Here is a 57,671-nt window from a genome sequence, read left to right as displayed (position 1 = left end):
ACGCCCGCGCACGTCGTCGGGCGCACGCGAAACCTGAGGTCCGGTCTGGTGATTCTGCTGCTGAGCGGTACCGGGAACCAAATTGGCACGCGGAACCCGCCGGGGAAGCCCCGAAGTGGTGACACCGCCGGCGGCCGGCTTCTTGACCCGCTCGGCCTGACGTACGAGTTCGTCGTTGGGCGAAGCCCGCCACGGACCGGCCGGCGTCGCGTCACCGGAGGAGCGGCGCGGAGCCGCCTCGGCCGGAACGCCGTCGGACGGTGAAGGTGCCGCCTCGGCCGGCCTGCCGCCCTGCTGCGGACCGTGGAACCAGTTGGTTTCGAGGGTGTCGTACAGCGGTGTACGGCCGTCGCCCGGACCGGCCGGCGGCAGCGCCTCCGGTGCGGGACGGCGCGGCGGCAGCGAACGCTGGGGCGGCTCGGCGGCCGGAGCCGGACGCGGCACACCGTGCTCGTCGGTGTTGCCGTACTGGCGCGGAGCGGGCAGACCCTGGTCCGGAGCCCCGAAGTCGGGACGGGCGAACTGTGCGGTGCCCGCGGGGTCCTGCGACTGCGGGACCTGCGGCGCCGAGAAGTCCGGGCGGGCGAACTCCGAGGTGGAGCCCGGCCCCTGGCGGTCGTCGCCGGGAGTGCGCCGGTTCAGCGGGGAGTTGAAGTTCCGGTTCGGGACGGGTCCCGTACCGGCCGCGAACTGACCCGTGGCCTCGGCCTCTTCGTGCCCGCGCGGCGCGTCGGCGGGACCGCGGCGCTGCGCGCCCTGGTCCTCCATGCCCCAGGTGGTGGTCTGCGGCTGCGGATGCTGCGGCTGCGGGTTGCCCCCGGGCAGCTCGGCACGCGGGCCACCGGGCGGCGGCAGCTGACGGCCGGGACCGCCGGGCTGCTGGAACCCGCGCTGACCCTGGCCGCCCTGGGGCTGGTTGCCCTGGTCCCGGCCGAACGCGGGCTGACCGCCCTGGCCCTGAGCGAACTGGCCGCCCTGGCCCTGAGCGAACTGATCGCCCTGACCGAACTGATCGCCCTGACCGAACTGATCGCCCAGGCCGAACTGGCCGCTCTGACCGTTCTGGCCGTTCTGGCCGAACTGATCGCCCTGGCCTTGGCCGAACTGACCGGTCTGGCCGTTCTGGTTGCCCGGGTTGGCGGGGCTGCCCTGCCACTGCTGCTGTCCGTTGGCTCCGCCGAACACGTCCTGCCGTACGGGACGGCCACCCTGCTCCGGCCGGCCCATCGGGGCCTGCTGCCCCATGGGCGCCTGAGCTCCCGTCGGGGCCTGCGGGGCCGGGGCGTTGTGTCCGAAGAGGTTCGGCTGGTCCTGCTCAGGACCGCCCTGCGCGCCGCGAGCGCCCAGCCGGGCGCCACCGCCGAGGGCACCGCCCTGCCGCTGCGGCTCGGGCCGCCCGAAGTCCTGCGGACCCTGCGGCGCCTGCGGGCGACCGGCCTGCGGCCCTGCCTGCGAGACGGACGGGCCGCCCGGCTGCCGCTGGGGCATGCCGCCCTGCTGAGGACCGCGCGCCGCGGTGTCGCGCGACGGCAGCGCCGCACGCGGACCGGAGCCCGCGCCGACCTGGCCGCGCGCGGCACCCGGGAGCCCCTTGGCTCCGGCCGTCGGACCGCCGAGACCGGCGCGCGGAGCGCCGCCGCCGGCGAGCAGACCGCCGGGGGCCTGCTGCTGGCCCGCGCCCTGCTTGGTCGGCGGCTGCTTGCCGCCGTGCGCGACGTCCACGGGCAGCATGACGAGCGCCGTGGTGCCGCCGGAGTCGGAGGGCCGGAGCTGGATGCGGATGCCGTGACGCAGGGAGAGCCGGCCGACCACGAACAGACCCATGCGTCGGGAGACCGACACGTCCACGGTGGGCGGCGAGGCGAGTCGCTCGTTGATGGCCGCGAGGTCCTCGGGAGAGAGGCCGATACCGGTGTCGTGGATCTCGACGAGCACCCGGCCGTCCGGCAGGGCGTGACCGGTGACCCGCACCTTCGTCTGCGGCGAGGAGAACGACGTGGCGTTCTCCAGCAGCTCGGCGAGCAGGTGCACGAGGTCGTTGACGACCCGGCCGGCCACTTCGGTGGCGGGCACGGCGGCCAGTTCGATGCGCTCGTACTGCTCCACCTCGGACGCGGCGGCGCGGAGCACGTCGACCAGCGGGACGGGGCGGGTCCAGCGGCGACCCGGTTCCTCACCGGCGAGGACGAGGAGGTTCTCGCCGTTGCGGCGCATACGGGTCGCGAGGTGGTCGAGCTTGAAGAGCGAGGACAGCTGGTCCGGGTCGGCCTCGCGGGACTCCAGCTCGGAGATGAGCGAGAGCTGGCGCTGGATGAGGCCCTGGCTGCGGCGCGAGAGGTTGGTGAACATCGCGTTGACGTTCCCTCGCAGGAGGGCCTGCTCGGCGGCGAGACGCACGGCCTCGCGGTGCACGTCGTCGAAGGCCGCGGCCACCTGGCCGATCTCGTCGCGGGAGTGGACACCGACGGACTCGACGGAGGTGTCGACGTCCTGCGGGTCGGTCTCGGAGAGCTGCCGGACGAGCTCGGGCAGCCGGTCCTGGGCGACCCGGGTCGCGGTGTCCTGGAGGCGGCGCAGCGAGCGGATCATGGACCGCGCCACGACGAAGGCGCCGACGAGCGAGACGCCGAGCACCAGCAGGATGATGGCTCCGTTGAGGATCGCCTCGCGCTGGGAGGCCTCGCGCAGCTCGCGGGCCTTGCCCTCCATGTCGCTGAGGAGGGTCGCCTCGATGGTCTCCATCGCCTGGATCTTGGTGGAGCTCTGGTCGTACCAGTCGAGGTACGAACGCGGCTTGCGCCCGTTCATGCCGACCGTCGTGTCCAGCACCTGCTTGGCGTAGGTGTCGGCCGCCTGGATCTCCGGGTTGCCGCTGTCGAGCGGTGCGGTGAGGTCGGAGGCGCTGTTCCCGGTGGTCGCGTAGATGGTCTCGAAGGAGTTCATCGCGAGGCTCTCCTTGCGGAGCGCGTTGCGACCGAACTGCTTGTCGTTGTCGGCGAGACGTGTCTTCGTGCTGTTCCCGCCCGGCAGCGCGGCGGCGATGATCGCCCGCTGGACCGAGGCGTACTCCTTCGCGGAGGAGAAGGCGGCCAGCGCACGGGTGCGCTTGATCATCTCCGGGCTGGAGGTCGCCTGGGCCATGTCCTGCGAGAGGCTCAGCAGCGAGGTGATCAACTGGCTGTACTGGTCGATCGTGTTGACGCTCGGCGTGCCCTTGGCGTACGCGGTCTTGCGGATGTCGCGGATCTGCCCGAGCTGCGTCGCGATCATGTTGACGCTGGCGTGGATGCCTTCGAGCGCCTCGTCGTTCTGGGTGTCCCCGATGGCCATGGTGGCGTCGAGGAAGGCTTCCTTGGCCCGGTCCGTCTTCTTCCGGGGTTCGGTGACCTTGTAGTTGGTCGCCTTCACGCCGTTGGAGAGCGGTCCCGCCGACTCGTCACGCTCGACCTGCAGCGCCTGCGCGAGCGCGGTCGCCTGCTTGGTCATCTGCGTCAGCAGCTGCATGTGCTCCAGCTGCTGCATGTCGTTCATGGACTCGTTGATGCGGAGTCCGCCCAGCGAGGTCGCCGCGACCACGGGGAGTGCCAGGAGGGAGACCAGGCGGGTACTGATGCGCCAGTTACGCAGGGCTACGCGTGAACCCGTGCTCACCGGGTCCCGGGGTTTCGCCGCAGCCGCCGGCTCGGCGTTCGTCGTCGTCGTGGAGCCCGGGCGAGGAGTCTGCTCCGCGCCGTCGCCGGCGCCTGCCGACCCGGGGTTCTGGGCGTGCTGGGGCGAGGAACCGCGGTCGGTCCCGCCGCGCGGCTCCTGTTCCGCCGGAGCGCTGCCATCCCTCTTGAAACGTCCCTGCACTAGCGTCGCAACCTCTGGACCAGGCGTCCCTCCGCATGCGCGGTGGTGACGGTGTCGGCGTCGTGGGGCACTGGACGCGCCCCATGGTGGTCGATGAACGACCGGCGTTCTTGAACCCCCTCCGCCGCCACTCGGCGCTGCGTTGCGCCCCTGCGCGCCGGTCTCTACCCGCGGCGGTGCGTGGAATTCCAGCACAGTGCCGGACCTCCAACAAGGCCCGCGGGTTCCCCATGGGTAGGTGTCACGGGGTGTGATGGCCGTGTGACCAGCCGTGCAGCGTGTTCGTGTGGAAAGTGGATCATTACGGACAGGGTGGCCGGACGAGCATGGTGTCCCAGTCCTGATGATCAGGAGCGGAATAGAACATTCAGTGGTGCAATGTCCGTTTTCTCTTGCGTGATCATCATTCCGATATGCGGCATTTAGGGGGTCAGTGGTGAGCAAACTCACATGATGATCGCGGTCTCATCCGGGGCTCGGCCGGGAATCCGATGTTTAGCCTGACGCTTTACTGGGATGGCGAACCCGACTAACTGGGCGCACCCCGGGGTGCGCCCCCGGCGACAAGGTCCGAACGGCAGATGAACACGACGCAGTCCCGCAGCCTCGCCAACCCCCGGCGCACCACGCTGGCGCACCTCCCGGACGCCTCCTCGCTGCGCGCCCCCGAGCGGCCCGAGCACCCCACCACGCTGCCCACGCAGACGGCCAACCCCCGCCGCACCATCCTCAGGTAGCCGTTCCCGCCGGGAGCCCGTCCGGTGCCTCGGTCCCGCCGTCCGCCCCTTGGGGCAGGCCGCCGCGACGATCCGCCGGACACTCCCCGGTCCCCCCACGGCGAGGCGATAGCCTGGAGCGTCAGTCTTCAGCCAGCCAGCAAGTGAGGGGCGACAGCATCCCGTGCGCATCGCCAGGTTCTCCATCGACGGCAATGTCGCCTTCGGCGCCGTCGAGGGGGAGGGCACCGTGGAATCCGGTGGCCTCGTCCTCGACATCATCAAGGGCATTCCGTACGCCGACTTCGAGCTCTCCGGCACCAAGGTCCCGCTGAGCAAGGTCCGGCTCCTGCCCCCCGTGCTCCCCAACAAGGTCGTGGCCATCGGCCGCAACTACGCGGAGCACGCCGCCGAACTGGGCAACGAGGTCGGGGACGTCCCGGTCGCCTTCTTCAAGCCCACCACCTCGGTGATCGGTTCCGGCGACGCCATCGAGTACCCCTCCTTCTCGAACGAGGTCCACTACGAGGCCGAACTGGCCGTGGTGATCGGCCGGATGTGCCGCGAGGTCCCCCGCGAGCGCGTCAAGGACGTCATCCTCGGCTACACCTGCGCCAACGACGTCACCGCCCGTGACGCGCAGAAGCGCGAGAAGCAGTGGGCCCGGGCCAAGGGCTTCGACACCTCCTGCCCGCTCGGCCCCTGGGTGGAGACCGACCTGGACCCGTCCGACCTGACGATCCAGACGACGGTCAACGGTGAGCAGCGCCAGCTCGGCCGTACGAGCGAGATGGTCCGCTCCATCGAGGACCTGGTCGTGCACATCTCCGAGGCGATGACGCTCCTCCCGGGCGACGTCATCCTCACCGGAACCCCCGCGGGGGTCGGCCCCCTGCACGTCGGCGACGAGGTCGCCGTCACCATCGAAGGCATCGGCACTCTCACCAACAAGGTGATCAAGCGTGGTTAACGGCTCCTCCCCCCGAGTCCGGTTCTGTCCCTCCCCGACCGGCAACCCCCACGTGGGTCTGGTCCGGACGGCCCTCTTCAACTGGGCCTTCGCCCGGCACAACGAGGGCTCGCTGGTCTTCCGCATCGAGGACACCGACGCGGCGCGCGACTCCGAGGAGTCGTACCAGCAGCTGCTCGACTCGATGCGCTGGCTCGGCTTCGACTGGAACGAGGGCCCCGAGATCGGCGGCCCGCACGCCCCGTACCGCCAGTCGCAGCGGATGGACATCTACCGTGACGTCGCCGAGAAGCTGAAGGCCGGCGGGTACGCGTACGACTGCTACTGCACCACCGAGGAGCTCGACGCCCGCCGCGACGCGGCGCGCGCCGCCGGCAAGCCCTCCGGGTACGACGGCAACTGCCGCGAGCTCACCGCCGCGCAGGTCGAGGCGTACGAGGCCGAGGGCCGCTCGCACATCGTGCGCTTCCGGATGCCCGACGTGCCGCAGACCTTCACCGACCTGGTGCGCGGCGAGCTGACCTTCCAGCCGGAGAACGTGCCGGACTACGGCATCGTCCGCGCCAACGGCGCCCCGCTCTACACGCTGGTCAACCCGGTCGACGACGCGCTGATGGAGATCACCCACGTCCTGCGCGGCGAGGACCTGCTCTCCTCCACCCCCCGCCAGCTCGCCCTGTACGCGGCCCTCACCGAGCTGGGCATCGCCAAGGCCACCCCGGTCTTCGGCCACCTCCCCTATGTCATGGGCGAGGGCAACAAGAAGCTGTCCAAGCGGGACCCGGAGGCGTCGCTCAACCTCTACCGCGAGCGCGGCTTCCTCCCCGAGGGGCTGCTCAACTACCTCTCGCTGCTGGGCTGGTCGATCGCCGAGGACCGGGACATCTTCTCGATCGAGGAGATGGTGGCCGCCTTCGACATCGCGGACGTCAACGCCAACCCGGCCCGCTTCGACCTCAAGAAGGCCGAGCACATCAACGCCGAGCACATCCGCCGGCTCGACGTGAAGGACTTCACCGAGGCGTGCGGTCCCTGGCTGCGGGCGCCGTACGCGAACTGGGCCCCCGAAGCGTTCGACGCGGAGAAGTTCGCCGAGATCGCGCCGCACGCGCAGACCCGGGTGACCGTCCTCTCCGACATCACCGCCAACGTCGACTTCCTCTTCCTCGACGAGCCGGTCCAGGACGAGGCGTCCTGGACCAAGGCGATGAAGGAGGGCTCCGACGCCCTGCTGGCCACCGCCCGCGCGGGCCTGGCCGGTGCCGAGTGGAACGCCGAGGCGCTGAAGAGCGCCGTCCTGGCGGCGGGCGAGGCCCACGGCCTCAAGCTCGGCAAGGCGCAGGCCCCGGTGCGCGTCGCCGTCACCGGCCGCACGGTCGGGCTGCCGCTCTTCGAGTCCATGGAGATCCTGGGCCGGGAGAAGACCCTGGCCCGGGTGGACGCGGCCCTCGCGAAGCTCGCCGCGTAACGCACCGCCGTACGCACGCCCCCGAAGGGCGGACCACCGGAGAACCCCGGTGGTCCGCCCTTCGGGCGTTTCCCGGCGCCCCGCGGCCCGGCGCCGGCCGGTCGGCGCCGGGCCGCGGGGGAGCGGGGGCGGTAGCGTGGCCCGTATGGCGATACGCGCGGTGCTCTGGGACATCGACGACACGCTCTTCGACTATTCCGGCGCCGACCGGCGGGCCATGGCACGGCTGCTGGAACTGGAGGGGCTGCCCGGCGGTTACGCCACGCCCGACGAGGCGCTGGACGACTGGCGGACTATCGCCGGACACCACTGGGCGCGGTTCTCCGCGGGGGAGACGGACTACGAGAGCCACCGCAGGGACCGGGTGCGGCAGTTCCTGGCGCTGGATCTCGCGGACACGGAGGCCGACGCGTGGTTCCGGCGGCACACGGTCCACTACGAAGCCGCCTGGAGCCTCTTCCCGGACGTGGTTCCGGTCCTCGACCTGCTGGGCGGCTACCGCCACGGTGCCCTGTCCAACGCCGGCGCCGTCGAGCAGCACCGCAAGCTGACGGCGTTGGGCGTGCGGCACCGGTTCGAGGAGCTGCTGTGCGCCGTGGAGCTCGGCGTCTCCAAGCCCGACCCCGCCGCCTTCCACGCCGCTTGCGAGGCACTCGCACTGGACCCGCACGAGGTCGCGTACGTCGGGGACGAGCCCGACACCGACGCCGCGGGCGCGGTCGCGGCCGGGCTGACGGGGATCTGGCTGGACCGCGGGGAGCGCGGCGGCAGAGCCGATCTCGTGCGGATCACGGGCCTCCATCAGCTGCCCGCGCTGCTGTCCGGCGATACCCGTTTTGGAGCGCCGGACACCTTCGGGTAATGTTCTTTCTGCGCCGCCCGAGCGGGTCGAAAGATCCGGCCGGGAAGCGCAGACAGAGACAAGGCCCTCAGGGGTTGCGTTTCAGTGGGCTATGGTGTAATTGGCAACACTACGGTTTCTGGTACCGTCATTCTAGGTTCGAGTCCTGGTAGCCCAGCGCAAGTCCGAAGTCCGTGGTTCGTAGGACTTCTCGTAACAAGCCCCCGTTGTGTAGCGGCCTAGCACGCTGCCCTCTCACGGCAGTAGCGCCGGTTCGAATCCGGTCGGGGGTACAGATCCTTCCCGCGGGAACAATCCGGGTCGCACCCGATGTTCTTGATGCAGGATCGCTAGGGCCCCCGTTGTGTAGCGGCCTAGCACGCTGCCCTCTCACGGCAGTAGCGCCGGTTCGAATCCGGTCGGGGGTACGTACCACACCATGGGCTATGGTGTAATTGGCAACACTACGGTTTCTGGTACCGTCATTCTAGGTTCGAGTCCTGGTAGCCCAGCGCAAGTCCGAAGTCCGTGGTTCGTAGGACTTCTCGTAACAAGCCCCCGTTGTGTAGCGGCCTAGCACGCTGCCCTCTCACGGCAGTAGCGCCGGTTCGAATCCGGTCGGGGGTACAACCCAGCAGTAGGGAAAGGCCCTTCACTTCGGTGGAGGGCCTTTCCCGTGCGCCCTGGCCGTGTGCGTCGCGGCCGTCCGCGGGGCCGGCGCCGCCCCGCCCCGGGACAGGCGCGCGTCCTGCCATCTCCCCTTCCGTGCACGGCCGTTCGGTCCCGGGCGCGCACGTCCGGGGGCGCGTCCCTCCCGCACTGCTCCCGGGTATGGAAAAGGCCGCCACGACGTTGGGGCGGCCAGTGCGAACAGGAGCGGTAACGCGAGCAAGGGCGGTAGCGGTAACAGCCGGAGAAGAGGCGGGGGCACGGGTACGGAGAACCGTCGTCGAGGTGATCAGCCGCGGCGCAGGGCCTCGCTGAGCCGTGCGGCCGAGTCGATGACCGCCTGCGCGTGCATCCGGCCGGGGTGCCGGGTCAGCCGCTCGATCGGGCCGGAGATGGAGACTGCGGCCACCACCCGGTTCGACGGCCCGCGCACCGGCGCGGAGACCGACGCGACGCCCGGTTCGCGCTCACCGATCGACTGGGCCCATCCCCTGCGGCGTACCCCGGAGAGGGCCGTAGCCGTGAACCGGGCGCCCTGCAGGCCCCGGTGGAGGCGCTCGGGCTCCTCCCAGGCCATCAGGATCTGCGCGGAGGAGCCCGCCTTCATGGTGAGCGTGGAGCCGACCGGCACGGTGTCCCTGAGCCCGGAGAGCCGCTCGGCCGCGGCGACACAGATACGCATGTCGCCCTGGCGGCGGTAGAGCTGTGCGCTCTCGCCCGTGATGTCGCGGAGGTGGGTGAGTACGGGTCCGGCCGTCGCCAGGAGGCGGTCCTCGCCGGCCGCCGCGGCAAGCTCGGCGAGCCTCGGGCCGAGGATGAACCGGCCCTGCATGTCCCGGGCCACCAAGCGGTGGTGTTCGAGTGCCACGGCCAGTCGGTGGGCCGTGGGGCGAGCGAGACCGGTCGCCGCGACCAGTCCGGCGAGGGTGGCCGGACCGGACTCCAGAGCGCTCAGTACGAGTGCAGCCTTGTCGAGAACGCCGACGCCGCTAGAGTTGTCCATACGACGATATTCGCGTCTCACTCTGTGAAACGCAAGTTCAATTTTCCCCGGAAGTTGCGAACCTGTACCAGCGGCCGTACAACGGCCCGCGGTCGCCGCCCCGCTCGGGGGAGCCGTCCCGCACGGGACCGGGACGGTGGCGCACCGAATCTCTAGTTGGGCCGGCGAAGGCGCCGGTCGGAGGGAAAGCGATGGGTAGGACACTCGCGGAGAAGGTCTGGGACGACCACGTCGTCCGGCGCGCAGAGGGCGAGCCCGACCTCCTCTACATCGATCTGCACCTGCTGCACGAGGTGACCAGCCCGCAGGCCTTCGACGGTCTGCGGCAGGCCGGACGCCCGGTGCGGCGCCTCGACCTCACCATCGCCACCGAGGATCACAACACCCCGACCCTCGACATCGACAAGCCGATCGCCGATCCGGTGTCCCGCGCCCAGCTGGAGACCCTGCGCAAGAACTGCGCGGAGTTCGGCGTCCGCCTGCACCCGCTCGGCGACGTCGAGCAGGGCGTCGTGCACGTCGTCGGGCCCCAGCTGGGCCTCACCCAGCCGGGCATGACCGTCGTCTGCGGCGACTCCCACACCTCCACCCACGGAGCCTTCGGCGGACTGGCGTTCGGCATCGGCACCAGCCAGGTCGAGCACGTGCTGGCCACCCAGACGCTGCCGTTGGCCCGCCCGAAGACGATGGCCATCACCGTCGACGGGGACCTCCCCGAGGACGTCACGGCCAAGGACCTCATCCTGGCGGTCATCGCCCGGATCGGCACCGGCGGCGGCCAGGGCTACATCCTCGAATACCGCGGCTCCGCCATCGAGAAGCTCTCGATGGAAGCGCGGATGACCATCTGCAACATGTCGATCGAGGCCGGCGCCCGCGCGGGCATGATCGCCCCGGACGAGACCACCTTCGCCTATCTCGAAGGCCGTGCCCACGCCCCCAAGGGCGAGGACTGGGACGCCGCCGTCGCGTACTGGAAGACCCTGCGCACCGACGACGACGCCGTCTTCGACGCCGAGGTGGTCATCGAGGCCGCCGCGCTCGCTCCGTTCGTCACGTGGGGCACCAACCCGGGCCAGGGCGCTCCGCTCTCCGCCAACGTCCCCGACCCCGCTTCGTACGAGGACGCTTCGGAGCGCCTCGCCGCCGAAAAGGCCCTGGAGTACATGGGGTTGACCGCCGGGCAGCCGCTCCGCGACATCGGCGTGGACACCGTCTTCGTCGGTTCCTGCACCAATGGCCGTATCGAGGACCTGCGCAACGCCGCGGCGATCCTGGAGGGCCGCAAAGTCGCCGACGGCGTACGGATGCTGGTCGTCCCCGGCTCGGTCCGCGTCGCCCTGCAGGCGGTCTCCGAGGGCCTGGACAAGGTCTTCACCGCAGCCGGTGCCGAATGGCGCCACGCGGGCTGCTCGATGTGCCTCGGCATGAACCCGGACCAGCTGGCGCCCGGTGAGCGCTCCGCGTCCACCTCGAACCGCAACTTCGAGGGCCGGCAGGGCAAGGGCGGCCGGACGCACCTGGTCTCCCCGCAGGTCGCCGCCGCCACCGCGGTGCTCGGCCACCTGGCCTCGCCCGCCGACCTGTCCGACGACCGCACCCCCGCCGGAGTCTGAGAACCATGGAAGCTTTCACCACGCACACCGGCCGGGCCGTCCCGCTGCGCCGCAGCAACGTCGACACCGACCAGATCATCCCCGCCCACTGGCTGAAGAAGGTCACCCGCGACGGGTTCGAGGACGGTCTCTTCGAAGCCTGGCGCAAGGACGAGAACTTCATCCTCAACCGCCCGGAGCGCAGCGGTGCCTCGGTCCTGGTGGCCGGCCCCGACTTCGGTACCGGTTCCTCCCGCGAGCACGCCGTCTGGGCCCTGCAGAACTACGGCTTCAAGACCGTGATCTCGGCCCGGTTCGCGGACATCTTCCGCGGCAACTCGCTGAAGAACGGCCTGTTGACCGTGGTTCTCGACCAGGAGGTCGTGGACGCGCTGTGGGAGCTGACCGAGGCCGACCCCGCGGCCGAGGTCACCGTCGACCTGGAGGCGCGCCAGGTGCGGGCCCAGGGCATCGAGGCCGGCTTCGAGCTCGACGAGAACGCCCGCTGGCGGCTGCTGAACGGGCTGGACGACATCAGCCTCACCCTTCAGAACGAAGCGGACATCGCGGCATATGAGGTGGCAAGGCCGACCTTCAAGCCGCGTACAATTGAGGTCTGAGCAGCGCTTTTCCGGACTGCGCCCCCTGCCTTCGGGTAGGGGGCGCAGTCGCTTGTTGAGACCCTGTCGGGCGACAACTCGCCTCAGATGGCACAATCGGTGCATGGAAGGCGACAACCAACTCAAGCTCTATGGCCAAGTCGCCGACCAATTGAAGGAAGCGCACGGAAGGGTGCGCGCACTGCAAGTCCCGGAGGGCGTACGGATGACGCTGTCCCGGAAGCTGTTGGCCGTCACGGCCACGGCGAAGCACGATCTCTCAGGCGCGGCAAGGCGCCTGGACCGGTTGATGAAGGACCTCGATGAGGACCGATTCCCCGAAGGTGACTGACTCCGCGGAAGTCCGCATCAGTCGACTTCGTTGCGGCACTAGGGTGATTAGCCCGTTTCGTGTTTGATTTGCGGTATATATCTGCCTAACGTGCGAAAACGCTTGAACACTTTCGTTCAGGCAATGTCTCCGAAGGGGAAGACGTGAACAAGGCACAGCTCGTAGAAGCGATCGCCGAGAAGGTCGGCGGCCGCCAGCAGGCCGCGGACGCGGTGGACGCGGTACTGGACGCGATCGTCCGCGCGGTCGTGGCCGGAGACCGTGTCTCGGTCACCGGCTTCGGTTCGTTCGAGAAGGTCGACCGCCCGGCGCGGTACGCCCGCAACCCGCAGACCGGCGAGCGCGTCCGGGTCAAGAAGACCTCGGTGCCCCGCTTCCGCGCGGGTCAGGGCTTCAAGGACCTGGTGAGCGGCTCCAAGAAGCTCCCCAAGAACGACGTGGCCGTCAAGAAGGCCCCCAAGGGCAGCCTCTCGGGCGGTGCTTCCACCCGTACGACCACCAAGGCCGCGGCCAAGAAGGCCACCGCCCGCAAGGCCGCGACGGCGCGGAAGACCACCGCCGCCGCCACGACCACGGCGAAGAAGACCACCGCCACGCCCGCCAAGAAGGCGACCACCGCCACCGCGGCGAAGAAGACCACGGCGGCCGCGAAGAAGGCGGCCACGCCGGCGAAGAAGACCGCCGCCGTCGCGAAGAAGACGGCCCCGGCCAAGAAGGCCACGGCCAAGAAGGCGCCCGCCAAGAAGACCACGGCGCGCACCACCACGGCCAAGAAGGCCACCGCTCGCAAGAAGTGAGACCGAGCACCCGCTCGCTCTCGCACGACGCGCCGGGCCGGGTTCCCCTCGGGGAGCCCGGCCCGCGGGCTGTCCGGGCCGGGCGGTGCCCGGCGGACCCCCGGCCGTCGTGGCCGAACGGGCCGCGCCCAAAGGCCTGACGGCCCCGCCCAAAGGCCTGGCGGGCCGCGCTCAAAGATCTGACGGCCCCGCTCGGAACGCCTGACGGGTCCCGCTCAGAAGGTCTGCAGGGTCACCAGGTCGATCCGGAGCGAGGCGCCCTCGCCCGAACCCTCGATCCGCACCCGCTGGCCGGGGCGGAGCAGCCGCAGGCCGCCCGCGTCGAAGGCGGCGGAGCCGAAGTCCACCGGGGTGCCGTCGTCGAGCAGCACACTGCCGCTGCGGGTCTCGGAGTCGTACGTGTACGCGGTCGCCTGCATGGGCCGCAGCCTATCGCCCGGTGGGAGCGGGGCCCGCGGACCGCGGGAGCGCCCCGGGCCCCGGCGCGTACCCGTCCGCGCCGGCGCGGCGCCCGGGAAACCCGGCGGGGTCCGCCCCGGGCACCGGACTTCCCCGGTGGCCCCGCTCACGACGAGGTCCCGCCGCCCCGGAGCCGTACGCACCGGACCGCGTCCGCCGTCCGGTCGAAGGCCACTTCGGGGGTTCTCAGCCGTACGGCGTCCCGCAGTTCCGCCGTACGCGGACCCACGCCCAGGGCCAGTGCCACCCGCAGATCGTCCCCGGTGTCCACGTCCCGCCGGACCGAATCCACTCCCGAGGTCGGCACCTCCCGCGCGCCCGAGGCGAGATGACGCCCGCGCGACGGGCCGCCGAAAGCGGGCCGCAATTCCACTCCGGGGGCCGCCGAGAGAAATGTCGTGCCGATTCCAGCGGCGTCCGAAAGGAATGTCCGGGGAAATCCGGAAGAGAATTCGAGGACCCGCGACAATTCCGAGGGGCGCAGTGCGGGGAGATCCGCGTTGAGGGCCGCGACCGGAGCGGACGGCCGCGCCGCGCGCACCAGGCCCGCGCCGTACGCGAGCGCGGCGTTGAGACCGGCGGCCGGGGCGTCGGGTGCCACACGGGCCCCCAGCGCCGCCAGGGAGACCGCCGCCACCGTGTCGTCCGTGACGACCACCACATCCCGTACGTCCGGACAGGAGAGCGCCGCGGCGACCGTGTCCTCGGCGAAGGCCAGGGCGAGTCGGGGCCGCAGTCCCTCGCCCAGGGCGTCCCGCAGCCTGCTCTTGGCGTACGCCAAGGGCTTCAGCGGGACGACCAGGGACCAGCGGCGGGACGGGTCGGTGTTCGTGGCGATCTCCCCCTTCGTGAACGTCGGCCCCATTCTCGCCCGTCGGGTGCGACAGCCTGCAGGTCCGGTCCGGGGAGCGGGGCGTACGGTGTTCTCGACAGAGCAGGGGCCTGGGGCGGGACATGACCGTCCGTGGCTGATCAGCAGGTCAGGTCCGAGAGAATCCCGAGTGAGAGGTGTCCGAGTGTCCCGCCGCAGAATCGGCTTCTGGTACCGCCTGGCGGCGGTCATCGCCAAGCCGCCACTGGTGGTTCTCTTCAAGCGTGACTGGCGGGGAATGGAGCACATTCCGGCCGACGGCGGATTCATCACGGCCGTGAACCACAACTCCTACGTGGACCCGCTCTCGTACGGGCACTTCCAGTACAACACCGGCCGGGTGCCGAGGTTCCTGGCGAAGGCCGCCCTCTTCCGGGCCCCGTTCGTCGGGATGATGCTGCGCGGCACCGGCCAGATCCCCGTCTACCGCGAGACGACCGACGCGCTGAACGCGTTCCGCGCCGCCGTGGCCGCGATCGAGGACGGCGAGTGCGTCGCCTTCTACCCCGAGGGCACCCTCACCCGCGACCCCGGCATGTGGCCGATGAACGGCAAGACCGGCGCCGCCCGCGTCGCGCTGATGACCCGGGCGCCCGTCATCCCGGTCGCCCAGTGGGGCGCGAACCTCGCGATGCCGCCGTACGCCAAGGAGAACAAGTACCGGTTCTTCCCCCGGAAGACCCTCCAGGTGCAGGCCGGTCCGCCCGTCGACCTCAGCCGCTTCTACGACTCCGAGCCGACGCCCGAGGTGCTGCGCGAGGTCACCGAGGTCATCATGGCCGCGATCACCGAGCAACTGGCGATCGTGCGCGGCGAGAAGGCTCCCGCCGAGCCCTACGACCACCGCAAGGCCCGCGCGAACCAGCGGCGCGAGGCCGAAGAGAAGGGCTCCCAGTGACCAACCCGCGCAAAGTGGCCGTCTTCGGGGCGGGCTCCTGGGGCACGGCCTTCGCCGTGATCCTGGGCGACGCCGGCTGCGACGTCACCGTCTGGGCCCGTCGTGCCGAGGTCGCCGAGAGCATCAACACCACCCGGACCAACCCCGGCTACCTCCCCGGCGCCGAACTCCCCAAGTCGGTCCGCGCCACCACCGACCCCGCCGAGGCGCTGCGCGGCGCCGAGTTCGCGGTGCTGGTGGTGCCCTCCCAGACGCTGCGCGCCAACCTCGCCGACTGGGCCCCGCACCTGGAACAGGACACCGTCCTCGTCTCCCTGATGAAGGGCGTCGAACTCGGCACCGCCAAGCTGATGAGCGAGGTGATCGCGGACGTGACGAAGGTCTCCGCCGACCGCGTCGCCGTCGTCACCGGCCCCAACCTCGCCGGCGAGATCGCCGCACGACGTCCCGCGGCGGCCGTCGTGGCCTGCCGGGACGAATCGGTGGCCCAACGGCTCCAGGCCGCCTGCCACACCCCCTACTTCCGCCCGTACACCAACACCGACGTCGTCGGCTGCGAACTCGGCGGCGCCGTCAAGAACGTCATCGGCCTGGCGGTCGGCATCGCCGACGGCATGGGACTCGGCGACAACGCCAAGGGCTCGCTCATCACCCGCGGACTCGCCGAGACCACCCGGCTGGGTCTCGCCATGGGCGCGGACCCGTTGACGTTCTCCGGTCTCGCGGGCCTCGGCGACCTGGTCGCGACCTGCTCCTCGCCGCTCTCGCGCAACCACACCTTCGGTACCAACCTCGGCCGGGGCATGACGCTCCAGGAGGCCGTCGCCGCCACCAGCCAGACCGCGGAGGGCGTCAAGTCCTGCGAGTCGGTACTCGATCTGGCGCGCCGGCACGGAGTCGACATGCCGATCACCGAGACCGTCGTCGGGATCGTCCACGAGGGCAAGCCGCCCGCCGTCGCGGTCAAGGAGCTGATGTCGCGGAGCGCCAAGCCCGAGCGGCGCTGACTCCTTCCGGTACCAGCAGGTACGCTCATCGCGATATGAGCAGCGAGAACCTCCCCCAGAGCCCTGAGCGTCCGAAGAGCCCTGAGCAGCAGCGCCGCAAGCCGCGCGTGGCTGTCGTGTTCGGCGGACGCAGCTCCGAACACGGCATCTCGGTCGTCACGGCCGGCGCCGTCCTGAAGGCCATCGACCGGACGGTCTACGACGTCCTGCCGATCGGCATCACCAAGGACGGCCGCTGGGCCCTCACCGGCGACGACCCGGCCCGCATGGCCATCACCGACCGGCAGGTGCCGGACGTGGACTCGCTCGCCGAGTCGGAGAAGGGCGGCGTGGTTCTCTCCGTGGACCCGGGCAGCCGTGAAGTCGTCCTCAACGAACCGGGGTCGGTGCCCCGGGAGCTCGGCGAGGTGGACGTCGTCTTCCCCGTGCTGCACGGCCCGTACGGCGAGGACGGCACCCTCCAGGGCCTCCTGGAACTCTCCGGCGTCCCCTACGTCGGCGCGGGCGTCCTCGCCTCCGCCGTCGGCCAGGACAAGGAGTACATGAAGCGGGTCTTCATCTCCTTCGGGCTCCCGGTCGGCCCCTACCTCGTCGTCCGCCCCCGCGAGTGGGAGAACGACCCCTCCGCCGCCCGCAAGCGGATCGTGGACTTCGCCGGCGAGCACGGCTGGCCGCTCTTCGTGAAGCCCGCGCGCGGCGGCTCCTCGGTGGGCATCAGCAAGGTCGACGGGATCGGCGGCCTGGAAGCGGCGATCGAGGAGGCCCGCCGCCACGACCCGAAGTTCCTCGTCGAGTCGCTGCTGAGCGGACGCGAGATCGAGTGCGGGGTGCTGGAGTTCGAGGACGGTCCGCGTGCCAGCGTGCCGGCGGAGATCCCGCCGGTCACCGCGCACGACTTCTACGACTTCGAGGCCAAGTACATCGACTCGGCGGACGCCCTGGTGCCCGCCCCGCTCACCCCGGAGCAGACCGCGGAGGTCCAGCGGCTCGCCGTCGACGCCTTCGAGTCCGTCTCCTGCGAGGGCCTGGTGCGCGCCGACTTCTTCCTCACGGACGACGGCGAGTTCGTCATCAACGAGATCAACACCCTGCCCGGATTCACGCCCATCTCGATGTTCCCGAGGATGTGGCAGGAGAGCGGCGTCGACTACCCCGAGCTGGTCGACCGGCTGATCCAGGCGGCCCTGACCCGGTCCACCGGCCTGCGCTGACCCGTACCCCGTACCCCCGTACCCGCCCCTCCGGCCACCACCGGCCGGCGGGGAGGCGGTTCGGGTGACGGCGGTTCGGGTGACGGCGGTCCGCCGGGGCGGCTTTGGCCGGGAGGCCGGGAGACCGCCGGGGACTCCGGCTCAGAGGCTGTCGGGGACCGTGTCGCGCACCGGCTTCGCGAACTCGGCGAGCGGGCTGGCGTCGTGGGCGAACCGCGTCCCCAACGTGACCTCGACGTACGCCTTGCGGTACGTCGTCGTGAACCGGGGCCCCGCGTCGGCGCGTTGCTCCAGCAGCCAGTTCACACCGTCCGCGTCGATCCCCTTGGAAGCCGCGTCCGCCATGGCGGCGGGCCGGGGAACCCCGCAGCGAAGTACGATCGCCCCGTCCCCCCAACCGGCGGTCAGCTCCGACTCCGGTGCGGGATCACCGCGTTCCAGCCCGGCCACGCTCTTCGGCAGCACCTTGTCCAGCGCCGAACAGTAAGCGGCCGCGTCCCGGGACGGTGCGGGCACCGCGACCGACGGCTGCGAGTCGCCGGAGCAGCCCGCCGCCAGCAGGAGCGCGGCGGCGGACGGCACGAGGAACGACGGACGGAGGGACCGGCGGCGGGAAGACGTCACCGGACCAGCGTAGACGGGGGTCAGAGGTGGACTACGGGGCAGGTCAGGGTTCGTGTGATGCCTTCCACCTGCTGGACCCGGGCGACCACCATGCGGCCGATCTCGTCCACCGTGTCGGCCTGGGCGCGCACGATCACGTCGTAGGGTCCGGTGACGTCCTCTGCCTGGATCACTCCCGGGAGTTTCGCGATGGTCTCGGCGACGATCGACGCCTTGCCCACCTCGGTCTGAATAAGGATGTACGCCTGTACCACGGAACCTCCAGGGCGGCCACGAGGATCATGTGGGGGAGAGGAACGCCACGTTATCGCGTCGCGGACGGGAGCGGGGAGACCCGGGGACCCGGAGACGTCCGTAGCGTGGCGTACGGGCGACACGGGCCGACGTGTCTCCCGGCATCACGGACAGCGGTGACCGCTCGCGACCGCGGAGCGGCCCGGCCCGCGCGGGGGACGGGCACAGGCGGCCCCGGGGAGGCCCGCGGCCCGCGCGGACACGTCGGAGCAGCCCGCACCGGACGCCGGTGCGACGAACGAGAGGTGACACCCGGTGAAGGGAACCGTGGGTGAGTTGGGGGAGTTCGGGCTCATCAGAGAGCTCACCGCCCGCCTCACCACCACTCCGGCGGTACGGCTGGGGCCCGGCGACGACGCCGCGGTCGTGGCGGCTCCGGACCGCAGGGTCGTGGCCAGTACCGACGTACTGATCGAGGGACGCCACTTCCGCCGCGACTGGTCGACCGCGTACGACGTCGGGCGGAAGGCCGCGGCGCAGAACCTCGCCGACATCGCCGCGATGGGAGCCGTGCCCACCGCGCTGCTGCTCGGCCTCGTCGTCCCGGCGAGCCTCCCGGTGACCTGGGCGACCGAACTCATGGACGGGCTGCGCGACGAGTGCCAGGTCGCCGGGGCGGCCGTGGTCGGCGGCGACGTGGTCGGCGGGGACACCATCACCGTCGCGATCACCGCGCTCGGCGACCTCCGCAACCACGAACCGGTCACCCGCTCCGGCGCCCGCCCGGGCGACGTCGTCGCGGTCACCGGCTGGCTCGGCTGGTCCGCCGCCGGATTCGCCGTACTCTCCCGGGGATTCCGCTCGCCCCGCGCCTTCGTGGAAGCCCACCGGCGCCCCGAACCGCCCTACCACGCGGGCCCCGCGGCCGCCGGGCTCGGCGCCACCGCGATGACCGACGTCAGCGACGGACTGGTCGCCGACCTCGGACACATCGCCGAAGCCAGCAAGGTCCGCATCGACCTGCGCTCCGGACTCATCGACGTCCCGTCCCAGATGTCGGACATCGGGCAGGCGGTCGGCGTCGATCCGCTCCAGTGGGTGCTCACCGGGGGAGAGGACCACGCGATCGTGGCGACCTTCCCGCCGGACGTGAAGCTGCCCGCCCGCTGGAAGGTGATCGGCGAGGTCCTCAACCCGTCCGCCCTGCCCCAGGTCACCGTCGACGGCGCGCCCTGGACCAGCAGGGGAGGCTGGGACCACTTCGGCGACGTCGAGGACACTCCCCAGTAGGGTCCCTCGGACGGTGTCCGGCCGGTGGACCGCCGGCCCGGCGCACCACGGCTCCCAGTAAATTGCGGGCATGCCGATATCTGCCGCCGTACCTCCCCGTGTCCTCACCGTCGCCGGATCGGACTCCGGCGGCGGTGCCGGCATCCAGGCCGACCTCAAGACGATGCTGGCACTCGGCGTGCACGGCATGAGCGTGCTGACCGCCGTGACCGCCCAGAACTCCCTGGGCGTGCAGGGCGCCTGGGAGCTTCCGGCCGACGCGGTACGCGCCCAGTACCGCAGTGTCGTGGACGACATCGGTGTCCAGGCGGTGAAGACGGGCATGCTCGCGTCCGCCGCACTGGTGGAGACGGTCGCCGGACTCCTCGCGGGCACGGGCGCCCCGGTCGTCGTCGATCCCGTGGGCGTCTCCAAGCACGGGGACGCGCTGCTCGCCGCCGAGGCCCTCGAATCCGTACGGACGGAACTGCTGCCGCTGGCCACGGTCGCCACCCCGAACCTGGACGAAGTGGCACAGCTCACGGGCGTGGAGGTGGCCCAGGAGCCGGACATGCGGCGGGCCGCCGCCGCTGTGCTCGCCTTCGGCCCGCGCTGGGTGGTGATCAAGGGCGGCCATCTCCCCGGCGAGGCCGTCGACCTGCTCACCGACGGTGACCAGGAGTACTGGCTGCGGGCCCCGCGCCACGACAACCGGCACACCCACGGCACGGGCTGCACCCTCGCCTCGGCCATCGCCTGCGGCCTGGCGCGCGGCCAGAACGTGCCCACGGCGGTACGGAACGCGAAGACCTACGTCACCGGGGCGATCGAGGCCGGCTTCGCACTCGGCTCCGGCATCGGCCCGGTCGACCACGGCTGGCGGAGCCGCCGGGCCTGAGGCCGCGGGAGCTCGGGCCCGGCGGGACCGGGTGCTCCCCGTCCGGGCACAGCAAAAAGCCGGTCCACCGAGGTGGACCGGCTTTCTGGGCAACCGGAAGGCTGCGCTACGACGGGGAACGTCAGCGCGCGACCTTGCCGGCCTTGATGCACGAGGTGCAGACGTTGAGCCGCTTCGGCGTCCGACCGACCACGGCACGCACGCGCTGGATGTTGGGATTCCAGCGACGAGACGTACGGCGGTGCGAGTGCGAAATGTTGTTGCCGAAGCCCGGCCCCTTGCCGCAGACGTCGCAGTTGGCAGCCACGGGTCACTCCAAAGACTTCAGGTGCACTTACAGTGAATTCCGGCGCGCCGGAATCAGTGAACTGAAGTGGCGGCACCGGAGGAATGGCCCGACTTTCATCGGGCAACCGAAACACCATACAACGGCTGCGTCGGTACAACGAAACTACCATGGTTCAGCTGCCCGCCGTCCCGCCCCGGGTGCCGGGCCGCTCTCCGGCGGCCCGGGGTTAACCTGCGGTGCAGCCCGCCGTACACGGCCGCTTCACGGGGCGTGTGGTGAAGTCCCGCCTGCCCGGCGACGCCTGGCACGCACGCTCGCCGCGTTGTCGGGACCGCCCGCACCAGACACCGCCGGCCCCGCTCTCCGGGCGGACGGCGCCCCTTCCAGAACACGACCCAGGAGGACCCAGGTGCCGCAGCCCCCCGACGATTTCGACGCCGTCGCGGTACGCACCTGGTGCTCCCTGGCCCTCGAAGCCCTGGGCCGGGAACGCGCCGCGATCGACGCGATCAACGTCTACCCCGTCCCCGACGGGGACACCGGCACCAACCTCTTCCTCACCGTGGAGTCCGCGCGGGCGTCCGTCGAGGCCGTCTTCGCCGCACACGACCGCGACTCCCCGGTGCCCGGTCCCGCGGAGCCGGGCACCGCCGAGGCGGTACGCGCCATGGCGCACGGGGCCCTCATCGGGGCGCGGGGCAACTCCGGCACCATCCTCGCCCAGCTCCTGCGCGGGATGGCGGCCGTACTCGCGGACGGCGGGGACGCGGACCACCTGGCCCGGGCGCTGGCGCACGCCGCCACGGCCGCCCGCCGGGCCGTCGCCCATCCCGTCGAGGGCACCATCCTCACCGTCGCCACCGCCGCCGCGGGGGCCGCCGGGGCGGTCGCCGCCGGGAGCGGCCTGGCGGCCGTCGCACGGGCCGCGCACGCGGGAGCCGCCGAGGCGTTGGAGGAGACCCCCGGCCGGCTGCCGGTGCTCGGCCGCGCCGGAGTCGTGGACGCCGGCGGACAGGGCCTGGTGACCGTGCTGGGGGCGCTGCTGGAGACGGTGACCGGACAGGCGCCCGTACGCGCCCCCCGGCAGGCGCCGGAACCCCTTCCCGTGCCGGAGGGCCCCGCGGCCCACCCCGGCGAGTGCGGCGACCCCGCGGACCGGGCGGCGGCCGGCGACGGGCCCGCCTTCGAGGTCATCTACCTGCTGGAAGCCGGGGAGGCCGAGGTGGACCGGCTCCGCGGGCGGCTCGACGCCCTCGGCGACTCCCTCGTCGTCGTCGGCGGCGACGGCCTGTGGAACGTCCACGTGCACGTGGACGACGCCGGCGCCGCCGTGGAGGCGGGCGTGGAGGCGGGACGCCCGCACCGGATCCGGATCACCCACTTCGGCGCCGCCCGCACCGGCCCGCACCCCGAACCCGCCCCGCGCTCCGTCGTCCTGGTCGTCCCCGGCGAGGAACTCCGCGGGCTGTGCGAGGAGGCCGGCGCCGTCACCGTGCTCGGGCGCCCCGGGAAGCCGCCCGCCAGCGGCGACCTGGTCGAGGCCATCCGCCGCGCGCACGCCCGCGAGGTCGTGCTGCTCCCCAACGACGCGACCCTGCGCCACGTCGCGGCCGCCGCCGCCGAGCAGGTCAGGGGCGACGGCATCCGGGTCGCCGTCGTGCCGACCCGCGCCGTCGTCCAGGGCATCGCCGCTCTCGCCGTGCACGAGCCGGGCCGGAGTTTCGACGAGGACGTCGTCGCCATGACGGCGGCAGCCGGAGCCACCCGCTACGCCGAACTCGCCGTCGCCGAACGGCAGTCGTGGACCACGGCCGGCATCTGCCAGGCCGGCGACATCCTCGGCCTGATCGACGGGGACGTGGCCGTCATCGGCGCGGACGTCCCCGGCACCGCCCGTACCGTCCTCGACCGGATGCTCGCGGCCGGCGGGGAACTGGTCACCCTCGTCCTCGGCGAACACGTGCCCGACGCCCTCGGCGACACACTGGAGTCGTACGTACGCGAGGGGCACCTGGCCGTCGACACCACCGTCTACCGGGGCGGGCACCCGGGGACCCCGCTGCTGATCGGCGTCGAATAGCCGCCGGACGGCCCGCTGAGCCCGACCGCCGGACACGCCCCGGGCCCTCCCGCCGGACGGGTGTCGGTGGCGTGGTGTGCAATGGAACCCGTGTCCGCGCTCGATGAACCCCTCAAGAAGCTGCTCGGCGGAGCCACCGCGAAGGTGATGGCCGAACACCTCGGCCTGCACACGGTCGGCGACCTCCTGCACCACTACCCGCGACGGTACGAGGAGCGGGGCCGGCTCACCCCGCTCTCCGACCTCCCGCTGGACGAACACGTCACCGTGGTCGCCCAGGTCGCCGACGCCCGGGTGCTGGGCTTCAACAACGGGCGCGGCAAACGCCTGGAAGTCACCCTCACCGACGGCAGCGGCCGGCTCCAGCTGGTCTTCTTCGGCCACGGGGTGCACAAGCCCCACCAGGAACTCCTCCCCGGCCGCCGGGCGATGTTCGCGGGCAAGGTCGGCGTCTTCAACCGCAAGACGCAGCTCGCCCACCCCACGTACCAACTGCTCGACACCGAGGCCGGCGCGGCGGACGGGGAAGCGGGCGTGCGCGAGGCCGTGGACGCCTTCGCCGGCCGGCTGCTGCCCCTCTACCCCGCCTGCAAGCAGCTCGACTCCTGGCGCATCGCCAAGGCCGTGGACACCGTGCTGCCCAGCGCCCAGGAGGCCGTCGACCCGCTGCCCGCCCCGCTGCGCGAAGGACGCGGATTCGTCTCCCTGCCCGAAGCCCTGGTGAAGGTGCACCGGCCGCAGACCAAGGCGGACATCGAGGACGCCAGGGAGCGGCTGAAGTGGGACGAGGCGTTCGTCCTCCAGGTCGCGCTGGCCCGCCGCCGGTACGCCGACACCCAGCTCCCCGCGGTCGCCCGCCGCCCGGCACCCGACGGACTGCTCGACGCCTTCGACGCCCGGCTGCCGTTCACCCTCACCGAGGGCCAGCGGAAGGTGTCCGGCGAGATCTTCGGCGATCTCGCCACCGAACACCCCATGCACCGGCTGCTCCAGGGCGAGGTCGGCTCGGGCAAGACCATGGTCGCCCTGCGCGCGATGCTCGCCGTCGTGGACAGCGGCGGCCAGGCCGCGATGCTCGCACCCACCGAGGTGCTCGCCCAGCAGCACCACCGTTCCATCACCGAGATGATGGGCGACCTCGCCGAGGGCGGCATGCTCGGCGGCTCGGCCCTCGGCACGAAGGTCGTCCTGCTCACCGGCTCCATGGGCACCGCGGCCCGCCGCCGGGCGCTGCTGGACCTGACCACCGGCGAGGCCGGACTGGTCATCGGCACCCACGCGCTGATCGAGGACAAGGTGTCCTTCCACGACCTCGGGCTGGTCGTCGTCGACGAGCAGCACCGCTTCGGAGTGGAGCAGCGCGACGCCCTGCGCTCCAAGGGCAAGCAGCCGCCGCACCTGCTGGTGATGACCGCCACCCCCATCCCGCGCACGGTCGCGATGACGGTCTTCGGCGACCTGGAGACGTCCGTCCTGGACCAGCTCCCCGCCGGGCGCTCGCCGATCGCCACCCACGTGGTGCCCGCGGCCGACAAACCGCACTTCCTCGCCCGCGCCTGGGAGCGGGTCCGCGAGGAGGTGGAGGGTGGCCACCAGGCGTACGTCGTCTGCCCCCGGATCGGCGACGACCCCGAGGAGGCGGCCGGGGCCAAGGGCGCGAAGACCGGCAAGGGCGCGAAGGCCGCGGCGAAGGCGGAGGAGCCGGACGCCCCGAGTCCCGACGGCGACAAGCGCCCGCCGCTCGCCGTGCTCGACATCGCTGCCCTGCTGGCCGCGGGACCGCTCGCCGGGCTCCGCGTCGAGGTGCTGCACGGCCGGATGAACCCGGACGACAAGGACGACGTGATGCGGCGGTTCGCCGCCGGCCAGGTCGACGTGCTGGTGGCCACCACCGTGATCGAGGTCGGGGTGAACGTCCCCAACGCCACCGCGATGGTGATCATGGACGCGGACCGGTTCGGCGTCTCCCAGCTGCACCAGCTGCGCGGCCGGGTCGGCCGGGGCTCGGCCCCCGGGCTCTGCCTGCTGGTCAGCGAGGCCCACGAGGCGAGCCCGGCCCGCGCCCGGCTCGGCGCGGTCGCCGCCACCCTGGACGGCTTCGAGCTCTCCCGGATCGACCTGGAACAGCGCCGCGAGGGCGACGTGCTCGGCCAGGCCCAGTCCGGGGTCCGCTCCTCGCTGCGGATGCTCACCGTCATCGACGACGAGGAGATCATCACCGCCGCGCGGGCCGAGGCCACCCGGACCGTCGCCGCCGACCCGGAGCTGACCGGCCACCCGGAGCTGCGGACCGCCCTGGACGCCCTGCTGGACAAGGACCGCGAGGAGTTCCTCGACAAGGGGTGACCGGGAAGACCCCGGGTCCGCCCGGGCCCGGGCGGACCGCACGCCATATCGTGGGACCCGGGCCTTTCATCCGGGGCGGGCGAGCCCAGCCCGGTCCGGACGCAGGACCCCAGAGGTACGCGACCCCCGCGTGCCGTCCCGCGACCCGAGGACCGACTCCCATGACCCGCGTGATCGCCGGTTCGGCCGGCGGACGCCGCCTGGCCGTACCGCCCGGCAACGGCACCCGCCCCACCTCCGACCGTGCGCGTGAGGGCCTCTTCTCGACCTGGGAGGCGCTGCTCGGCACGCTCGACGGCGTCCGGATCGCCGACCTGTACGCGGGGTCCGGCGCGGTCGGCCTGGAGGCGCTCTCCCGGGGCGCCGTCCACGCCCTGCTCGTGGAGGCCGATCCGAAGGCCGTCCGCACCGTCCGCGAGAACGTCCGCTCCGTCGGTCTGCCCGGCGCCGAGGTCCGCACCGGCAAGGCCGAACAGACCGTCTGCGGACCGGCGCCGGCCGACCCGTACGACGTGGTCTTCCTGGACCCGCCCTACCTCGTCACCGACGACGATCTCCGGGAGATCCTGCTCACACTCCGCTCGCGGGGCTGGCTTGGCGAGGGCGCACTCGTCACCGTGGAACGAGCCACCAGAGGCGGGGAATTCGGCTGGCCGGAGGGTTTCGAGCCGTTGAGGTCCCGTCGTTACGGCGAGGCGACCCTTTGGTACGGTCGCGCCGCCTCCACGTGCGAAGACGCACGATGACCGGACCCGGGAGCGAGGGAACCACGTTGCGCCGCGCCGTCTGTCCGGGGTCGTTCGACCCCATCACCAACGGACATCTCGACATCATTGGCCGAGCCTCGAAGCTGTACGACGTCGTACACGTCGCGGTGATGATCAACCAGTCCAAGAAAGGGCTGTTCACCGTCGACGAGCGGATCGAGCTGATCCGCGAAGTCACCTCCGACTTCGGCAACGTCGAAGTCGAGTCCTTCCACGGCCTGCTGGTCGACTTCTGCAAGCAGCGGGAGATCCCGGCCATCGTCAAGGGGCTCCGGGCGGTCAGCGACTTCGACTACGAACTGCAGATGGCCCAGATGAACAACGGCCTCTCCGGTGTCGAGACGCTCTTCGTCCCCACCAACCCCACCTACAGCTTCCTGTCGTCCTCGCTGGTCAAGGAGGTCGCGACCTGGGGCGGAGACGTCTCCCACCTGCTGCCGCCGACCGTCCACGCCGCGCTCCAGGAGCGGCTGGAGCGCACGTGACCGCCTGAGCGGCCGTCACCCGGTGTCGGACGGGAGCCGACTGGCCTTACAGTCGTCCCGTCCGTCTCCAACAGCGGCAGAGAGTGGCGAGCACACGGTGGACGTGCAGAAGAAGCTCGACGAGATCGTCGAGGCGGTCGGGAACGCCCGGTCCATGCCCATGTCGGCCTCGTGCGTGATCAACCGCGCCGATCTGCTCCGGATGCTCGACGAGCTCCGCGAAGCGCTGCCCGGCTCGCTGGCCCACGCCGAGGAGGTCATCGGCGGCAGTGAGCAGCTCGTCGACCGGGCCCGCCAGGAAGCGGAGCGGATCATCGAGTCCGCCCACGCCGAGCGCGGCTCGCTGATCTCCGGTACCGAGGTCGTCGTCCGGTCCCAGAACGAGGCCGACCGCATCCTGGCCGACGCCCGCCGCGAGGCCGCCGAGGTCAAGGCGGAGGCCGACGAGTACGTCGACAGCAAGCTCGCCAACTTCGAGGTCGTCCTCACCAAGACCATCGGCTCCGTGGACCGGGGCCGGGAGAAGCTGCTCGGCCGCGGCCACGGCCTCGACGAGCAGGGCTACGAAGACCCCGACTTCGCCGAGGCCCCCGAGCGCAGCGCCGACCCGGAGACGCTCCAGCGGCGCGCCGACGAGTACGTCGACACCAAGCTCGGTGCCTTCGAGGCCGTGCTCGGCAAGACCCTGGAGGCGGTGGGCCGCGGCCGGCAGAAGCTGCACGGCCGGGTGGCCACCGACGACCTCGGCGTGCACATGGCCGCCCAGGACGCCGCCGGCGGCCAGGGCCACACCAGCGACGCCGACTACCTGGCGGGCCTCGCCGAACTGGCGGACCCGGAACCGCCGCAGGCCTCCCCGAACTACCCGGCGAGGCCCCAGTCCCCGTACGCCGAGCCCGTCCAGAGCTACGACTACCAGCAGCCGGTCCAGCAGGACCCGTACGGCTACGCGCAGCCGCGGCAGGACGGATACGAGCGGCAGGACGGCTACGAGCAGCCGCAGCAGGACGTCTACGCCTACCAGCAGCAGGCGTACGACCCGAACGCCTACCAGCCGCAGAGCGAGCACGACGGAGAGCCCGGCCGGCCCGAGTACGGGTGGGCCGACCAGCAGTCCCAGCAGCGGCAGCCCGCGCTCGACGAGACCAGTCTCTTCGACACCAGCATGATCGACCTGGAGCAGCTGCGCCGGTACGAACAGGGCCACTGACCGGGCGCCGCACGGCCCCCACCGGCCCCGACCGGTCCGGATTGGGTGCTGGGCGGTACGTCAAGTATCCTGGCTCCTCGGTCGCGCGTATCTCCGCCGATCCCGGCTGCCCGTTTCGACTCCGGAACGGGCCGGCCCCTCCCGACGCAGTGCGATGCACATGAATCCCGAAAGCAGGAGCAGCCCTGAACGGCCACCTCGACCACCGCAATCCTCTCGTGTTCGATACGCACGAGCTGGGTCGGCGTCCCGGTGCCCTGAAGCGGCTGACCCGCTCGGTGGAAGCACCGAGGGACCTGGGTATCGACGGCGTCATCGGCGTGCCGGAAGGCGCACCGCTGACGCTGGACCTCCGCCTCGAATCGGTCATGGAAGGGGTGCTCGTCACAGGCACCGCCCGTGCGACCGCCGAGGGGGAGTGCGTAAGGTGTCTGGAGCCGCTGACCGTCGAGGTCGAAGCGGACTTCCAGGAAATGTTCTCGTACCCTGACGCCGACGACCGGGGTCGCAGCAAGATCGCGGACCCGGCCGACGACGCCGAGGACGACGAGGACGAGTTTTTCCTTGAGGACGGCTTGTTCGACCTCGAAACGGTGCTGCGTGACGCGGTAGTGCTCGCACTGCCGATGCAGCCGGTGTGCACGGAGACCTGTGCCGGTCTGTGTTCCGAATGCGGAATCAGGCTGGACGAGAATCCTGGCCACCACCATGACGCCGCCGACCCCCGGTGGGCGGCATTGCAGGGACTCGCCGAGACCGTTCAGGACGGCGAGAAGGACAACATGGGCGGCGCCGAACCTGGCGTCGACGAGAAGCAGGAGAAGTAGCCGTGGCTGTTCCGAAGCGGAAGATGTCGCGCAGCAACACGCGCCACCGCCGGTCGCAGTGGAAGGCTGCGGTCCCCACCCTGGTTTCGTGCGAGCGTTGCCAGGAGCCGAAGCTCCAGCACATTGCGTGCCCGAGCTGCGGCACGTACAACAAGCGCCAGGTCCTCGAAGTCTGAGTGGCTGGTGAGAGGCACGATGTCTGAGTTGTCCCACGCCAAGAAGCAGGCAGACAACGTCAACACAGCCTCGTCCCACACGCTTCTGGAAGGGCGGCTCGGGTATCACCTTGAGTCCGCCCTTCTGGTGCGTGCGCTGACCCACCGCTCGTTCGCGTACGAGAACGGCGGTCTGCCCACCAACGAGCGGCTCGAATTCCTCGGGGATTCGGTGCTCGGCCTGGTGGTCACGGACACGCTGTACCGGACCCACCCCGACCTGCCCGAAGGCCAGCTGGCCAAGTTGCGGGCCGCGGTGGTCAACTCGCGTGCACTCGCGGAAGTGGGCCGCGGCCTCGAACTCGGTTCCTTCATCCGGCTCGGCCGTGGTGAAGAGGGCACGGGTGGCCGGGACAAGGCTTCCATCCTCGCCGACACCCTTGAAGCGGTGATCGGCGCGGTCTATCTCGATCAGGGCCTCGACGCGGCCTCGGAGCTGGTCCACCGGCTTTTCGACCCGCTCATCGACCGGTCCTCGAACCTCGGCGCCGGCCTGGACTGGAAGACCAGTCTCCAGGAGCTCACCGCGAGCGAGGGTCTCGGAGTCCCCGAGTACCTCGTCACGGAGACCGGCCCGGACCACGAGAAGATCTTCACTGCTGCCGCTCGCGTCGGTGGTGTCTCGTACGGCACCGGCACCGGTCGTAGCAAGAAGGAAGCGGAGCAGCAGGCGGCCGAGTCCGCCTGGCGCGAGATCAGCGCCGCCGCCGAAGTGAGGGCGACCGCGGAGAAGTCCGCGATCGACGCAGGGGCCGCCGACACCTCTGCCGAACCCCCGCCGAACACGGACGTTTCTCCGGCCTGACCCCGTTCGCGACCCCCCGGTGCCCTGCGCGCCGGGGGGTCGCTGCGTTTCCCGTACCCCTGGTGCCCCTGGAGGAGCGTCACCGTGCCCGAGCTGCCCGAGGTCGAAGTCGTACGCAGAGGTCTGGAGCGCTGGGTCACCGGCCGGACCGTCTCCGAGGTGGAGGTCCTGCACCCGCGCTCGGTGCGACGCCACCTCGCGGGCGGGGTCGACTTCGCCGCCCGGCTGCGCGGCATGCGCCTGGGAACGGCGACGCGGCGCGGCAAGTACCTGTGGATCCCGCTGGAGGACGCGTCCATCGCCCTCCTCGGCCACCTCGGCATGAGCGGCCAGCTGCTGGTGCGGCCCGACGACGCCCCGGCCGAAAAGCACCTGCGGATCAGGATGCGCTTCGCCGACACGCTCGGTACCGATCTCCGCTTCGTCGACCAGCGCACCTTCGGCGGGCTCTCGCTGCACGCCACCGCTGCGGACGGGCTCCCCGACGTCATCGCGCACATCGCCCGCGATCCCCTCGACCCCGCCTTCGACGACGCGGCTTTCCACACCGCGCTGCGCCTGCGCCGGACGACGGTCAAGCGTGCCCTGCTCGACCAGTCGCTGATCAGCGGGGTGGGCAACATCTACGCGGACGAGGCGCTCTGGCGCGCGAAGCTCCACTACGACCGGCCCACCGCCACCCTCACCCGCCCGAAGTCCGCCGAACTGCTCGGCCACGTCCGGGACGTGATGAACGCGGCGCTCGCCCAGGGCGGCACGAGCTTCGACAGCCTGTACGTCAACGTGAACGGCGAATCGGGCTACTTCGACCGTTCGCTCGACGCCTACGGCCGCGAGGGCGAGCCCTGCCACCGCTGCGGCACCCCGATGCGCCGTCGCCCCTGGATGAACCGCTCCAGCTACTTCTGCCCGAACTGCCAGCGGGCGCCGCGGGCACGGTGAGGGGGCGCCGGGGCGCTGAGCGGGGATGCCGGAGCCGAAGGCGAGTGCGGCGCCCCCCGGACCGGGAAGCGCCGCACGCCTGTCGGAGCGACCGGAACCGTCCCGGTCAGAAGCCGAAGTCCTGCGTCCACCAGGGGCCGCCGTCGGCGATGTGGACGCCGACACCCAGGGTCGTGTAATCGCAGTTGAGAATGTTTGCTCGGTGGCCTTCGCTGTTCATCCAGCTGTCCATCACGGCCTGTGCGTCGGCTTGGCCGCGGGCGATGTTCTCCCCGCCGAGGTTGGTGATCCCGGCCGCCGCCGCGCGGTCCCAGGGAGTGTCGCCGTCCGGGTCGGTGTGATCGAAGAAGTCACGGGCCGCCATGTCCTGGCTGAAGCTCTGGGCCAGCGAGGTCAGCGAGGAGCTGAGCGTCACCGGGCTGCAGCCGGCCTTCGACCGTTCCTGGTTCACCAGGTCCAGTACGGCGGTCCGGGCGGAAGCGACCGCGGACGTCGCGGGCGCCTCGGTCTTCGGCGCGGCCGATGTGGGTGCCGGTGCCGCCGCGGCTGCGGTGGACTTCGCCGGAGCGGGCGCGGCGGTCGTCTTCGTCACCGAGGGGGTGGCGGACGGCGTCGGGCTGGCGGTCTTCTCCGTGGGGGACGCGGAGGGGGTGGCGGAGGCCGGCTCCGAGGGTGCCCCGGGGCGCTCGCTGCCCCGGCTCGCCGGGGTGGGGGACGCCGCACGGTCCGTCGCGTCGGCGCTCGCGGTGCCCTGCGTGAGCAGGTCCGGGGCGCCGGCGGAGTCGGCGCGGTCGGCGTGCGAGCTGTCGCTCAGGCCGTACGTCTCGCCGCCCGGGAGCATCCCGGACGCGGCCGCGACGGCGCCCACCGCCACGGCGGCGGAGATCCCCAGCAGCCCGGCGCGCACCGGCAGAGGCACCCGGCGCTTCGTCCGGCGGGCGCCTCCGTGCCGTCCGCCGGAAGGCGCCGGGGCGGTCTCGTCAGCGGCGGGGCCTGCGGCGGCGGATCGTCGGTGGCGTCCCATGCGCTGTGCCTTCCTCGTGCCGTCCGGCGGCCCCCGTGATCCCCGGGAGCGTCACCGTGTCCGTGGTTCTCACCCGATCGGGTGAGCTCATTGCGACCGGACTGTACGCCATGACGGACGGGCCGCGAGGGGCTTCGGGCGGCTCGGCCCGGTTAGCGTTCCGGTATGAGTGAAGACGCACGACTCGTGGTGTGGGTACGCGGCCGAGTACAGCAAGTAGGGTTCCGCTGGTTCACCAGGGCAAACGCTCTGGAGATCGGAGGGCTGGCCGGCTTCGCCCTCAATCTGGACGACGGCAGGGTGCAGGTCGTCGCCGAGGGAGCACGTGAGAATTGCCACCGTCTGCTGGAGTGGCTGCGCTCGGACGACACGCCCGGACGCGTGGACGGAGTGACTGAGATCTGGGACACCCCGCGCGGCGGCTACGACGGATTCGCCATCCGGTGACCGCCCCGCCGCGCGCCGGGGCGCGGAGGCCGACCGTGCGGCGCTCGCGACGCCCCGCCGTGGGGCGCACCGGCCGGCGGCACCCGGAGTGACCTGCGGTGGAGTCACGGCGTGCCCCGGTGTTGCCAAGGGGTGCGGGGCATGCGAAGCTACCCGGCTGACCAAGATCGCCGAGGGGCGCCGGTCGTCCGGCGGCGGCGGGCCGGGTGATCGTCGGACGGGTCGCCCCGGGGATGGTGGCGCCCACGGGGTGTGATCGTGTTGACCGTCAAACTTTTTGGTGAGACTCTGAAATCCCCGCGCACCTCAGCTGTTCGACAGGGCTGTTTCCGCAGCAACCGCAGTGATGACAAGAGCACTGCCGGGCACCGCGGGTGCGATTCCCTCACGACCCACACCGCTTCGGTCGGTCACTCAGTGTGGAGGACCATCCATCATGGCAAAGGCGCTTCTCGGTTACGTCGGCGGTTCCGACCCGCGACTCCTCGCCGAGATGCGACGGCTCCAGAAGCGCGTCCAAGACCTGGAATCCGAGCTCGTACGGATCCAGGACGAGAACGACGCGCTCAACGCCGCCGCCCAGCACCAGTCGCTGCTCGACGGCATCGACATCGATGTACCCCAGGCAGAGCCCGCTCTGACCTGACCGGTCGCCCGTAAGGGGGCCGGCCGGGCCCGCAAGACATCTCAGCGGCCCGGGAACGTTTCTGGATCGTCTTCACCGCGGATCGGCGGTACCGGACGCCGTGATCGCCCGCGGTCCCGGCCGAAGCCGCTGATCCGTCGCCGCGCGGGACGATCCGCGGACCTGAACCACAGGACCGTGCGCGAACGATTGCTCCACGCACCACCAGGGACGCTTCGGCGTCCCTTCTTTCTTTCCCCCTCGCGTCAACCCGGCTACCGGGTCCGCCCCTGCCCCACGCCCCGTCCCGCATCCCTTGCCCCAGGGGAGATCAGCGGTGCGGTTAACGTCAGATGTGCCCTGCACCCTCAGCGGTGAAACCGTGTGCGAAAGGTAGAGTCCGGCGGCGTGCATCTCAAGGCCCTGACCCTGCGTGGTTTCAAGTCGTTCGCCTCCGCCACCACGCTGCGCTTCGAACCGGGGATCACCTGCGTCGTCGGTCCCAACGGATCGGGCAAGTCCAATGTGGTGGACGCGCTCTCCTGGGTCATGGGGGAACAGGGGGCCAAGTCCCTGCGCGGCGGCAAGATGGAGGACGTCATCTTCGCCGGGACGACCGGGCGCCCGCCGCTCGGCCGCGCCGAGGTCTCGCTGACCATCGACAACTCGGACGGCGCGCTGCCCATCGAGTACGCCGAGGTGACGATCACCCGGATCATGTTCCGCAACGGCGGCAGCGAGTACCAGATCAACGGAGACACCTGCCGGCTGCTCGACATCCAGGAGCTCCTCTCCGACTCGGGCATCGGGCGCGAGATGCATGTCATCGTCGGGCAGGGGCAGTTGGACTCCGTCCTGCACGCCGATCCGATGGGCCGCCGGGCGTTCATCGAGGAGGCCGCCGGCGTCCTCAAGCACCGCAGGCGCAAGGAGAAGGCGCTGCGGAAACTCGACGCGATGGGTGCCAACCTGGCCCGCGTCCAGGACCTCACCGAGGAACTCCGCCGACAGCTCAAGCCGCTCGGCCGGCAGGCGGCCGTCGCCCGGCGGGCCGCGGTGATCCAGGCGGATCTGCGCGACGCGCGGCTGCGCCTGCTCGCCGACGACCTGGTGACCCTGCGGGACGCGTTGCGTGAGGAGATCGCCGACGAGGCCGAGGCGAAACGCCGCAAGGAATCCGCCGAAGCGCGCCTGAAGGAGGCCCTGGCCCGGGAGGCCGAGCTGGAGGGCGAGGTCCGCCGGCTCGCCCCGCGCCTCCAGCGGGCCCAGCAGAGCTGGTACGAGCTGTCGCAACTGGCCGAACGGGTCAGGGGCACGATCTCGCTCGCCGATGCCCGGGTGAAGAGCGCCGCCGCCGTACCCGAGGAGGAGCGCCGCGGCCGGGACCCCGAGGAGATGGAACGCGAAGCCGCCCGGATCCGCGAGCAGGAGGCGGAGCTGACCGCCGCGCTGGAAGCCGCGGAACACGCACGGGAGGACACCGCCGCCCACCGGGCCGAGCTGGAACGCGAACTGGCGGCCGAGGAACGACGCCTCAAGGATGCCGCGCGGGCTCTCGCGGACCGCAGGGAAGGGCTCGCCCGGCTCGGCGGCCAGGTCAACGCCGCGCGCGGCCGGGCCGCCGCCGCCCAGGCCGAGATCGACCGCCTCGCCGACTCCCGGGACGGGGCGAGGGAGCGTGCCGCCGCCGCGCAGGAGGAGTACGAGCAGCTCAAGGCCGAAGTCGACGGACTCGACGCGGACGACGCCCGGTTGGCCGAAGAGCACGCGGACGCGCGGCGGGACCTGGCCGAGGCACAGGCCGCCCACGGCGCCGCACGGGACGCCGCGACCGCGGCGGAGCGCGGCCGGGCCGCCACCGCCGCCCGCCACGACGCCCTCGCGCTCGGGCTGCGCCGCAAGGACGGTACGGGCGTCCTGCTCGGCGCCGGGGACCGGCTGGCCGGACTGCTCGGCCCGGCCGCCCGCCTCCTCGACGTCGAGCCCGGCTACGAGGTGGCGGTGGCCGCCGCGCTCGGAGCGGCGGCCGACGCCGTCGCGGTGACCGGGACCGCGACGGCCGCCGAAGCGATCCGGCTGCTCCGCGCCGAGGACGCGGGCCGCGCCGCGCTGCTGCTCGGAGGTACGGAGCCGCTCGGAGGTACGGAGCTTCTCGGCGGTCCGGGGCCCCTCGGCAGCCCGGCCGAAGACCCCGGGCGGGTACCGGCGCAGGGCGGCGGCCACACGGCCGGGCGCCCTGCCGCGGTACACCCGCCGGCGGTCGCCGCCGAGTCGCCCGCCGCCGAGTCGCCCGCCCCGGTGTCCGTGTCCGCCGGTGAGCCGGCCGGTACGGCTTCGGGGACGCGCGACGCCCCCACGGGAGTCCGTACCGGCACCGGCCGGCCGGTCGCCGTGCTCGTCCGCGCGCCGGGCGGACTCATGGAGGCCGTGCGGGCGCTGACCCGGGACATGGTCGTGGTGCCCACCCTGGAGGACGCCGAACGGCTCGTCGCCGCCGAACCGGGACTCACCGCCGTCACCGACGAGGGCGACGTGCTCTCCGCCCACTTCGCGCACGGCGGCTCGGCCGGGGCACCCAGCCTGCTGGAGGTGCAGGCATCCGTCGACGAGGCCGCCGCCGAGCTGGCCTCCCTCGTCGTGCGCTGCGAGGAACTCGCCGAGGCCCAGCGGCTCGCCGGCGAGCGCCGCAAGGAAGCCTCCGCCCGCGTGGAGTCGCTGGAGGAGCGTCGTAGGACGGCGGACCGGGACAAGTCCCAGGTCGCCCAGCAACTCGGCCGGCTCGCCGGACAGGCGAGAGGAGCGGCGGGCGAGGCCGAACGGACCGCGGCCTCGGCCGCCCGCGCGCAGGAGGCGCTGGAACGCGCCACCGAAGAGGCCGAGGTGCTGGCCGAACGGCTGCTGGTCGCCGAGGAGACGCCCCTGGAGGAGGAACCGGACACCGGGCGGCGCGACCGGCTCGCGGCGGACGGGGCCAACGCCCGCCAGACCGAGATGGAGGCCCGCCTCCAGGTCCGTACCCACGAGGAGCGGGTGAAGGGCCTCGCGGGACGGGCCGAATCCCTCGACCGGGGGGCCAGGGCCGAGCGCGACGCCCGCGCCCGCGCCGAGCAGCGCCGCGCCCGGCTGCGCCACGAGGCGTCGGTGGCCGCCGCGGTCGCCCACGGCGCCCGGCAGCTGCTCGCGCACGTCGAGGTGTCCGTCGTACGGGCCGGGGAGGAGCGCGCGGCTGCCGAGGCGGCGAAGGCGGAGGGGGAGAACGCACTCTCCGCCGCCCGCGCCGACGGCCGGGACCTCAAGGGGGAGCTGGACAAGCTCACCGACTCGGTCCACCGGGGCGAGGTGCTGGGCGCCGAGAAGCGGATGCGCGTGGAGCAGGTGGAGGCGAAGGCGCTGGAGGAGCTGGGCGTCGAGCCGGCGGCCCTGGTCGCCGAATACGGCCCCGGCCGTCCCGTCCCCCCGTCGCTCCCGGCCGAGGGAGAGGAACTGCCCGAGGACCCGGAGCACCCGCGCAACCAGCCCCGGCCCTTCGTGCGGGCCGAGCAGGAGAAGCGGCTGAAGTCGGCCGAACGGGCGTACCAGCAACTCGGAAAGGTGAATCCGCTCGCGTTGGAGGAGTTCTCCGCGCTGGAGGAGCGCCACCAGTTCCTCGCCGAGCAGCTCGACGACCTGCGGAAGACCAGGGCCGACCTCCTCCAGGTCGTCAAGGAGGTCGACGAGCGGGTCGAGCGGGTCTTCACCGAGGCGTACCACGACACCGCCCGCGAGTTCGAGGGCGTCTTCTCCCGGCTGTTCCCCGGTGGCGACGGACGGCTGATCCTCACGGACCCGGAGCACATGCTCACCACCGGCGTGGACGTGGAGGCGCGCCCGCCGGGGAAGAAGGTGAAGCGTCTGTCGCTGCTGTCCGGCGGTGAGCGGTCCCTGACGGCGGTGGCGCTGCTGGTCGCCATCTTCAAGGCGAGGCCGAGCCCGTTCTACGTGATGGACGAGGTGGAGGCGGCCCTCGACGACACCAACCTGCAGCGGCTCATCCGGATCATGGAAGAGCTCCAGGAGAGCTCCCAGCTGATCGTGATCACGCACCAGAAGCGGACGATGGAGGTCGCCGACGCTCTGTACGGGGTTTCCATGCAGGGTGACGGTGTATCGAAAGTCATCAGTCAGCGCCTTCGCTGAATCTTCACGTAATTCCCCGGGCTGCTTCACGTGAATGGAAGGGGCCCGGGTAGGCGTGGACTCTCGTACGCGCCCGAATTCGACGAATGAACGGACGAACCCCGACGCATCCCCTGCGTATTCAAGTGGTGGCGATCTGTTTCGTATGCGCCACTTAAAGGGCTCATCCATCCACGTCTGACATTGCGGGCAGGCACCAGGAGTTCATGTGACCAGCAGAGTGCAAGGACCGGAGTCCGGAGCCAGGGGAGCTCACCCGGACCACATCGGGCACGTCATCTTCATCACGGCCGCCGCCGCGATGGGCGGTTTCCTGTTCGGCTACGACAGTTCCGTGATCAACGGAGCCGTCGAGGCCATCCGTGACCGGTACGACATCGGGTCAGGAACCCTCGCCCAGGTCATCGCCATCGCCCTGATCGGCTGTGCCATCGGCGCCGCGACGGCGGGACGCATCGCCGACCGCATCGGCCGTATCCGCTGCATGCAGATCGCCGCGGTGCTGTTCACCATCAGTGCGGTCGGTTCGGCGCTCCCCTTCGCGCTCTGGGACCTGGCGATGTGGCGCATCATCGGCGGGTTCGGCATCGGCATGGCCTCCGTCATCGGACCCGCCTACATCGCCGAGGTCTCGCCGCCCGCCTACCGAGGCCGCCTCGGCTCCTTCCAGCAGGCCGCGATCGTCATCGGCATCGCGATCTCGCAGTTGGTCAACTACGGCATCCTCCAGATCGCGGACGGCGACCAGCGCGGCAAGATCGGCGGGCTGGAAGCCTGGCAGTGGATGCTCGGCGTGATGGTGGTGCCCGCCGTCCTGTACGGGCTGCTCTCCTTCGCCATCCCGGAGTCGCCCCGCTACCTGATCTCGGTCGGCAAGAAGGAACGGGCCCGCAAGATCCTGGCCGAGGTGGAGGGGAAGAACGTCGATCTGGACGCCCGCGTCACCGAGATCGAGACGGCCATGCACCGGGAGCACAAGTCCTCCTTCAAGGACCTGCTCGGCAGCCGCTTCGGCTTCCTGCCCATCGTCTGGGTCGGTATCGGACTGTCGATCTTCCAGCAGCTCGTCGGCATCAACGTCGCCTTCTACTACTCGGCGACGCTGTGGCAGTCGGTCGGCATCGACCCGACGGACTCGTTCTTCTACTCGTTCACGACCTCGATCGTGAACATCATCGGTACGGTCATCGCGATGGTCCTGGTCGACCGGGTGGGCCGTAAACCGCTCGCCCTCACCGGCTCCATCGGCATGGCCATCGCTCTGGCCTTCGAGGCGTGGGCCTTCTCCGCCAAGCTGGTCGACGGGAAGCTGCCCAACACGGAAGGCACCGTGGCGCTGGTCGCCGCCCACGTCTTCGTGCTCTTCTTCGCCCTCTCCTGGGGTGTCATCGTCTGGGTCTTCCTCGGCGAGATGTTCCCCAACCGCATCCGCGCCGCGGCGCTGGGCGTCGCCGCCTCCGCGCAGTGGATCGCCAACTGGGCCATCACCGCGAGCTTCCCGAGCCTGGCGGACTGGAACCTCTCCGCGACGTACATCATCTACACCTGCTTCGCGGCCCTCTCCATCCCCTTCGTGATCCTGTTCGTGAAGGAGACCAAGGGCAAGGCCCTGGAAGAGATGGGCTGACCGCCCGCCCCGCGTCGGCCCGCCCGACCGGCCGGCCCTCGGCTTCCGCCCGCCCGTACCGCCCCGCTGCCCCGGCTCAGGCCGGGGCAGCGGTATTTCCGGTGCCGTGCGGGTGCCGGGCCCGCCCGCGCGTCCCTGACGTGTCCCGGCCGTGTCTCCGCTCACCACAATGACCGCCAAAAGGTGCAAAGTGGTGTATCGGATGCTGGAGGGCACTCCGAGGCAGCTCCCCGGCTCCGCCCGTGGCCGATACTGGACGGGTTATGGAAATCGTCATCCTTGCTGTAGTCATCGCCCTGGTCGCTGTCGGCCTGATCAGCGGGCTCGTGGTCAGCAGCCGCAAGAAGAAGCAGCTGCCGCCCTCGGCGCCGTCGAGCACGCCGACCATCACTCCTCCCGCCGAACCCCGTGCCGGTGAGGAGTCCGAGGCGCCGCGCGACGAAGCGCGGCGCACCACCGAGGAAGCCGGTCTCCCGGACGCCGAGGCCCCTGCCGGGGAAGCCCCGGCCGCCGCGGCAGAGGCTCCCGCCCTCGACGTCCCCGAGCCCACCGCGGGCCGTCTCGTACGGCTCCGCGCGCGGCTCGCCCGCTCGCAGAACTCCCTCGGCAAGGGGCTGCTCACGCTCCTGTCCCGGGACAATCTCGACGAGGACACCTGGGAGGAGATCGAGGACACCCTCCTCACCGCCGACGTCGGCGTGGCTCCCACCCAGGAGCTCGTCGAGCGCCTGCGCGAACGCGTCCGGGTGCTCGGCACCCGGACCCCCGAGGAGCTCCGCGCCCTGCTGCGCGAAGAGCTGATCACTCTGCTGGGCCCCGACCTCGACCGTGAGGTCAGGACCGAGGGCGGCGCCGAGACCCCGGGCGTCGTCATGGTCGTCGGCGTCAACGGCACCGGCAAGACCACCACGACCGGCAAGCTGGCCCGGGTGCTCGTGGCCGACGGCCGCAGCGTGGTCCTCGGCGCGGCCGACACCTTCCGCGCCGCCGCCGCCGACCAGCTCCAGACCTGGGGCGAGCGCGTCGGAGCACGTACGGTACGCGGCCCCGAGGGCGGCGACCCCGCGTCGATCGCCTTCGACGCCGTGAAGGAGGGCATCGCCGAGGGTGCGGACGTGGTGCTCATCGACACCGCCGGCCGGCTGCACACCAAGACCGGCCTGATGGACGAGCTCGGCAAGGTCAAGCGCGTCGTGGAGAAGCACGGCCCGCTCGACGAGATCCTGCTCGTCCTCGACGCCACCACCGGCCAGAACGGTCTGGTCCAGGCCCGGGTCTTCGCCGAGGTGGTGGACATCACCGGCATCGTCCTGACCAAGCTCGACGGCACCGCCAAGGGCGGCATCGTCATCGCCGTCCAGCGTGAGCTGGGGGTCCCGGTGAAGCTCATCGGGCTCGGAGAGGGACCGGACGACCTGGCCCCGTTCGAGCCGGGCGCCTTCGTCGACGCGCTGATCGGCGACTGACCGTCCCGCGCACCCCGCACGTACGCCGATGGGCGGCGGCCCCCCGACCGGGGGCCGCCGCCCATCGGCGTTCCGGGGGCTCTACGTGCGGTGGCAGCTGTACGCCAGGGTGCCGAGCAGCAGCCGGGCCGGCGGGGGAGCGGCCGCCGTTTCCAGGGCCGGCGGGCGCAGCCAGCGGACCGGGCCGCGGCCGCCGAGGTCGCAGGGCGGCGCGGTGATGTGGGTGCCCGGCCCGAGGGCACGCAGATCGAGCGGGGCGTCGTCCCAGCCCATCCGGTAGAGCAGCTCCGGAAGCTGGGCGGCGGCTCCGGGGGCGACGAAGAACTGGGCCCGGCCGTCCGGGGTCACCGCCACCGGGCCGAGCGGCAGCCCCATCCGCTCCAGCCGGACCAGCGCCCGCCGGCCGGCCGTTTCCGCCACCTCCAGGATGTCGAAGGCGCGGCCCACCGGCAGCATCATCGAGGCTCCCGGGACTTCGGCCCAGGCGCAGGCGGCGTCGTCGAGGGAGGCTCCGGCGGGGATCTCGCGGGTGGACTCCAGCGGATGGGCGCCGGGCGCGGCGCAGCGCCGGTCCCCGCAGGAGCAGGAGCAGGTGCGGGAGCCGGTCCGCGCGCGGGCGCCGGGCCGTACGGCCCAACCCCACAGACCGGTGTACTCCGCCACGGCCGTACTCCCGGCCGTGCGGTCGCGTCGCCGCGATCCGGATCGCAGCTCGCGGATGCCGCCGATCGTGAAGCCCATGCCCCCTCCAACGGGTCCGGAGCGCCGATGGTTACGTGGCGGCAGGGGTCCCGCGGTCCGGCAGCCCGCCGGTGGTCGCCCCCGAACGGGCGGCGCACGGGAGTACTCGGGGGTGGCACGATTCGATCCGCGCAACCCGAAGCACTCCTTCGCGCCCCCTGTTGTTCGGCGCCTGTCAAGTCAAGCGCGCCCCGCGCCGGACAGCTTCATTCGAAGGGGTGGCGAATGGTGGCGTTTCTGAATTCGCCCTCGCGGCGAGGGTGATCGTAGGATTACCGTCGGTACACGGACTCTGGGAGTATGAGCACCCGCGGGTATGCCGGTGGCAACCCGTTTTCTTGTTCGATGGCGGACGACTTCCGTACGGGCGGTACCGGGTTACGGCATTCTGGGTGGCCGGGCAGAGGTTCGCACGAAGAGGTTTCGGCGAGATGGGGGCGTTCCGGTGAGTGGCAGTGGCGCAGGCGACACGAATGCCGGAAAGCGCCCCAACGGGCAATTGGGATCATGGTTCGTGCGCAGCGGCTGGTCCAAGGGCGAGCTCGCACGCCAGGTCAACCGGCGGGCCCGCCAGATGGGCGCCCACCACATCAGCACCGACACCTCACGTGTGCGGCGGTGGCTCGACGGCGAACAGCCCCGTGAGCCGATCCCGCGCATCCTGTCCGAACTCTTCTCGGAGCGCTTCGGCAGCGTCGTCGCCGTGGAGGACCTCGGGCTGCGGACCGCCCACACGTCGCCGTCCGTCTCCGGAGTGGATCTGCCCTGGGCGGGCCCGCAAACCGTCGCCCTGCTCAGCGAGTTCTCCCGCAGCGACCTGATGCTCGCCCGCCGGGGCTTCCTCGGCTCCTCGCTCCAACTCGCCGCCGGACCCTCGCTGATCGAGCCCATGCAGCGCTGGCTGGTGCCCGTCGCCCCCACCGGTCCGGCCGAGACCGAATCGCCCGCCGCCGCCCGCCGCCCGTCCCGCCTCTCCAAGCCCGAACTCGACCTGCTGGAATCCACCACGGCGATGTTCCGCCAGTGGGACGCGCAGTGCGGCGGCGGACTGCGCCGCAAGGCGGTCGTCGGCCAACTCCACGAGGTCACCGACCTGTTGCAGGAACCCCAGCCCGCCGCCACCGCCGTCCGGCTCTTCCGCTGCGCCGCCGAACTCGCCGAGCTGGCAGGCTGGATGAGCTACGACGTAGGCCTCCAGCCCACCGCGCAGAAGTACTTCGTCCTCGCCCTGCACGCGGCCAAGGAGGCCGGCGACAAGTCGCTGGGCTCGTACATCCTCTCCAGCATGAGCCGGCAGATGATCCACCTCGGCCGCCCGGACGACGCTCTGGAACTGATCCACCTCGCGCAGTACGGCAGCCGGGAGTGCGCGACGGCACGTACCCAGTCGATGCTGTATGCGATGGAGGCCCGCGCCTACGCCAACATGGGCCAGCCCGGGAAGTGCAAGCGCGCGGTCCGCATGGCCGAGGACACCTTCCTCGACGCCGGTCTGGACGACGAGCCCGAGCCCGACTGGATCAAGTTCTTCTCCGAGGCCGAACTCAACGGCGAGAACGCCCACTCCTACCGTGACCTGGCCTATGTCGCCGGCCGCAGTCCCACGTACGCCTCGCTCGCCGAACCCGCCATGGCCAGAGCCGTCGAGCTGTTCGCCGAGGACGACGAGCACCACCGCAGTTACGCGCTCAACCTCATCGGCATGGCCACCGTCCATCTGCTCAAGCGCGAGCCCGAAGAGTCCATGGTGCTGGCCGGCCAGGCGCTCGCCGTCGCCAAGAAGGTCCGCTCCGAGCGGGTCAACACCCGTCTGCGCAAGACCGTCGACGCCGCTGCCAGGGACTTCGGGGACGTGGCGGACGTCGCGCACCTCACCGAGGCGCTCGGCGACCAGTTGCCGGAGACCGCCGAAGCGATCTGATCCGGCGCCGCGCCCACCGGCCGCGGCGGCCGTCCCGAGACCACCGGCAGGCTCCAGGGCCTGTATGGGGTTGGCCCGCGGCGTCGCGGGGCTGGGCACGCGCGCTCGCGGTGTTGCCGAAACGCCCTGGTAGCTCCGCTACAAGGACGCTCCGGCGCCTTGCGATCGCACGCACCCAGCCCCGCTCCTTCTTCCGCGCGACAACCCCATACAGGCCCTAGGGCGCCAGGTGGGCGGGGGGCCGCCGTGGCCGGTTCGCGTGTCGCGGGATTTCAACCGCACCGTATGCGGCATGGACCGCATGGTAGGCGGGACACCGGTTACGTCGCTCCGGGTTCATGCCGACGTAACACTCCCGGCGGCTTCGTCACTGCGGCGAAACACCGAGCGGCATCCGTGGAAACGGTGCTCCGCCAATCTCATGGCGCATAAGGCCCGCACCTTTCTCAGTGGTCCCGCAGCCTTCCCCCGCACGCCGCGGCCGCTCCGACGACGAGGAGACGCCGATGCCCCCAGGCATCACGACGCTTGCCGCAGACACCCCCCAGCTGTCTGCCGCCAACACCGGGTTCATGCTCATCTGCTCGGCCCTGGTGATGCTCATGACCCCGGCCCTCGCCTTCTTCTACGGAGGCATGGTCCGCGTCAAGAGCAGCCTGAACATGCTGATGATGAGCTTCATCAGCCTCGGGATCGTGACGATCCTGTGGGTGCTCTACGGATTCAGCCTCGCCTTCGGCACCGACTCCGGCTCCATCATCGGCTGGTCGTCCGACTACGTCGGCCTCAGCGGCATCGGTCTGACCGAGCTCTGGGACGGCTACACCATCCCGGTGTACGTCTTCGCCGTCTTCCAGCTGATGTTCGCCATCATCACCCCCGCCCTGATCAGCGGTGCTCTCGCCGACCGCGTGAAGTTCACCGCCTGGGCGCTCTTCATCACCCTCTGGGTGACCGTGGTCTACTTCCCCGTCGCCCACTGGGTCTGGGGCGCCGGCGGCTGGCTCTTCGAGCTGGGCGTCATCGACTTCGCCGGCGGTACGGCCGTCCACATCAACGCGGGTGCCGCCGCCCTCGGTGTGATCCTCGTGATCGGCAAGCGCGTCGGCTTCAAGCGCGACCCGATGCGGCCGCACAGCCTGCCGCTCGTCATGCTCGGCGCCGGCCTCCTGTGGTTCGGCTGGTTCGGCTTCAACGCCGGCTCCTGGCTCGGCAACGACGACGGCGTGGGCGCCGTGATGTTCGTCAACACGCAGGTCGCCACCGCCGCCGCGATGCTCGCCTGGCTCGGGTACGAGAAGCTGCGCCACGGTTCCTTCACCACCCTCGGTGCCGCCTCCGGCGCCGTCGCCGGACTCGTCGCCATCACCCCCTCGGGCGGTGCCGTCAGCCCGCTCGGCGCGATCGCGGTCGGTGCCATCGCCGGTCTCCTCTGCGCCATGGCGGTCGGCCTGAAGTACAAGTTCGGCTACGACGACTCGCTCGACGTCGTCGGCGTCCACCTCGTCGGCGGTGTCGTCGGCTCGCTGCTCATCGGGTTCTTCGCCACCGGCGGAGTCCAGTCCGACGCCAAGGGCCTCTTCTACGGCGGCGGCCTCGACCAGCTCGGCAAGCAGGCCGTAGGAGTCTTCTCCGTCCTGGCCTACTCTCTGGTGGTGTCCGCGGTCCTCGCCTTCCTCGTCGACAAGACGATCGGGATGCGGGTCACCGAGGACGACGAGATCTCCGGCATCGACCAGGTCGAGCACGCCGAGACCGCGTACGACTTCAGCGGAGCCGGCGGCGGCGCGGCCTCCCGTACCGCGGCACCGGTCCTGGACACCCCGGCAGCTCCGAACAAGAAGGTGGACGCATGAAGCTCATCACGGCGGTCGTGAAGCCCCACCGGCTGGACGAGATCAAGGAGGCCCTCCAGGCCTTCGGCGTCCAGGGGCTGACCGTGACCGAGGCCAGCGGCTACGGACGCCAGCGCGGCCACACCGAGGTCTACCGCGGTGCCGAGTACACCGTCGACCTCGTACCGAAGATCCGCATCGAGGTCCTGGTCGAGGACGAGGACTCCGAACAGCTCATCGACGTCGTCGTGAAGGCCGCCCGGACCGGCAAGATCGGTGACGGCAAGGTCTGGAGCGTGCCGGTCGACACGGCGGTCCGGGTACGGACCGGCGAACGCGGCCCGGACGCTCTCTGACACCGACGCCCGTGGAACGGAAGGCAACTGGGTGACGAGTACCGAAGTGACCACCGAATCCGAAGACTCGGGACCCAGCGGCTACGCGGCGGCCCGGCTGCGCCTCCTCCAGCAGGAGACGCGGTCCGGGCCGCCGCGCCGTTCGGCCCTGGCCGGCCTCACCGACGACTGGCTGAACGCCCTCTTCACCGCCGCCGCCGAACACGCGGGGGTACGCGGCGCCGCCCTCGTCGCCGTCGGCGGATACGGCCGCGGCGAACTCTCCCCGCGCAGCGACCTGGATCTGGTCCTGCTGCACGACGGGTCGGCCGACGCCGGAGCCGTCTCGGCCCTGGCGGACCGGATCTGGTACCCCGTCTGGGACCTGGGCCTCGCGCTCGACCACTCCGTACGCACCCCGGCGGAGGCACGCAAGGCCGCGGCCGACGACCTCAAGGTCCACCTCGGCCTGCTGGACGCCCGCGCGGTCGCCGGCGACGTGGGCCTCGTCACCGCGCTGCGCACCCACGTCCTCGCGGACTGGCGCAACCAGGCCCCCAAGCGACTCCCCGCCCTCCGCGAGCTCTGCCAGGAGCGGGCCGAACGCATGGGCGAGCTCCAATTCCTCCTGGAACCCGACCTCAAGGAGGCCCGAGGCGGCCTCCGCGACGCCACCGCCCTGCGCGCCGTCGCCGCCTCCTGGGTGGCCGACGCCCCCCGCGAAGGACTCCTCGAAGCCCGCCGCGTCCTCCTCGACACCCGCGACGCCCTGCACCTGGTGACCGGCCGGGCCACCGACCGGCTCGCCCTCCAGGAACAGGACCAGGTCGCCGAGGCACTCGGCCTGCTCGACGCCGACGCCCTGCTCCGCCAGGTGTACGAGGCCGCCCGTACCGTCTCGTACGCCAGTGACGTCACCTGGCGCGAGGTCGACCGCGTGCTGCGCGCCCGCTCGATGCGCCCCCGCTTGCGCGCCATGCTCGGCGGCGCCAAACCCGCCCCCGAACGCACCCCGCTCGCCGACGGGGTGGTCGAGGCGGACGGCGAGGTCGTCCTCGCCCGCTCCGCCCGCCCCGAGCGCGACCCCGTACTGACCCTGCGCGCGGCGGCCGCCGCCGCCGAGTCCGGGCTCCCGCTCTCCCGCCACCTGGTGCGCCACCTCGCCGGAGCCGCGGCGCCCCTCTCCGTACCCTGGCCACCCGAGGCCCGCGAGGAGTTGGTCACCCTGCTCGGCGCGGGCGAGGCGACCGTCGCGGTGTGGGAGGCCCTCGAAGCCGAAGGCATCGTCACCCGGCTGCTGCCCGACTGGGAGCGCGTCCACTGCCGCCCCCAGCGCAACGCCGTCCACACCTGGACCGTCGACCGCCACCTGGTCGAGACCGCCGTCCGCGCCTCCTCCCTGACCCGCCGGGTCGGGCGCCCCGACCTCCTGCTGGTCGCCGCCCTGCTGCACGACATCGGCAAGGGGTGGCCCGGCGACCACTCCGTGGCCGGCGAGGTCATCGCCCGCGACATGGCCACCCGCATCGGCTTCGACAAGGCCGACGTCGCCGTCGTCGCCACGCTCGTACGCCGCCACCTGCTGCTCATCGAGACCGCGACCCGCCGCGACCTGGAAGACCCCGACACCGTCACGGCGGTCGCCGAGGCGGTCGGCTCCCTCTCCACCCTGGAACTGCTCCACGCGCTCACCGAGGCCGACGCGCTGGCCACCGGACCCGCCGCCTGGAGCACCTGGCGTGCCTCCCTCGTCGACGACCTCGTCGCACGGGTGGCCGCCGTACTGGCCGGGGAGGCACCCGCCGACCCCGGGCCCGCCGTGCCCGACGCCGAACAGGAGCGCCTCGCCGTCGAGGCGCTGCGCACCCGCGAACCCGTCCTCGCCCTGCGCACCCAGCCCGAACCGCCCTCCGAGTCGGGCGAACCGGGCCCGGTCGGCGTCGAACTCCTCATCGCGCTGCCGGACCGGCCCGGGGTGCTGCCCGCCGTCGCGGGGGTGCTCGCCCTGCACCGCCTCACCGTCCGCGCCGCCGACCTGCGCGCCGTCGAGCTCCCCACCGAGCTGGGCGAGTCGGCCGACCTGCTGCTGCTCAGCTGGCGGGTGGCCGCCGAGTACGGCGAGCTGCCGCAGGCCTCCCGCCTCCGCGCCGACCTCCTGCGGGTGCTCGACGGGGCGCTCGACATCCAGGCCCGTCTCGCCGAACGGGAGTCCGCCTACCCCCGGCGGCGCGGCATCAAGGCCCCGCCGCCCCGGGTCACGGTCGCCTCGGCCGCCTCGCGCCAGGCCACGGTCATCGAGGTCCGCGCCCAGGACGCCCCGGGGCTGCTGCACCGGATCGGGCAGGCGCTGGAGGACAGTGCGGTACGGGTGCGCTCGGCCCATGTCGCGACGCTGGGCGCCAACGCGGTGGACACCGTCTACGTCACACGCGTGGACGGGACGGTCCTCTCCGACGAGGAGGCCGCCACCGTGGCGAAGTCGCTGGAGGCCGCCCTGCGCTGAGCGGGCCGTCCCGGCCCGGGGTGCGGGAGGAGCGTGCTCTCCTCCCGCACCCCGGGCCGGGCCGTGCCGCCGCGCGCCCGCCCCCGTACGTACCGATCGCCACCGGCGAGGACGGCCGCTCGCCCGGGCCGGATACTCTAGGAGGCGACCTGTTACGCCCCCGACCCTGAGGACCGACGAGCGCCGTGTTCGATACTCTCTCCGACCGCCTTGCCGCGACTTTCAAGAACCTCCGGGGCAAGGGCCGCTTGTCCGAGGCGGACATCGACGCCACGGCTCGCGAGATCCGTATCGCCCTGCTCGAAGCGGACGTCGCGCTTCCGGTGGTCCGCGCCTTCATCGCCAACGTCAAGGAGCGGGCGCGCGGCGCCGAGGTCTCCGGCGCGCTGAACCCGGCCCAGCAGGTCGTCAAGATCGTCAACGAGGAGCTCGTCTCCATCCTCGGCGGGGAGACCCGGCGGCTGCGGTTCGCGAAGAACCCGCCCACCGTGATCATGCTCGCGGGCCTCCAGGGTGCCGGTAAGACGACCCTCGCCGGAAAGCTCGGCCTCTGGCTCAAGGGGCAGGGACACAGCCCCCTCCTCGTCGCCTGCGACCTCCAGCGCCCCAACGCCGTCAACCAGCTGAGCGTCGTCGCCGAGCGCGCCGGCGTCGCGGTGTACGCGCCCGAGCCGGGCAACGGCGTCGGTGACCCGGTGCAGGTCGCGAAGGACTCCATCGAGTTCGCCAAGACCAAGGTCCACGACATCGTCATCGTCGACACCGCGGGCCGCCTCGGTATCGACCAGGAGCTGATGCGCCAGGCCGCGGACATCCGCGACGCCGTCAGCCCCGACGAGATCCTCTTCGTCGTCGACGCGATGATCGGCCAGGACGCGGTCAACACCGCCGAGGCCTTCCGCGACGGCGTCGGCTTCGACGGCGTGGTGCTCTCCAAGCTCGACGGTGACGCCCGCGGTGGTGCCGCCCTGTCGATCGCCCACGTCACGGGCAAGCAGATCATGTTCGCGTCCAACGGCGAGAAGCTCGACGAGTTCGACGCCTTCCACCCGGACCGCATGGCCTCCCGCATCCTCGACATGGGTGACCTGCTCACCCTCATCGAGCAGGCGGAGAAGACGTTCAGCCAGGAAGAGGCCGCCAAAATGGCCTCCAAGCTGGCGTCGAGCAAGGGCAAGGACTTCACGCTCGACGACTTCCTGGCCCAGATGGAGCAGGTCCGCAAGATGGGCTCCATCTCCAAGCTGCTCGGCATGCTGCCCGGCATGGGGCAGATCAAGGACCAGATCGCCAACATCGACGAGCGCGACGTGGACCGCACCGCCGCGATCATCAAGTCGATGACGCCCAAGGAGCGCGCCGAGCCGACGATCATCAACGGCTCGCGCCGGGCCCGTATCGCCAAGGGTTCGGGCGTCGAGGTCTCCGCGGTGAAGAACCTCGTGGAGCGCTTCTTCGAAGCCCGCAAGATGATGTCGCGGATGGCCCAGGGCGGCGGGATGCCCGGGATGCCGGGGATGCCGGGCATGGGTGGCGGTCCCGGCCGGCAGAAGAAGCAGATCAAGCAGGCCAAGGGCAAGCGCAAGAGCGGCAACCCGATGAAGCGCAAGGCCGAGGAGCAGGCCGCCGCGGACCGCCGCGAGCAGGCGGCGGCCCAGGGCGGCGCCTTCGGCGTGCCCGGCCAGGCCGCGCAGGGCAAGGACTTCGAGCTGCCGGACGAGTTCAAGAAGTTCATGGGCTGACCGCTGCGGGCCCGCCCGGTTCACGGGCGCCCGCAGGAGGCGAGAAGGGGCGCGCACCGCGACGGTGCGCGCCCCTTCTCGCGTGCCGCGGGTCGTGCCTCCGGGGTGTGCCGCGTACGGCCCATGGGGCTCACCCTCCGGGGGCTATGGAGCGTTTTCTCCCCTAATGTCGCGAATAGCGCCACTCACGGTCGTCGGCAGAGGAGAGCGTGTGACCACCCCCGTACCTCCCCGCGATCGCCCCGACCAGCCCTGGCGCTCCGAAGGAGCACCCCCGCCCCCTCCGCAGCGCCGGAAGATGCCCGGCGGCTGGGGACGGCTGCTGCTCACCGCGCTGATCGTCTACCTCCTCGCCAACCTGGTGCTCTCCCTCTTCAACGGCGACGACGAGCCGACCATCGCCTACACCGAGTTCACCAAACAGGTCGGCGCCGGGAACGTCTCCAAGATCTACTCCAAGGGCGATGCCATCCAGGGCGAGCTCAAGAAGAAGGCGAAGGTCCCCGGCGAGGACACCGAGTACACCAAGTTCACGACCCAGCGGCCCGCCTTCGCGGACGACGACCTCTGGGACGAACTGGTGGACGACGACGTCACCGTCACCGCCGAGCCGGTCGTCCAGCAGCGGAGCTTCCTCGCCAACCTCCTGATCTCGCTGGCGCCGATGCTGCTCCTCGTCCTGCTCTGGGTGTTCATCGCCCGGCGGATGTCGCGCGGCGGTCCGGGCGGCGGGATGGGCGGCTTCGGACGCAAGGCGCCGCCCAGACCGGTCGCCCTGGAGAGCTCCACCCGCACCACCTTCGCCGACGTGGCCGGCATCGACGAGGTGGAGGGCGAACTCAACGACGTCGTCGACTTCCTGAAGAGCCCCGAGGCCTACCGGAAGATGGGCGCCCGCATGCCGGGCGGGGTCCTGCTCGCCGGGCCGCCCGGTACCGGCAAGACGCTGCTGGCGCGCGCCGTCGCGGGCGAGGCCGGGGTGCCCTTCTTCTCGGCCTCCGCCTCCGAGTTCATCGAGATGATCGTCGGCGTGGGCGCGGGCCGGGTGCGCGAACTCTTCGCCGAGGCCCGCAAGATCGCGCCCGCCATCGTCTTCATCGACGAGATCGACACCATCGGCCGCGTCCGCGGCGGCGGTGCGGGCATGGGCGGCCACGACGAACGCGAGCAGACGCTCAACCAGATCCTCACCGAGATGGACGGCTTCTCCGGCTCCGAAGGCGTGATCGTGCTGGCCGCGACCAACCGCGCCGACGTACTCGACCCCGCCCTCACCCGGCCCGGCAGATTCGACCGCATCGTGCAGGTCAGCCCGCCGGACCGGGGAGGCCGCGAGGCGATCCTGAAGATCCACACCCGGCGGATCCCGCTCGCCGACGGAGTCGACCTCTCCCGGGTGGCGGGCGCCACCCCCGGGATGACCGGCGCGGACCTCGCCAACCTCGCCAACGAGGCGGCGCTGCTGGCCGTCAAGCGCAAGGGGTCCGAGGTCGAGCAGACCGACCTCTTCCAGGCGCTGGAGAAGGTCCAGCTCGGCGCCGAACGCCCGCTGGTCATGCCGGAGGAGGAGCGCCGCAGGACCGCCTACCACGAGAGCGGCCACGCCCTGCTCGGCATGCTCCAGCCGGGAGCCGACCCGGTGCGCAAGGTCACCATCGTGCCGCGCGGCCGGGCTCTCGGCGTCACGCTCTCCACGCCGGACGCCGACAAGTACGCGTACACCGAGGACTACCTGCGCGGCCGGATCATCGGCGCCCTCGGCGGCATGGCCGCCGAACACGTGGTCTACGACGTCATCACCACGGGCGCCGAGAGCGATCTGGAGCAGGTCACCAGCCTGGCGCGGGGCATGGTCGGACGGTGGGGGATGAGCCACCGGGTGGGCAGGCTCACGGCCATCCCGGCCGACGCCCAGCAGGCGTACGGGCTGTCGGCCGCGCCCGCCACGCTGGACGCGATCGACGAGGAGATGCGGCGCATCGTCGACGAGTGCTACGAGGACGCCTGCCGGCTGCTGCGGGAGAACCGCGACCGCCTCGACTCGCTCGCCGAGGCGCTGCTGGCGAACGAGACGCTGGAGGAGGCGGAGGCGTACCGCGCGGCGGGCATCACCCGGCTGGAGAAGCCGCACCCTGCGTGAAGGGCGCCCCGTGGCAGCGTGTCCGTTCACGCCGCCGCGGGGCGCGGGCGGATCTCAGCAGACGCAGACCAGGTAGCGGAAGACGTTCGGCATCCACACCGTGCCGTCGGACCGCCGGTGCGGATGCAGCGCCTCCGCGATCTCCTTGGCGACCTGACCGCAGTCCGTGGCCGCCACCGCCGCGTCGAAGAGCCCGGTCGAGAGCAGCCCGCGGACCGCGCTGTCCAGGCCGGCGTAGCCGAACGGGCAGGACACGCGGCCCGAACCGTCCGGTTTCAGCCCCGCACGGGAGGCGATCTCCTCCAGATCGTCCCGCCGCGCCGGCCGCCGGGCGCCGGAGCGCGCGCCGCCGGACGGGTTCGCGAGCCGGTCCGCCACCTCCAGCACCGCGGCCGTGGCACACCTCTCGGGCGGCCCCCAGCCGGTCAGTACGACGGTCGCGCCCCGGGCCGCCAGCGGTACGGCGGCCTCCAGCCCGGGGGTGAGCCCTTCGGAGTCGCCCGCCGCGCAGCCGATCGGGTCGAAGGCGGTGAGCAGGTTGTACGGAACACCGTCCGCGGGGGCCGCCGCCGGGACGGCGTCGAACAGCCGCGGTGGCGCGCCGGCCGCGGGACCGTACGGCCCGGCCCGGCCCGCGGGCCCCTCCGCCCCCGGCGGCAGCAGCCGCTCCCGGGCCAGGGCGAGCCGGTCGCGGTCGGTGTCCACGCCGGTGACCCGGGCCCCGCGGGCGGCCGCGATCAGCAGCGCGAGCCCGGAACCGCAGCCGAGGGAGAGCATGCGGGTGCCGGACCCGATTTCGAGTCTTTCGTAGACCGCTTCGTACAGCGGTGACAGCATCCGCTCCTGGATCTCTGCCCAGTCGCGGGCACGGGTACCGGTGTCCACCGGAGCGGGGGTGTCCGCGTACCTGCGGTGCCGGACGAGCGTTGGTGTCATGGATGTACCCCAATCGCCAAGAGGGTTCGGTCGTGCCCGAATGGGCGCCCCCGCGTGCGGGCGTCCGCATCCCCGTATGTCAGAGAACTGCGCATCAGCCGCCGCGTCCAGGGGGCGCAGGGTCATTCATTGCGCGCCCTGGACGTGCGCCCTCCGGGGGCGGGGTGCGCCGCACCGCCGACTCTCGCCGTTGGGAAGGCGGTACCGATCAGCTTCGCGGGCCTCGCGGTCCGCAGGGTGGCGCCGCGCGGTCCGGCGGTCCGCGGTGGGACGGGCGGACATCCGGAACGCGAGCCTCCCGTTCCTTCCGCCCAGTCTTACCCGACACGCCGAGCGCAGCACGTCGAGCCTCCACCGCCCGCGTACGGCGTGGTCACGGGGGTGGTCGCGGGGCTCGGGCGGACGGCCCGCGCGTGCGCCGGACCGCGCACGGGGGCGGCGGGCGGGGCCGGTGCTCCGTTCGGGGGGCGGGCCCGGTAGCCTCGCCCCGACCGGGCGCGGACCGCGTCTCCCGTTCCGGTTCCCGGCCCCGCCACCTCACGGGGACCCGGGCTCCGGGCGGTGCGCGAAAGCATGCGAAAGCGGTACGGACCCGTGCACCCCGACGAGAGTGTCTACGTGTTATTACGTACGAGCTTGGTGTGAGCTGTGCGGCTTCTCCGCAGTTCGGCGTACCCGCCCGCGTACACGGGGCATCGCCGCCAACCGGCTGGTACGTGCAAATTATTTGGGATGCCCCGGAATAGGAACACCGGGGCCCTCAGGCTCGTTATCACGACGTGAGCACGACACCACCTGTACTTGCCGCAGAGCTGGCACAGGCGTGGGCCGACATTCAGCGGTACCACCCCGAGCTGCCCGATCTCGCCGCACCCGAGTCCCTGATCGGAGAGTCCTCGTCCGCCTGTGGCGCCGAACTCTCCTTCGAGCGACTGCTCCACGAGGCAGTCCACGGCATCGCCGCCGCCCGAGGTGTCCGCGACACCTCCCGCGCCGGCAGGTACCACAACCGACGTTTTCTGGCGATCGCGGAAGAGCTGGGCCTCGACCACACCGAGGAGCCCCACCCCAGCAGCGGCTTCTCGCTGGTCACCCTCGACGCGGAGGCCAAGAGGCGCTACCGCCCCACGGCCGAGCGCCTCCAGCGCGCGCTGAAGGCGCACACCGTGGCGACGGCCGCCGACACCAAGCGGTCCTTCCGGGGCCCCGCCGCCCGGCACGGCTCGTCCGGTGGCGGCGTCCGCGTCAAGGCCGTCTGCGACTGCGGACGCAACGTCCGCGTCGTCCCCTCGGTCCTCGCCCAGGCGCCGATCGTCTGCGGGGGCTGCGGCAAGCCGTTCCGGATTCCGGAAGCCACCGTCGCGGTGGGGTGAGCAGATGGCGTGTGGCACAATGGACAGCTGCACTCGACAGTCGCACAGGACCCCTCTCTCCTCCGGCTGACGCGTCCATCGGGCACCTCGGGTGCCACAACCCCACGTGGCATTTTGTTGTGCCCAATCCCGTCAAGACCAGGAGACACCACTTCCGTGGCAGTCAAGATCAAGCTGAAGCGTCTGGGCAAGATCCGTTCGCCTCACTACCGCATCGTCGTCGCCGACTCCCGTACCCGCCGTGACGGCCGGGCCATCGAGGAGATCGGCCTGTACCACCCGGTGCAGAACCCGTCCCGCATCGAGGTCAACGCGGAGCGCGCGCAGTACTGGCTGTCCGTCGGCGCCCAGCCGACCGAGCCCGTCCTGGCGATCCTGAAGCTCACCGGTGACTGGCAGGCCCACAAGGGCCTCCCGGCCCCCGCGCCGCTGCTGCAGCCGGAGCCCAAGGCCGACAAGCGTGCGCTGTTCGAGGCTCTGACCTCCGACGGCGACGAGGCCAAGGGCGAGGCCATCACCCCGAAGGCCAAGAAGTCCGAGAAGAAGGCTGACGAGGCGGCCGACGCCGCCGAGTCGACCGAGGCCTGAGCATGCTCGAGGAGGCTCTCGAGCACCTCGTGAAGGGCATCGTCGACAACCCCGACGATGTGCAGGTCGCCTCGCGTGATCTGCGCCGCGGACGCGTGCTGGAGGTCCGGGTGCACCCCGACGACCTCGGCAAGGTGATCGGCCGCAACGGCCGCACCGCGCGTGCTCTGCGCACTGTCGTGGGCGCCATCGGCGGCCGTGGCATCCGTGTCGACCTCGTCGACGTGGACCAGGTGCGCTGAAAAGGTTGAACACCGGCCAGGGCCGGGGAGGGCTTCACAGCCGTCCCCGGCCCTTGTCGTCGCTCCGGCGCCGAGGCCGCGTCCGACGATTCGCGCCGCCCGACGGGAATCGTCAGTCACGGCCCGGTGGCGCCCGGGGCGGCCCTCCCGTACCCCCGGCGCTGTCGCCCGGCTCATCCCGGACGCCCGCGTCCGCCCCATCAATCGGAGAATCAGCGTGCAGTTGGTAGTTGCGCGGATCGGCCGCGCCCATGGCATCAAGGGCGAAGTCACCGTCGAGGTCCGCACGGACGAGCCGGAGCTGCGCCTCGGCCCCGGTGCCGTGCTCGCCACCGAACCGGCGGGGGTGGGACCCCTCACGATCGAGACCGGCCGGGTGCACAGCGGCCGGCTGCTGCTCCGCTTCGCGGGCGTGAGCGACCGGACCGGCGCCGAAGCGCTGCGCAACACCCTGCTGATCGCCGACGTGGACCCCGAGGAGCTCCCCGAAGACCCGGAAGAGTTCTACGACCACCAGCTGATGGACCTCGACGTGGTCCTCGCGGACGGTACGGAGATCGGCCGGATCACCGAGATCACCCACCTGCCCTCGCAGGACCTGTTCATCGTGGAGCGCCCGGACGGCAGCGAGGTGATGATCCCCTTCGTCCAGGAGATCGTCATCGAGATCGACCTGGAGGAGCAGCGGGCCGTCGTCGACCCGCCGCCCGGTCTGATCGACGCGAGCGAGGCGCTCGTCGCCTCCTCGCGCGACGAGGAGGCCGAGGGCGGCGACGGGGAGGCCGGCGGCAGCGCCGAAGGGGCCGACGCGGGGAGCAAGGCGTAATGCGTCTCGACGTCGTCACGATCTTCCCCGAGTACCTCGAACCGCTGAACGTCTCGCTGGTGGGCAAGGCCCGCAACCGGGGCAGCCTGGACGTGCACGTCCACGACCTGCGGGAGTGGACGTACGACCGGCACAACACGGTGGACGACACCCCGTACGGCGGCGGCCCCGGCATGGTCATGAAGACCGAGCCCTGGGGCGACGCGCTCGACCAGGTGCTCGCCGACGGCTACGAGTCCGGCGCGCACAGCCCGGTCATGGTCGTGCCCACGCCCAGTGGACGCCCCTTCACCCAGGAACTCGCGGTCGAGCTCTCCGAGCGGCCCTGGCTGGTCTTCACCCCGGCGCGGTACGAGGGCATCGACCGCCGTGTGACGGAGGAGTACGCCACCCGCATGCCGGTCGTGGAGGTCTCCATCGGGGACTACGTCCTGGCCGGAGGGGAGGCGGCCGTACTCGTCGTCACGGAGGCCGTGGCCCGTCTGCTGCCCGGTGTCCTCGGCAACGCCGAGTCGCACCGGGACGACTCCTTCGCCCCCGGCGCCATGGCCAACCTGCTGGAAGGCCCCGTCTACACCAAGCCCCCCGAGTGGCGCGGCCGGACCATCCCTGACGTACTGCTCACCGGCCACCACGGGAAGATCGCGCGGTGGCGCCGGGACCAGGCGTTCGCCCGTACCGCGCTGAACAGGCCCGATCTGATCGAACGCTGCGCCGCGACCGACTTCGACAAGAAGGACCGGGAGATCCTCTCCATCCTCGGCTGGGCACCCGAGCCCGGTGGCCGATTTTGGCGCAGGCCTTCCGCCGTGGAAGAATGAGCAGCTGCTGTACGTCCGACGTGCGCCCCTGCCACAGGGGGAACGACGTCCGCCCGACGTGGTCAGCACATTCGATCTTCCAGACGATCTCCCGTCGATGACCTGTGGCATCGGCGAAGAAAGCAGACACAATGGCTTCCCTGCTCGATGGCGTCAACGCCGCCTCCCTGCGTTCGGACCTCCCGGCGTTCCGCGCCGGTGACACCGTCAACGTCCACGTGCGCGTGATCGAGGGCAACCGCTCCCGTATCCAGCAGTTCAAGGGCATCGTCATCCGCCGTCAGGGTGCGGGCGTCAGCGAGACCTTCACGGTCCGCAAGGTCTCCTTCAGCGTCGGCGTCGAGCGCACCTTCCCGGTGCACAGCCCGATCTTCGAGAAGATCGAGCTCGTCACCCGCGGTGACGTCCGTCGCGCCAAGCTGTACTTCCTCCGTGAGCTGCGCGGCAAGGCCGCGAAGATCAAGGAGAAGCGCGACCGCTGAGCTGACACCGACGTCCACAGCGCGGCCGGATAGGCTTCGGCCGCGATGGACACGGAAGAACAGCACACGAAGCGCGATCGCTCCTCCGGACCCGCGAAGGGTCCGCAGGAGCGATCGCGCTTTTCGCGTTCCGGGAGCTCTGAGGACCGGCCGGCCGATCCCGGAGGCCTGCCGGGTGAGCCGGGTGATGGGAACGAGCCGGGCCGGGGCGACGGTGGGCGGACCGGGCGGAGGCCCGCGCTGCGACGGGCGGCCCTGATCTGCGCCGCCCTGCCTGCCGCCGTACTGCTCCTCAGCGCGTTCGTCGTGCAGCCCTTCCTCATCCCGAGCGGCTCGATGGAGCCCACGCTGCGGGTCGGGGACCGGGTGTTCGTGAACAAGCTGGCCTACCGTTCCGGCTCCGCGCCGGCGAGAGGAGACGTCGTCGTCTTCGACGGCGCCGGCTCCTTCGTGCCGGACACCGCGGGTCGCAATCCCGTCGCCGGACTGCTGCGCGGGGCCGCCGCGGTCCTGGGTCTGGCCGATCCGCCGGACACCGACTTCGTGAAGCGGGTCGTCGGGGTGGGCGGCGACCACGTGGTCTGCTGCGACCGGGACGGCCGGCTGGAGGTGAACGGCACCCCCCTGGACGAGGAGTACCTGCACACGGGAGACGCCCCGTCCCGGGTACCGTTCGACATCGTCGTGCCCGGCGGCACCCTGTGGATGATGGGCGACCACCGTGACCGGTCCAGCGACTCGCGCAGCCACCTCGGGGAACCCGGGGGCGGCATGGTGCCGGTGGACCGGGTGATCGGACGGGTGGACCTGATCGGCTGGCCCTGGAGCCGGGCGGGAGCGCCGACCGGCTCCGGCGGCGCGTTCGACGGCGTACCCGCGCCGGACGGCTCGCATGGGTAGCCGCGGTCGCGGGAACCGCCCGGCAGCCGAGGACGCCTCGTACGGTGCCGTGGACACGGACCGGTCCGCGCGGCCGGACGGGACCGGGGGCGACCGTACGCCACCGACCCGGGCCGAGCGGCGGAAGCTGGCGCGGCGGGTCGCGCGACGGCGCCGCAGGTCCCGGGTGGTCGAGGTACCCCTCCTGCTGGTGTTCGCGCTGCTCATCGCGCTGTTCCTCAAGACCTTCGTCGTCCAGGCCTTCGTGATCCCCTCCGGGTCGATGGAACAGACCATCCGGATCGGTGACCGGGTCCTGGTCGACAAGTTCACGCCGTGGTTCCACGCGGAGCCGCAGCGGGGCGACGTGGTGGTCTTCAAGGACCCCGGGGGCTGGCTGGGAGAGAGCGGGACCGCGAGCACCGCTGCCGCACCGGCCGGTGTCCGGCAGGCGAAGGAGCTCCTCACCTTCATCGGGTTGCTGCCATCCGCCGACGAACAGGACCTGATCAAGCGTGTGATCGCGGTCGGCGGCGACACCGTGAAGTGCTGCGGCGAGGACGGACGGCTCACGGTCAACGGGGTGGCCGTCGACGAGCCCTACCTGAACCTTGGGGATGTGCCATCGGCCATCCAATTCGAG

General features: G+C 71.6%; 51 protein-coding genes and 5 tRNA genes (2 of these 56 cut by a window edge). 46 read left to right on the top strand and 10 right to left on the bottom strand.

Going from position 1 to position 57,671, the window contains the following annotated elements; genetic code table 11:
• Positions 1 to 3,852, bottom strand: the 5' portion of a protein-coding gene (locus OHT52_RS06690; protein WP_328719209.1) for a sensor histidine kinase. The gene continues 99 nt to the left of window position 1, outside the view; only the first 3,852 of its 3,951 coding nucleotides appear in the window; its start codon is at positions 3,850 to 3,852; the stop codon falls past the left edge of the window.
• 581 nt (positions 3,853 to 4,433) lie between these two features.
• Between OHT52_RS06690 and OHT52_RS06685 the strand changes: the two genes are divergently transcribed.
• The 9 genes from OHT52_RS06685 (at position 4,434) to OHT52_RS06645 (ending at position 8,474) form a co-directional block, all read left to right on the top strand.
• Complete coding sequence (locus tag OHT52_RS06685) at positions 4,434 to 4,589, top strand: hypothetical protein (protein WP_328719208.1); 156 nt, start codon at positions 4,434 to 4,436, stop codon at positions 4,587 to 4,589.
• 163 nt (positions 4,590 to 4,752) lie between these two features.
• Entirely contained in the window at positions 4,753 to 5,538 is a 786-nt protein-coding gene (locus OHT52_RS06680; RefSeq protein ID WP_328719207.1) for a fumarylacetoacetate hydrolase family protein, read from the top strand.
• Complete coding sequence (gltX, locus tag OHT52_RS06675) at positions 5,531 to 7,006, top strand: glutamate--tRNA ligase (RefSeq protein ID WP_328719206.1); 1,476 nt, start codon at positions 5,531 to 5,533, stop codon at positions 7,004 to 7,006. Before OHT52_RS06680 ends, gltX begins: the two co-directional genes overlap by 8 nt.
• A gap of 145 nt (positions 7,007 to 7,151) precedes the next feature.
• Positions 7,152 to 7,868: an HAD family hydrolase gene (locus OHT52_RS06670; RefSeq protein ID WP_328719205.1), complete on the top strand. Its 717-nt coding sequence runs from the start codon at positions 7,152 to 7,154 to the stop codon at positions 7,866 to 7,868.
• A gap of 85 nt (positions 7,869 to 7,953) precedes the next feature.
• Positions 7,954 to 8,025: transfer RNA gene (locus tag OHT52_RS06665), tRNA-Gln, on the top strand.
• Between the two features lie 42 nt (positions 8,026 to 8,067).
• Positions 8,068 to 8,140 (top strand) — tRNA-Glu (locus OHT52_RS06660).
• 62 nt (positions 8,141 to 8,202) lie between these two features.
• Positions 8,203 to 8,275: transfer RNA gene (locus tag OHT52_RS06655), tRNA-Glu, on the top strand.
• A 12-nt stretch (positions 8,276 to 8,287) separates the two neighbouring features.
• Positions 8,288 to 8,359 (top strand) — tRNA-Gln (locus tag OHT52_RS06650).
• Between the two features lie 42 nt (positions 8,360 to 8,401).
• A tRNA-Glu gene (locus OHT52_RS06645) sits at positions 8,402 to 8,474 on the top strand.
• 331 nt (positions 8,475 to 8,805) lie between these two features.
• On the opposite strand, the gene ndgR is transcribed toward OHT52_RS06645, so the two are convergent.
• The gene (gene ndgR / locus OHT52_RS06640; protein ID WP_275491887.1) at positions 8,806 to 9,519 is read right to left on the bottom strand and encodes an IclR family transcriptional regulator NdgR; all 714 of its coding nucleotides are present in this window, start codon (positions 9,517 to 9,519) and stop codon (positions 8,806 to 8,808) included.
• Positions 9,520 to 9,710: 191 nt separating this feature from the next.
• On the opposite strand from ndgR, the gene leuC reads away from it, so the two are divergent.
• From leuC to OHT52_RS06620, 4 genes are all read left to right on the top strand, one after another.
• Positions 9,711 to 11,135: a 3-isopropylmalate dehydratase large subunit gene (gene leuC / locus OHT52_RS06635; protein WP_328719204.1), complete on the top strand. Its 1,425-nt coding sequence runs from the start codon at positions 9,711 to 9,713 to the stop codon at positions 11,133 to 11,135.
• 5 nt (positions 11,136 to 11,140) lie between these two features.
• Positions 11,141 to 11,734 carry a 3-isopropylmalate dehydratase small subunit gene (gene leuD, locus OHT52_RS06630; RefSeq protein WP_328719203.1) on the top strand — a complete coding sequence of 198 codons (594 nt, stop codon included), beginning with the start codon at positions 11,141 to 11,143 and terminating at the stop codon, positions 11,732 to 11,734.
• A gap of 103 nt (positions 11,735 to 11,837) precedes the next feature.
• Positions 11,838 to 12,065, top strand: a complete 228-nt coding sequence (locus OHT52_RS06625; protein WP_328719202.1) for a hypothetical protein — start codon at positions 11,838 to 11,840, stop codon at positions 12,063 to 12,065.
• A 143-nt stretch (positions 12,066 to 12,208) separates the two neighbouring features.
• Positions 12,209 to 12,862, top strand: coding sequence for an HU family DNA-binding protein (locus OHT52_RS06620; RefSeq protein ID WP_328719201.1), 654 nt, complete (start codon positions 12,209 to 12,211; stop codon positions 12,860 to 12,862).
• Between the two features lie 215 nt (positions 12,863 to 13,077).
• Here OHT52_RS06620 and OHT52_RS06615 read toward each other — a convergent pair whose 3' ends face one another.
• Complete coding sequence (locus tag OHT52_RS06615; RefSeq protein WP_328719200.1) at positions 13,078 to 13,281, bottom strand: hypothetical protein; 204 nt, start codon at positions 13,279 to 13,281, stop codon at positions 13,078 to 13,080.
• A gap of 146 nt (positions 13,282 to 13,427) precedes the next feature.
• Positions 13,428 to 14,186 carry a 2-phospho-L-lactate guanylyltransferase gene (gene cofC / locus OHT52_RS06610; protein WP_328719199.1) on the bottom strand — a complete coding sequence of 253 codons (759 nt, stop codon included), beginning with the start codon at positions 14,184 to 14,186 and terminating at the stop codon, positions 13,428 to 13,430.
• Between the two features lie 151 nt (positions 14,187 to 14,337).
• Between cofC and OHT52_RS06605 the strand changes: the two genes are divergently transcribed.
• From OHT52_RS06605 to OHT52_RS06595, 3 genes are read left to right on the top strand one after another with little or no spacing between them, the layout of a single operon-like run.
• The gene (locus OHT52_RS06605; RefSeq protein ID WP_328719198.1) at positions 14,338 to 15,090 is read left to right on the top strand and encodes a lysophospholipid acyltransferase family protein; all 753 of its coding nucleotides are present in this window, start codon (positions 14,338 to 14,340) and stop codon (positions 15,088 to 15,090) included.
• On the top strand, positions 15,087 to 16,097 hold the full coding sequence (locus tag OHT52_RS06600; RefSeq protein WP_328719197.1) for an NAD(P)H-dependent glycerol-3-phosphate dehydrogenase: 1,011 nt from the start codon (positions 15,087 to 15,089) through the stop codon (positions 16,095 to 16,097). Before OHT52_RS06605 ends, OHT52_RS06600 begins: the two co-directional genes overlap by 4 nt.
• A gap of 35 nt (positions 16,098 to 16,132) precedes the next feature.
• The gene (locus OHT52_RS06595; RefSeq protein WP_328719196.1) at positions 16,133 to 17,308 is read left to right on the top strand and encodes a D-alanine--D-alanine ligase family protein; all 1,176 of its coding nucleotides are present in this window, start codon (positions 16,133 to 16,135) and stop codon (positions 17,306 to 17,308) included.
• Between the two features lie 141 nt (positions 17,309 to 17,449).
• Here the strand turns inward: OHT52_RS06595 and OHT52_RS06590 are convergent, their stop codons facing one another.
• A complete protein-coding gene (locus OHT52_RS06590) occupies positions 17,450 to 17,932 on the bottom strand; it encodes a DUF3515 domain-containing protein (RefSeq protein WP_328719195.1) in 483 nt (160 codons plus the stop codon).
• Positions 17,933 to 17,952: 20 nt separating this feature from the next.
• Positions 17,953 to 18,186 carry an Lrp/AsnC ligand binding domain-containing protein gene (locus tag OHT52_RS06585; protein WP_328719194.1) on the bottom strand — a complete coding sequence of 78 codons (234 nt, stop codon included), beginning with the start codon at positions 18,184 to 18,186 and terminating at the stop codon, positions 17,953 to 17,955.
• A gap of 295 nt (positions 18,187 to 18,481) precedes the next feature.
• Here OHT52_RS06585 and OHT52_RS06580 point away from each other — a divergent pair, with 295 nt between their 5' ends.
• Both OHT52_RS06580 and thiD read left to right on the top strand, forming a co-directional pair.
• On the top strand, positions 18,482 to 19,456 hold the full coding sequence (locus OHT52_RS06580) for a thiamine-phosphate kinase (protein WP_328719193.1): 975 nt from the start codon (positions 18,482 to 18,484) through the stop codon (positions 19,454 to 19,456).
• 70 nt (positions 19,457 to 19,526) lie between these two features.
• Positions 19,527 to 20,333, top strand: coding sequence for a bifunctional hydroxymethylpyrimidine kinase/phosphomethylpyrimidine kinase (thiD, locus tag OHT52_RS06575; protein ID WP_328719192.1), 807 nt, complete (start codon positions 19,527 to 19,529; stop codon positions 20,331 to 20,333).
• A gap of 121 nt (positions 20,334 to 20,454) precedes the next feature.
• Here thiD and rpmB read toward each other — a convergent pair whose 3' ends face one another.
• Positions 20,455 to 20,640: a 50S ribosomal protein L28 gene (gene rpmB, locus OHT52_RS06570; RefSeq protein WP_030928661.1), complete on the bottom strand. Its 186-nt coding sequence runs from the start codon at positions 20,638 to 20,640 to the stop codon at positions 20,455 to 20,457.
• Between the two features lie 391 nt (positions 20,641 to 21,031).
• Between rpmB and OHT52_RS06565 the strand changes: the two genes are divergently transcribed.
• The 9 genes from OHT52_RS06565 (at position 21,032) to mutM (ending at position 30,299) form a co-directional block, all read left to right on the top strand.
• The gene (locus OHT52_RS06565; RefSeq protein WP_328719191.1) at positions 21,032 to 22,702 is read left to right on the top strand and encodes a DAK2 domain-containing protein; all 1,671 of its coding nucleotides are present in this window, start codon (positions 21,032 to 21,034) and stop codon (positions 22,700 to 22,702) included.
• Between the two features lie 81 nt (positions 22,703 to 22,783).
• Complete coding sequence (gene recG, locus OHT52_RS06560) at positions 22,784 to 25,048, top strand: ATP-dependent DNA helicase RecG (protein WP_328719190.1); 2,265 nt, start codon at positions 22,784 to 22,786, stop codon at positions 25,046 to 25,048.
• Between the two features lie 161 nt (positions 25,049 to 25,209).
• A complete protein-coding gene (gene rsmD, locus OHT52_RS06555; protein ID WP_328719189.1) occupies positions 25,210 to 25,794 on the top strand; it encodes a 16S rRNA (guanine(966)-N(2))-methyltransferase RsmD in 585 nt (194 codons plus the stop codon).
• Between the two features lie 26 nt (positions 25,795 to 25,820).
• The gene (coaD, locus tag OHT52_RS06550; RefSeq protein ID WP_328723637.1) at positions 25,821 to 26,300 is read left to right on the top strand and encodes a pantetheine-phosphate adenylyltransferase; all 480 of its coding nucleotides are present in this window, start codon (positions 25,821 to 25,823) and stop codon (positions 26,298 to 26,300) included.
• 97 nt (positions 26,301 to 26,397) lie between these two features.
• A complete protein-coding gene (locus OHT52_RS06545; RefSeq protein WP_328719188.1) occupies positions 26,398 to 27,510 on the top strand; it encodes an ATP synthase F0 subunit B in 1,113 nt (370 codons plus the stop codon).
• Positions 27,511 to 27,728: 218 nt separating this feature from the next.
• Positions 27,729 to 28,337: a YceD family protein gene (locus tag OHT52_RS06540; RefSeq protein WP_328719187.1), complete on the top strand. Its 609-nt coding sequence runs from the start codon at positions 27,729 to 27,731 to the stop codon at positions 28,335 to 28,337.
• Between the two features lie 2 nt (positions 28,338 to 28,339).
• The gene (gene rpmF / locus OHT52_RS06535; protein ID WP_003965982.1) at positions 28,340 to 28,513 is read left to right on the top strand and encodes a 50S ribosomal protein L32; all 174 of its coding nucleotides are present in this window, start codon (positions 28,340 to 28,342) and stop codon (positions 28,511 to 28,513) included.
• 19 nt (positions 28,514 to 28,532) lie between these two features.
• Entirely contained in the window at positions 28,533 to 29,357 is an 825-nt protein-coding gene (gene rnc, locus OHT52_RS06530) for a ribonuclease III (protein ID WP_328719186.1), read from the top strand.
• A gap of 84 nt (positions 29,358 to 29,441) precedes the next feature.
• Positions 29,442 to 30,299, top strand: a complete 858-nt coding sequence (gene mutM, locus OHT52_RS06525) for a bifunctional DNA-formamidopyrimidine glycosylase/DNA-(apurinic or apyrimidinic site) lyase (RefSeq protein WP_328719185.1) — start codon at positions 29,442 to 29,444, stop codon at positions 30,297 to 30,299.
• Between the two features lie 106 nt (positions 30,300 to 30,405).
• On the opposite strand, the gene OHT52_RS06520 is transcribed toward mutM, so the two are convergent.
• Complete coding sequence (locus OHT52_RS06520) at positions 30,406 to 31,323, bottom strand: CAP domain-containing protein (RefSeq protein WP_328719184.1); 918 nt, start codon at positions 31,321 to 31,323, stop codon at positions 30,406 to 30,408.
• Between the two features lie 165 nt (positions 31,324 to 31,488).
• Between OHT52_RS06520 and OHT52_RS06515 the strand changes: the two genes are divergently transcribed.
• From OHT52_RS06515 to ftsY, 5 genes are all read left to right on the top strand, one after another.
• On the top strand, positions 31,489 to 31,770 hold the full coding sequence (locus OHT52_RS06515; protein WP_328719183.1) for an acylphosphatase: 282 nt from the start codon (positions 31,489 to 31,491) through the stop codon (positions 31,768 to 31,770).
• Positions 31,771 to 32,206: 436 nt separating this feature from the next.
• Positions 32,207 to 32,416 (top strand): hypothetical protein, encoded by a 210-nt coding sequence (locus OHT52_RS06510; RefSeq protein WP_266709608.1) that lies wholly within the window; start codon positions 32,207 to 32,209, stop codon positions 32,414 to 32,416.
• A gap of 387 nt (positions 32,417 to 32,803) precedes the next feature.
• Positions 32,804 to 36,571 carry an AAA family ATPase gene (locus tag OHT52_RS06505; RefSeq protein WP_328719182.1) on the top strand — a complete coding sequence of 1,256 codons (3,768 nt, stop codon included), beginning with the start codon at positions 32,804 to 32,806 and terminating at the stop codon, positions 36,569 to 36,571.
• Positions 36,572 to 36,779: 208 nt separating this feature from the next.
• A complete protein-coding gene (locus OHT52_RS06500) occupies positions 36,780 to 38,198 on the top strand; it encodes a sugar porter family MFS transporter (protein ID WP_328719181.1) in 1,419 nt (472 codons plus the stop codon).
• Between the two features lie 263 nt (positions 38,199 to 38,461).
• The gene (ftsY, locus tag OHT52_RS06495; RefSeq protein ID WP_328719180.1) at positions 38,462 to 39,664 is read left to right on the top strand and encodes a signal recognition particle-docking protein FtsY; all 1,203 of its coding nucleotides are present in this window, start codon (positions 38,462 to 38,464) and stop codon (positions 39,662 to 39,664) included.
• Positions 39,665 to 39,745: 81 nt separating this feature from the next.
• Here the strand turns inward: ftsY and OHT52_RS06490 are convergent, their stop codons facing one another.
• Entirely contained in the window at positions 39,746 to 40,405 is a 660-nt protein-coding gene (locus tag OHT52_RS06490) for a bifunctional DNA primase/polymerase (protein ID WP_328719179.1), read from the bottom strand.
• Positions 40,406 to 40,850: 445 nt separating this feature from the next.
• Between OHT52_RS06490 and nsdA the strand changes: the two genes are divergently transcribed.
• The 6 genes from nsdA (at position 40,851) to ftsH (ending at position 50,881) form a co-directional block, all read left to right on the top strand.
• Positions 40,851 to 42,326, top strand: coding sequence for a transcriptional repressor NsdA (gene nsdA, locus OHT52_RS06485; RefSeq protein ID WP_328719178.1), 1,476 nt, complete (start codon positions 40,851 to 40,853; stop codon positions 42,324 to 42,326).
• Positions 42,327 to 42,832: 506 nt separating this feature from the next.
• Complete coding sequence (locus tag OHT52_RS06480; RefSeq protein WP_328719177.1) at positions 42,833 to 44,182, top strand: ammonium transporter; 1,350 nt, start codon at positions 42,833 to 42,835, stop codon at positions 44,180 to 44,182.
• Entirely contained in the window at positions 44,179 to 44,517 is a 339-nt protein-coding gene (locus tag OHT52_RS06475) for a P-II family nitrogen regulator (protein WP_299533529.1), read from the top strand. Before OHT52_RS06480 ends, OHT52_RS06475 begins: the two co-directional genes overlap by 4 nt.
• Before the next feature lie 31 nt (positions 44,518 to 44,548).
• Positions 44,549 to 46,999, top strand: a complete 2,451-nt coding sequence (locus OHT52_RS06470; RefSeq protein WP_328719176.1) for a [protein-PII] uridylyltransferase — start codon at positions 44,549 to 44,551, stop codon at positions 46,997 to 46,999.
• A 185-nt stretch (positions 47,000 to 47,184) separates the two neighbouring features.
• Complete coding sequence (gene ffh / locus OHT52_RS06465; RefSeq protein WP_328719175.1) at positions 47,185 to 48,741, top strand: signal recognition particle protein; 1,557 nt, start codon at positions 47,185 to 47,187, stop codon at positions 48,739 to 48,741.
• Positions 48,742 to 48,952: 211 nt separating this feature from the next.
• On the top strand, positions 48,953 to 50,881 hold the full coding sequence (gene ftsH / locus OHT52_RS06460) for an ATP-dependent zinc metalloprotease FtsH (RefSeq protein ID WP_328719174.1): 1,929 nt from the start codon (positions 48,953 to 48,955) through the stop codon (positions 50,879 to 50,881).
• Positions 50,882 to 50,935: 54 nt separating this feature from the next.
• On the opposite strand, the gene OHT52_RS06455 is transcribed toward ftsH, so the two are convergent.
• Positions 50,936 to 51,817: a methyltransferase domain-containing protein gene (locus OHT52_RS06455; protein WP_328719173.1), complete on the bottom strand. Its 882-nt coding sequence runs from the start codon at positions 51,815 to 51,817 to the stop codon at positions 50,936 to 50,938.
• A 779-nt stretch (positions 51,818 to 52,596) separates the two neighbouring features.
• Between OHT52_RS06455 and OHT52_RS06450 the strand changes: the two genes are divergently transcribed.
• From OHT52_RS06450 to lepB (OHT52_RS06415), 8 genes are all read left to right on the top strand, one after another.
• The gene (locus OHT52_RS06450; RefSeq protein WP_328719172.1) at positions 52,597 to 53,190 is read left to right on the top strand and encodes a hypothetical protein; all 594 of its coding nucleotides are present in this window, start codon (positions 52,597 to 52,599) and stop codon (positions 53,188 to 53,190) included.
• 156 nt (positions 53,191 to 53,346) lie between these two features.
• Positions 53,347 to 53,778 (top strand): 30S ribosomal protein S16, encoded by a 432-nt coding sequence (gene rpsP / locus OHT52_RS06445; protein ID WP_266709635.1) that lies wholly within the window; start codon positions 53,347 to 53,349, stop codon positions 53,776 to 53,778.
• 2 nt (positions 53,779 to 53,780) lie between these two features.
• The gene (locus OHT52_RS06440) at positions 53,781 to 54,020 is read left to right on the top strand and encodes an RNA-binding protein (protein ID WP_014153811.1); all 240 of its coding nucleotides are present in this window, start codon (positions 53,781 to 53,783) and stop codon (positions 54,018 to 54,020) included.
• 217 nt (positions 54,021 to 54,237) lie between these two features.
• The gene (gene rimM / locus OHT52_RS06435) at positions 54,238 to 54,846 is read left to right on the top strand and encodes a ribosome maturation factor RimM (protein WP_328719171.1); all 609 of its coding nucleotides are present in this window, start codon (positions 54,238 to 54,240) and stop codon (positions 54,844 to 54,846) included.
• A complete protein-coding gene (trmD, locus tag OHT52_RS06430; RefSeq protein ID WP_328719170.1) occupies positions 54,846 to 55,667 on the top strand; it encodes a tRNA (guanosine(37)-N1)-methyltransferase TrmD in 822 nt (273 codons plus the stop codon). The genes rimM and trmD overlap by 1 nt, the downstream gene beginning before the upstream one ends.
• A gap of 131 nt (positions 55,668 to 55,798) precedes the next feature.
• Entirely contained in the window at positions 55,799 to 56,149 is a 351-nt protein-coding gene (gene rplS / locus OHT52_RS06425; protein ID WP_266709644.1) for a 50S ribosomal protein L19, read from the top strand.
• Between the two features lie 45 nt (positions 56,150 to 56,194).
• Entirely contained in the window at positions 56,195 to 57,049 is an 855-nt protein-coding gene (gene lepB, locus OHT52_RS06420; protein ID WP_328719169.1) for a signal peptidase I, read from the top strand.
• On the top strand, positions 57,042 to 57,671 hold the 5' portion of the coding sequence (gene lepB / locus OHT52_RS06415) for a signal peptidase I (protein ID WP_328719168.1). It continues 471 nt past the right edge of the window; 630 of the gene's 1,101 nt are visible here — the first part of the coding sequence; its start codon is at positions 57,042 to 57,044; its stop codon lies beyond the right edge, outside the window. Before lepB (OHT52_RS06420) ends, lepB (OHT52_RS06415) begins: the two co-directional genes overlap by 8 nt.

Origin of the sequence: Streptomyces sp. NBC_00247 (genome assembly GCF_036188265.1) — a bacterium.
Taxonomy (GTDB): domain Bacteria; phylum Actinomycetota; class Actinomycetes; order Streptomycetales; family Streptomycetaceae; genus Streptomyces.
The sequence above is the reverse complement of the archived record's forward strand: the minus strand, read 5'-3'. Positions and strand labels throughout refer to the sequence as shown.

Coding starts and splice junctions, on each gene's coding strand:
- OHT52_RS06685 (WP_328719208.1), top strand. CDS start 4,434: ATGAACACGACGCAGTCCCGCAGCCTCGCCAACCCCCGGCGCACCACG.
- OHT52_RS06670 (WP_328719205.1), top strand. CDS start 7,152: ATGGCGATACGCGCGGTGCTCTGGGACATCGACGACACGCTCTTCGAC.
- ndgR (WP_275491887.1), bottom strand. CDS start 9,519: ATGGACAACTCTAGCGGCGTCGGCGTTCTCGACAAGGCTGCACTCGTA.
- leuC (WP_328719204.1), top strand. CDS start 9,711: ATGGGTAGGACACTCGCGGAGAAGGTCTGGGACGACCACGTCGTCCGG.
- leuD (WP_328719203.1), top strand. CDS start 11,141: ATGGAAGCTTTCACCACGCACACCGGCCGGGCCGTCCCGCTGCGCCGC.
- OHT52_RS06625 (WP_328719202.1), top strand. CDS start 11,838: ATGGAAGGCGACAACCAACTCAAGCTCTATGGCCAAGTCGCCGACCAA.
- OHT52_RS06615 (WP_328719200.1), bottom strand. CDS start 13,281: ATGCAGGCGACCGCGTACACGTACGACTCCGAGACCCGCAGCGGCAGT.
- cofC (WP_328719199.1), bottom strand. CDS start 14,186: ATGGGGCCGACGTTCACGAAGGGGGAGATCGCCACGAACACCGACCCG.
- OHT52_RS06595 (WP_328719196.1), top strand. CDS start 16,133: ATGAGCAGCGAGAACCTCCCCCAGAGCCCTGAGCGTCCGAAGAGCCCT.
- thiD (WP_328719192.1), top strand. CDS start 19,527: ATGCCGATATCTGCCGCCGTACCTCCCCGTGTCCTCACCGTCGCCGGA.
- recG (WP_328719190.1), top strand. CDS start 22,784: ATGGAACCCGTGTCCGCGCTCGATGAACCCCTCAAGAAGCTGCTCGGC.
- rsmD (WP_328719189.1), top strand. CDS start 25,210: ATGACCCGCGTGATCGCCGGTTCGGCCGGCGGACGCCGCCTGGCCGTA.
- rnc (WP_328719186.1), top strand. CDS start 28,533: ATGTCTGAGTTGTCCCACGCCAAGAAGCAGGCAGACAACGTCAACACA.
- OHT52_RS06520 (WP_328719184.1), bottom strand. CDS start 31,323: ATGGGACGCCACCGACGATCCGCCGCCGCAGGCCCCGCCGCTGACGAG.
- OHT52_RS06515 (WP_328719183.1), top strand. CDS start 31,489: ATGAGTGAAGACGCACGACTCGTGGTGTGGGTACGCGGCCGAGTACAG.
- OHT52_RS06510 (WP_266709608.1), top strand. CDS start 32,207: ATGGCAAAGGCGCTTCTCGGTTACGTCGGCGGTTCCGACCCGCGACTC.
- ftsY (WP_328719180.1), top strand. CDS start 38,462: ATGGAAATCGTCATCCTTGCTGTAGTCATCGCCCTGGTCGCTGTCGGC.
- OHT52_RS06490 (WP_328719179.1), bottom strand. CDS start 40,405: ATGGGCTTCACGATCGGCGGCATCCGCGAGCTGCGATCCGGATCGCGG.
- OHT52_RS06480 (WP_328719177.1), top strand. CDS start 42,833: ATGCCCCCAGGCATCACGACGCTTGCCGCAGACACCCCCCAGCTGTCT.
- OHT52_RS06475 (WP_299533529.1), top strand. CDS start 44,179: ATGAAGCTCATCACGGCGGTCGTGAAGCCCCACCGGCTGGACGAGATC.
- OHT52_RS06455 (WP_328719173.1), bottom strand. CDS start 51,817: ATGACACCAACGCTCGTCCGGCACCGCAGGTACGCGGACACCCCCGCT.
- OHT52_RS06440 (WP_014153811.1), top strand. CDS start 53,781: ATGCTCGAGGAGGCTCTCGAGCACCTCGTGAAGGGCATCGTCGACAAC.
- trmD (WP_328719170.1), top strand. CDS start 54,846: ATGCGTCTCGACGTCGTCACGATCTTCCCCGAGTACCTCGAACCGCTG.
- rplS (WP_266709644.1), top strand. CDS start 55,799: ATGGCTTCCCTGCTCGATGGCGTCAACGCCGCCTCCCTGCGTTCGGAC.
- lepB (WP_328719169.1), top strand. CDS start 56,195: ATGGACACGGAAGAACAGCACACGAAGCGCGATCGCTCCTCCGGACCC.